Origin of the sequence: Cytobacillus massiliigabonensis (genome assembly GCF_900199725.1) — a bacterium.
Taxonomy (GTDB): domain Bacteria; phylum Bacillota; class Bacilli; order Bacillales; family Cytobacillaceae; genus Cytobacillus; species Cytobacillus massiliigabonensis.
This window is the reverse complement of sequence record NZ_LT904903.1, coordinates 275,920-333,590: the sequence shown is the minus strand read 5'-3', so window position 1 is coordinate 333,590 and position 57,671 is coordinate 275,920. Positions and strand designations below refer to the sequence as shown.

Annotated in this window: 60 protein-coding genes, 7 tRNA genes and 1 pseudogene (1 of these 68 running past the window's edge); 18 read left to right on the top strand and 50 right to left on the bottom strand. The window is 37.1% G+C overall.

The annotated features are described in order from the left end of the window. Both C1726_RS07755 and C1726_RS07750 read right to left on the bottom strand, forming a co-directional pair. Window positions 1-1,667, bottom strand: partial view of a DUF6359 domain-containing protein gene (locus tag C1726_RS07755; RefSeq protein ID WP_102272640.1) — the 5' portion only. Its footprint begins 1,114 nt before the window's first position; the window shows 1,667 of its 2,781 coding nt (coding positions 1-1,667); its start codon is at window positions 1,665-1,667; the stop codon falls past the left edge of the window. A 259-nt stretch (window positions 1,668-1,926) separates the two neighbouring features. Beyond that, window positions 1,927-3,123: a M14 family zinc carboxypeptidase gene (locus C1726_RS07750; protein ID WP_102272639.1), complete on the bottom strand. Its 1,197-nt coding sequence runs from the start codon at window positions 3,121-3,123 to the stop codon at window positions 1,927-1,929. 251 nt (window positions 3,124-3,374) lie between these two features. Between C1726_RS07750 and C1726_RS26560 the strand changes: the two are divergent. Next, a pseudogene (locus C1726_RS26560) lies at window positions 3,375-3,600 on the top strand (IS3 family transposase); the annotation flags it as partial. A gap of 56 nt (window positions 3,601-3,656) precedes the next feature. Here C1726_RS26560 and C1726_RS07745 read toward each other — a convergent pair. The 6 genes from C1726_RS07745 to C1726_RS07720 all read right to left on the bottom strand — a co-directional run bounded on the left by C1726_RS07745 (window position 3,657) and on the right by C1726_RS07720 (window position 9,939). Next, complete coding sequence (locus C1726_RS07745; protein ID WP_102272638.1) at window positions 3,657-4,934, bottom strand: sensor histidine kinase; 1,278 nt, start codon at window positions 4,932-4,934, stop codon at window positions 3,657-3,659. Continuing rightward, a complete protein-coding gene (locus C1726_RS07740; RefSeq protein ID WP_102272637.1) occupies window positions 4,907-5,599 on the bottom strand; it encodes a response regulator transcription factor in 693 nt (230 codons plus the stop codon). Before C1726_RS07740 ends, C1726_RS07745 begins: the two co-directional genes overlap by 28 nt. A gap of 18 nt (window positions 5,600-5,617) precedes the next feature. Beyond that, window positions 5,618-7,615, bottom strand: a complete 1,998-nt coding sequence (locus tag C1726_RS07735; RefSeq protein ID WP_102272636.1) for an ABC transporter permease — start codon at window positions 7,613-7,615, stop codon at window positions 5,618-5,620. A 15-nt stretch (window positions 7,616-7,630) separates the two neighbouring features. Next, window positions 7,631-8,311: an ABC transporter ATP-binding protein gene (locus C1726_RS07730; RefSeq protein WP_102272635.1), complete on the bottom strand. Its 681-nt coding sequence runs from the start codon at window positions 8,309-8,311 to the stop codon at window positions 7,631-7,633. Window positions 8,312-8,432: 121 nt separating this feature from the next. Further along, complete coding sequence (locus C1726_RS07725) at window positions 8,433-9,020, bottom strand: lipoprotein BA_5634 family protein (protein WP_102272634.1); 588 nt, start codon at window positions 9,018-9,020, stop codon at window positions 8,433-8,435. Window positions 9,021-9,342: 322 nt separating this feature from the next. Next, window positions 9,343-9,939 (bottom strand): TetR/AcrR family transcriptional regulator, encoded by a 597-nt coding sequence (locus C1726_RS07720; RefSeq protein WP_102272633.1) that lies wholly within the window; start codon window positions 9,937-9,939, stop codon window positions 9,343-9,345. A gap of 117 nt (window positions 9,940-10,056) precedes the next feature. On the opposite strand from C1726_RS07720, the gene C1726_RS07715 reads away from it, so the two are divergent. Further along, complete coding sequence (locus tag C1726_RS07715; protein WP_102272632.1) at window positions 10,057-10,620, top strand: hypothetical protein; 564 nt, start codon at window positions 10,057-10,059, stop codon at window positions 10,618-10,620. Between the two features lie 45 nt (window positions 10,621-10,665). Here the strand turns inward: C1726_RS07715 and C1726_RS07710 are convergent, their stop codons facing one another. Beyond that, complete coding sequence (locus tag C1726_RS07710; RefSeq protein ID WP_102272631.1) at window positions 10,666-11,721, bottom strand: YeiH family protein; 1,056 nt, start codon at window positions 11,719-11,721, stop codon at window positions 10,666-10,668. 116 nt (window positions 11,722-11,837) lie between these two features. On the opposite strand from C1726_RS07710, the gene C1726_RS07705 reads away from it, so the two are divergent. Further along, window positions 11,838-12,713, top strand: a complete 876-nt coding sequence (locus C1726_RS07705) for a LysR family transcriptional regulator (protein ID WP_102272630.1) — start codon at window positions 11,838-11,840, stop codon at window positions 12,711-12,713. A gap of 62 nt (window positions 12,714-12,775) precedes the next feature. Here the strand turns inward: C1726_RS07705 and C1726_RS07700 are convergent, their stop codons facing one another. From C1726_RS07700 to C1726_RS07650, 11 genes are all read right to left on the bottom strand, one after another. Next, window positions 12,776-13,372 (bottom strand): hypothetical protein, encoded by a 597-nt coding sequence (locus C1726_RS07700; RefSeq protein WP_180968138.1) that lies wholly within the window; start codon window positions 13,370-13,372, stop codon window positions 12,776-12,778. 31 nt (window positions 13,373-13,403) lie between these two features. After that, the gene (locus C1726_RS07695) at window positions 13,404-14,042 is read right to left on the bottom strand and encodes a hypothetical protein (RefSeq protein WP_102272629.1); all 639 of its coding nucleotides are present in this window, start codon (window positions 14,040-14,042) and stop codon (window positions 13,404-13,406) included. A 13-nt stretch (window positions 14,043-14,055) separates the two neighbouring features. Beyond that, window positions 14,056-14,454 (bottom strand): permease prefix domain 1-containing protein, encoded by a 399-nt coding sequence (locus tag C1726_RS07690; RefSeq protein WP_102272628.1) that lies wholly within the window; start codon window positions 14,452-14,454, stop codon window positions 14,056-14,058. After that, window positions 14,451-14,780, bottom strand: coding sequence for a PadR family transcriptional regulator (locus C1726_RS07685; protein WP_053478221.1), 330 nt, complete (start codon window positions 14,778-14,780; stop codon window positions 14,451-14,453). The genes C1726_RS07690 and C1726_RS07685 overlap by 4 nt, the downstream gene beginning before the upstream one ends. Window positions 14,781-14,942: 162 nt before the next feature. Further along, window positions 14,943-16,268, bottom strand: a complete 1,326-nt coding sequence (locus tag C1726_RS07680) for an MATE family efflux transporter (RefSeq protein ID WP_102273236.1) — start codon at window positions 16,266-16,268, stop codon at window positions 14,943-14,945. A gap of 96 nt (window positions 16,269-16,364) precedes the next feature. Next, a complete protein-coding gene (locus C1726_RS07675) occupies window positions 16,365-16,721 on the bottom strand; it encodes a GIY-YIG nuclease family protein (RefSeq protein WP_102272627.1) in 357 nt (118 codons plus the stop codon). A 17-nt stretch (window positions 16,722-16,738) separates the two neighbouring features. Continuing rightward, a complete protein-coding gene (locus C1726_RS07670; RefSeq protein WP_102272626.1) occupies window positions 16,739-17,494 on the bottom strand; it encodes a DUF2087 domain-containing protein in 756 nt (251 codons plus the stop codon). A gap of 142 nt (window positions 17,495-17,636) precedes the next feature. Next, window positions 17,637-18,899: a polysaccharide deacetylase family protein gene (locus C1726_RS07665; protein ID WP_180968137.1), complete on the bottom strand. Its 1,263-nt coding sequence runs from the start codon at window positions 18,897-18,899 to the stop codon at window positions 17,637-17,639. Between the two features lie 92 nt (window positions 18,900-18,991). Continuing rightward, on the bottom strand, window positions 18,992-19,306 hold the full coding sequence (locus C1726_RS07660) for a DMT family transporter (protein ID WP_102272624.1): 315 nt from the start codon (window positions 19,304-19,306) through the stop codon (window positions 18,992-18,994). Window positions 19,307-19,308: 2 nt separating this feature from the next. Continuing rightward, entirely contained in the window at window positions 19,309-19,656 is a 348-nt protein-coding gene (locus C1726_RS07655) for a DMT family transporter (protein WP_102272623.1), read from the bottom strand. Between the two features lie 71 nt (window positions 19,657-19,727). Next, window positions 19,728-20,306 carry a TetR family transcriptional regulator gene (locus C1726_RS07650; protein WP_142385066.1) on the bottom strand — a complete coding sequence of 193 codons (579 nt, stop codon included), beginning with the start codon at window positions 20,304-20,306 and terminating at the stop codon, window positions 19,728-19,730. 162 nt (window positions 20,307-20,468) lie between these two features. Here C1726_RS07650 and C1726_RS07645 point away from each other — a divergent pair, with 162 nt between their 5' ends. Both C1726_RS07645 and C1726_RS07640 read left to right on the top strand, forming a co-directional pair. Continuing rightward, on the top strand, window positions 20,469-21,368 hold the full coding sequence (locus C1726_RS07645) for an SDR family oxidoreductase (protein WP_102272621.1): 900 nt from the start codon (window positions 20,469-20,471) through the stop codon (window positions 21,366-21,368). A 243-nt stretch (window positions 21,369-21,611) separates the two neighbouring features. Continuing rightward, the gene (locus tag C1726_RS07640) at window positions 21,612-23,795 is read left to right on the top strand and encodes an MMPL family transporter (protein WP_102272620.1); all 2,184 of its coding nucleotides are present in this window, start codon (window positions 21,612-21,614) and stop codon (window positions 23,793-23,795) included. A gap of 34 nt (window positions 23,796-23,829) precedes the next feature. Here C1726_RS07640 and C1726_RS07635 read toward each other — a convergent pair whose 3' ends face one another. The 3 genes from C1726_RS07635 to C1726_RS07625 all read right to left on the bottom strand — a co-directional run bounded on the left by C1726_RS07635 (window position 23,830) and on the right by C1726_RS07625 (window position 26,652). Beyond that, window positions 23,830-24,747 (bottom strand): CBASS cGAMP-activated phospholipase, encoded by a 918-nt coding sequence (locus tag C1726_RS07635; protein WP_102273235.1) that lies wholly within the window; start codon window positions 24,745-24,747, stop codon window positions 23,830-23,832. 303 nt (window positions 24,748-25,050) lie between these two features. Further along, complete coding sequence (locus C1726_RS07630) at window positions 25,051-25,569, bottom strand: YbaK/EbsC family protein (RefSeq protein ID WP_102272619.1); 519 nt, start codon at window positions 25,567-25,569, stop codon at window positions 25,051-25,053. A 99-nt stretch (window positions 25,570-25,668) separates the two neighbouring features. After that, complete coding sequence (locus tag C1726_RS07625; RefSeq protein ID WP_180968136.1) at window positions 25,669-26,652, bottom strand: nuclease-related domain-containing protein; 984 nt, start codon at window positions 26,650-26,652, stop codon at window positions 25,669-25,671. Window positions 26,653-27,117: 465 nt separating this feature from the next. Here C1726_RS07625 and C1726_RS07620 point away from each other — a divergent pair, with 465 nt between their 5' ends. The 4 genes from C1726_RS07620 (at window position 27,118) to C1726_RS07605 (ending at window position 31,996) form a co-directional block, all read left to right on the top strand. Continuing rightward, window positions 27,118-28,683, top strand: a complete 1,566-nt coding sequence (locus tag C1726_RS07620) for a Vga family ABC-F type ribosomal protection protein (protein WP_102272617.1) — start codon at window positions 27,118-27,120, stop codon at window positions 28,681-28,683. Between the two features lie 206 nt (window positions 28,684-28,889). Beyond that, on the top strand, window positions 28,890-29,978 hold the full coding sequence (locus tag C1726_RS07615) for a metal ABC transporter solute-binding protein, Zn/Mn family (RefSeq protein WP_102272616.1): 1,089 nt from the start codon (window positions 28,890-28,892) through the stop codon (window positions 29,976-29,978). Window positions 29,979-30,055: 77 nt separating this feature from the next. Beyond that, window positions 30,056-31,060, top strand: a complete 1,005-nt coding sequence (locus tag C1726_RS07610) for a permease (RefSeq protein WP_102272615.1) — start codon at window positions 30,056-30,058, stop codon at window positions 31,058-31,060. A gap of 12 nt (window positions 31,061-31,072) precedes the next feature. Then, complete coding sequence (locus tag C1726_RS07605) at window positions 31,073-31,996, top strand: TIGR03943 family putative permease subunit (protein ID WP_102272614.1); 924 nt, start codon at window positions 31,073-31,075, stop codon at window positions 31,994-31,996. A 64-nt stretch (window positions 31,997-32,060) separates the two neighbouring features. Here the strand turns inward: C1726_RS07605 and rpmG are convergent, their stop codons facing one another. From rpmG to C1726_RS07585, 4 genes are all read right to left on the bottom strand, one after another. Then, window positions 32,061-32,210, bottom strand: coding sequence for a 50S ribosomal protein L33 (rpmG, locus tag C1726_RS07600; protein ID WP_102272613.1), 150 nt, complete (start codon window positions 32,208-32,210; stop codon window positions 32,061-32,063). Beyond that, window positions 32,210-33,418 carry a GTP-binding protein gene (locus C1726_RS07595; protein WP_102272612.1) on the bottom strand — a complete coding sequence of 403 codons (1,209 nt, stop codon included), beginning with the start codon at window positions 33,416-33,418 and terminating at the stop codon, window positions 32,210-32,212. The genes rpmG and C1726_RS07595 overlap by 1 nt, the downstream gene beginning before the upstream one ends. A 306-nt stretch (window positions 33,419-33,724) precedes the next feature. Next, window positions 33,725-34,372, bottom strand: a complete 648-nt coding sequence (locus tag C1726_RS07590; protein ID WP_102272611.1) for a PspA/IM30 family protein — start codon at window positions 34,370-34,372, stop codon at window positions 33,725-33,727. A 24-nt stretch (window positions 34,373-34,396) separates the two neighbouring features. Next, window positions 34,397-34,738 (bottom strand): lmo0954 family membrane protein, encoded by a 342-nt coding sequence (locus C1726_RS07585; protein WP_102272610.1) that lies wholly within the window; start codon window positions 34,736-34,738, stop codon window positions 34,397-34,399. Window positions 34,739-34,983: 245 nt separating this feature from the next. Here C1726_RS07585 and C1726_RS07580 point away from each other — a divergent pair, with 245 nt between their 5' ends. Then, window positions 34,984-36,684, top strand: a complete 1,701-nt coding sequence (locus tag C1726_RS07580) for a methyl-accepting chemotaxis protein (protein WP_102272609.1) — start codon at window positions 34,984-34,986, stop codon at window positions 36,682-36,684. Window positions 36,685-36,767: 83 nt separating this feature from the next. Here the strand turns inward: C1726_RS07580 and C1726_RS07575 are convergent, their stop codons facing one another. From C1726_RS07575 to C1726_RS07545, 7 genes are all read right to left on the bottom strand, one after another. Beyond that, the gene (locus tag C1726_RS07575; RefSeq protein WP_102272608.1) at window positions 36,768-37,127 is read right to left on the bottom strand and encodes a VOC family protein; all 360 of its coding nucleotides are present in this window, start codon (window positions 37,125-37,127) and stop codon (window positions 36,768-36,770) included. After that, a complete protein-coding gene (locus tag C1726_RS07570) occupies window positions 37,124-38,161 on the bottom strand; it encodes an S-adenosylmethionine:tRNA ribosyltransferase-isomerase (RefSeq protein WP_102272607.1) in 1,038 nt (345 codons plus the stop codon). Before C1726_RS07570 ends, C1726_RS07575 begins: the two co-directional genes overlap by 4 nt. Further along, window positions 38,158-38,889, bottom strand: coding sequence for an SDR family oxidoreductase (locus tag C1726_RS07565; RefSeq protein WP_102272606.1), 732 nt, complete (start codon window positions 38,887-38,889; stop codon window positions 38,158-38,160). The genes C1726_RS07570 and C1726_RS07565 overlap by 4 nt, the downstream gene beginning before the upstream one ends. Window positions 38,890-39,068: 179 nt before the next feature. Continuing rightward, window positions 39,069-39,527, bottom strand: a complete 459-nt coding sequence (locus C1726_RS07560) for a hypothetical protein (protein ID WP_102272605.1) — start codon at window positions 39,525-39,527, stop codon at window positions 39,069-39,071. Window positions 39,528-39,675: 148 nt separating this feature from the next. Further along, a complete protein-coding gene (locus C1726_RS07555; protein WP_102272604.1) occupies window positions 39,676-40,377 on the bottom strand; it encodes a response regulator transcription factor in 702 nt (233 codons plus the stop codon). Window positions 40,378-40,436: 59 nt separating this feature from the next. Continuing rightward, window positions 40,437-41,360 (bottom strand): c-type cytochrome, encoded by a 924-nt coding sequence (locus C1726_RS07550; protein WP_102272603.1) that lies wholly within the window; start codon window positions 41,358-41,360, stop codon window positions 40,437-40,439. A 193-nt stretch (window positions 41,361-41,553) separates the two neighbouring features. Further along, a complete protein-coding gene (locus C1726_RS07545) occupies window positions 41,554-42,249 on the bottom strand; it encodes an ArsR/SmtB family transcription factor (RefSeq protein WP_102272602.1) in 696 nt (231 codons plus the stop codon). 98 nt (window positions 42,250-42,347) lie between these two features. Between C1726_RS07545 and C1726_RS07540 the strand changes: the two genes are divergently transcribed. Next, complete coding sequence (locus tag C1726_RS07540; RefSeq protein ID WP_102272601.1) at window positions 42,348-42,968, top strand: flavin reductase family protein; 621 nt, start codon at window positions 42,348-42,350, stop codon at window positions 42,966-42,968. Window positions 42,969-43,071: 103 nt separating this feature from the next. Here the strand turns inward: C1726_RS07540 and C1726_RS07535 are convergent, their stop codons facing one another. The 3 genes from C1726_RS07535 to C1726_RS07525 form a co-directional block, all read right to left on the bottom strand. Next, entirely contained in the window at window positions 43,072-43,893 is an 822-nt protein-coding gene (locus C1726_RS07535) for a GNAT family N-acetyltransferase (protein WP_102272600.1), read from the bottom strand. A gap of 60 nt (window positions 43,894-43,953) precedes the next feature. After that, on the bottom strand, window positions 43,954-44,592 hold the full coding sequence (locus tag C1726_RS07530) for a DUF6944 family repetitive protein (protein WP_102272599.1): 639 nt from the start codon (window positions 44,590-44,592) through the stop codon (window positions 43,954-43,956). Between the two features lie 298 nt (window positions 44,593-44,890). Next, window positions 44,891-45,262, bottom strand: coding sequence for a winged helix-turn-helix transcriptional regulator (locus C1726_RS07525; protein WP_102272598.1), 372 nt, complete (start codon window positions 45,260-45,262; stop codon window positions 44,891-44,893). A gap of 203 nt (window positions 45,263-45,465) precedes the next feature. Here C1726_RS07525 and C1726_RS07520 point away from each other — a divergent pair, with 203 nt between their 5' ends. Together C1726_RS07520 and C1726_RS07515 are read left to right on the top strand one after the other, a co-directional pair. Then, complete coding sequence (locus C1726_RS07520; protein ID WP_102272597.1) at window positions 45,466-46,659, top strand: MFS transporter; 1,194 nt, start codon at window positions 45,466-45,468, stop codon at window positions 46,657-46,659. A gap of 25 nt (window positions 46,660-46,684) precedes the next feature. Continuing rightward, window positions 46,685-47,527 carry an aldo/keto reductase gene (locus C1726_RS07515; protein WP_102273234.1) on the top strand — a complete coding sequence of 281 codons (843 nt, stop codon included), beginning with the start codon at window positions 46,685-46,687 and terminating at the stop codon, window positions 47,525-47,527. A 185-nt stretch (window positions 47,528-47,712) separates the two neighbouring features. Here C1726_RS07515 and C1726_RS07510 read toward each other — a convergent pair whose 3' ends face one another. The 3 genes from C1726_RS07510 to C1726_RS07505 form a co-directional block, all read right to left on the bottom strand. Beyond that, on the bottom strand, window positions 47,713-49,284 hold the full coding sequence (locus C1726_RS07510; protein ID WP_102272596.1) for a histidine kinase N-terminal 7TM domain-containing diguanylate cyclase: 1,572 nt from the start codon (window positions 49,282-49,284) through the stop codon (window positions 47,713-47,715). Between the two features lie 142 nt (window positions 49,285-49,426). After that, window positions 49,427-49,594: a hypothetical protein gene (locus C1726_RS26130; protein WP_180968135.1), complete on the bottom strand. Its 168-nt coding sequence runs from the start codon at window positions 49,592-49,594 to the stop codon at window positions 49,427-49,429. A 39-nt stretch (window positions 49,595-49,633) separates the two neighbouring features. Further along, on the bottom strand, window positions 49,634-49,912 hold the full coding sequence (locus C1726_RS07505) for a hypothetical protein (RefSeq protein WP_102272595.1): 279 nt from the start codon (window positions 49,910-49,912) through the stop codon (window positions 49,634-49,636). Window positions 49,913-50,226: 314 nt separating this feature from the next. On the opposite strand from C1726_RS07505, the gene C1726_RS07500 reads away from it, so the two are divergent. Continuing rightward, the gene (locus C1726_RS07500) at window positions 50,227-51,270 is read left to right on the top strand and encodes an ArsR/SmtB family transcription factor (RefSeq protein ID WP_102272594.1); all 1,044 of its coding nucleotides are present in this window, start codon (window positions 50,227-50,229) and stop codon (window positions 51,268-51,270) included. Window positions 51,271-51,290: 20 nt separating this feature from the next. Then, a complete protein-coding gene (locus tag C1726_RS07495; RefSeq protein ID WP_102272593.1) occupies window positions 51,291-52,511 on the top strand; it encodes an MFS transporter in 1,221 nt (406 codons plus the stop codon). A 48-nt stretch (window positions 52,512-52,559) separates the two neighbouring features. On the opposite strand, the gene C1726_RS07490 is transcribed toward C1726_RS07495, so the two are convergent. Further along, window positions 52,560-53,012, bottom strand: coding sequence for a MarR family winged helix-turn-helix transcriptional regulator (locus C1726_RS07490; protein ID WP_102273233.1), 453 nt, complete (start codon window positions 53,010-53,012; stop codon window positions 52,560-52,562). Between the two features lie 173 nt (window positions 53,013-53,185). Between C1726_RS07490 and C1726_RS07485 the strand changes: the two genes are divergently transcribed. Genes C1726_RS07485 through C1726_RS07475 form a run of 3 tightly spaced genes read left to right on the top strand, consistent with a single transcriptional unit; the run spans window position 53,186 to window position 55,184 of the window. Beyond that, complete coding sequence (locus C1726_RS07485) at window positions 53,186-53,590, top strand: CidA/LrgA family protein (RefSeq protein ID WP_102272592.1); 405 nt, start codon at window positions 53,186-53,188, stop codon at window positions 53,588-53,590. Beyond that, entirely contained in the window at window positions 53,560-54,252 is a 693-nt protein-coding gene (locus tag C1726_RS07480) for an LrgB family protein (RefSeq protein ID WP_102272591.1), read from the top strand. The genes C1726_RS07485 and C1726_RS07480 overlap by 31 nt, the downstream gene beginning before the upstream one ends. Window positions 54,253-54,278: 26 nt before the next feature. Beyond that, window positions 54,279-55,184, top strand: coding sequence for an aminoglycoside phosphotransferase family protein (locus C1726_RS07475; RefSeq protein ID WP_180968134.1), 906 nt, complete (start codon window positions 54,279-54,281; stop codon window positions 55,182-55,184). A gap of 23 nt (window positions 55,185-55,207) precedes the next feature. Here C1726_RS07475 and C1726_RS07470 read toward each other — a convergent pair whose 3' ends face one another. From C1726_RS07470 to C1726_RS07430, 9 genes are all read right to left on the bottom strand, one after another. After that, window positions 55,208-55,996 (bottom strand): alpha/beta fold hydrolase, encoded by a 789-nt coding sequence (locus C1726_RS07470; RefSeq protein WP_102272589.1) that lies wholly within the window; start codon window positions 55,994-55,996, stop codon window positions 55,208-55,210. Window positions 55,997-56,126: 130 nt separating this feature from the next. After that, entirely contained in the window at window positions 56,127-56,702 is a 576-nt protein-coding gene (locus tag C1726_RS07465) for a histidine phosphatase family protein (RefSeq protein WP_102272588.1), read from the bottom strand. A gap of 267 nt (window positions 56,703-56,969) precedes the next feature. Then, window positions 56,970-57,043: transfer RNA gene (locus C1726_RS07460), tRNA-Arg, on the bottom strand. A gap of 17 nt (window positions 57,044-57,060) precedes the next feature. After that, window positions 57,061-57,151, bottom strand: a tRNA-Ser gene (locus C1726_RS07455). Window positions 57,152-57,162: 11 nt separating this feature from the next. Next, window positions 57,163-57,237: transfer RNA gene (locus C1726_RS07450), tRNA-Asn, on the bottom strand. 33 nt (window positions 57,238-57,270) lie between these two features. Next, window positions 57,271-57,344 (bottom strand) — tRNA-Ile (locus tag C1726_RS07445). A gap of 16 nt (window positions 57,345-57,360) precedes the next feature. Next, window positions 57,361-57,434, bottom strand: a tRNA-Gly gene (locus C1726_RS07440). A 10-nt stretch (window positions 57,435-57,444) separates the two neighbouring features. Next, a tRNA-Cys gene (locus C1726_RS07435) sits at window positions 57,445-57,518 on the bottom strand. Between the two features lie 10 nt (window positions 57,519-57,528). Beyond that, window positions 57,529-57,603: transfer RNA gene (locus tag C1726_RS07430), tRNA-Gln, on the bottom strand. Between the last annotated feature and the right edge of the window lie 68 nt (window positions 57,604-57,671).

The window sequence follows — 57,671 nt, the reverse complement described above, 5'->3', positions numbered from 1 at the left end:
ATTAATTTCGCCGCACTTTGGCTGGCATCAGTCGTTCCGCTGTCCGTTGGTCCATCGTTATCCTGGACCTCTGTCAAGCCAATAATGTCTGGCTGTTTCATATTCGCCACAATAGCTTCTGCTAGTCTAGTAACCTTTGAATCATCCGTTTTCGTTGAAAAGTTTTCTACATTATATGATGCTATAGTCAGCTTTTCATCTTCCGGTGCGATTGCTGTTGTTTCGCGTTCATTTGCCCCAGGCATCAGTGGTGGCAATTTTGCTTTATCACTTAGGATTTTAAAATTGCTGTAGCCATAGCTTACAACCCCCTGAATAGATCCATTGAAGCGATCCCCCATTTTAGCAACAAATGATTGATCATTAATATCAATTGTCATTCTTTCTGGGTTAAAATCCGTTTCTGTAATGCGTAATCCACCCGCTTTTGTATTTGTGGGAATATTCTCGGGAACAACGATAATTTCTCCATATTTCTGTGGTGCTACAACTATAGGATTTTCAATCTGTACGAGCATTCCCTCAAGGCTCTCAAAAAAGTCAACGCCATCCTCCTCAGGATCAAAAGAAGTAAAACCATCGTTGTCGATCACTTCTAAAGGCGGCATACGATCTGCTCCTATTACAACAGGAGCAGGCAGTTCCTGATTGCTTTCAGTCATTTGAATAGTAGTTGCATTAATTTCAGTAACTGGGAGGTCTGTTTGCAGTTTTTCAGCATACCCCTCTAATACCCATTCTTTCACCTGACCACTAGCTTTTACAACATCCCCCACTTTTACATTATGGGATTTTTTATAAACTAAAATACCTTCAGAAGTGTTTGGGTCGTCATCTGGCTGCCTGTCTTGCATATAAAAATTGCTTCCATCAACTACATAAGTAACGATTCCCTCAATACCTGCCACTTTCTGGTCTGCGTATGGAGAATACTGACCGGCACCCTGAATATCATGAATACGGATCGTATCCTCCTGCTGGATGATATAATTATATTCAGTTACTTCACTGTCTGTCAGACCAGCTTTCACGGCAATCGCTTTGATAGTGACTGGAGCATTTATTTCGATCAGCTCAGTGTAAAGCGTGCTTAACTTAGTAGGTTCAGACCCATCCAAAGTAAAATAGATTTCTGCACCTTTAGTAGCTGTCGCTAATTCAACTTTTGTACCTTTAAAAACCGCACCTCCACCTGGGGAAGCAGTAACAGCTTGAACCTTATCAGGATCCGTGTCCTCGGCAAATGAATAAGAAGTAGGGTTTTTCAAACCTGGAACAGCAAAATAAGCTGTCAACGTACCAGAAATAATAATTTTCTTTCCTAAGTTCTCTGGGTGATCTGCTAGATTCAATGCCGTTCTAATAGAACCTGATGGCAGCTGAACAGGCAAAATTTTTGTTGCATCTGTTTCATCTGCTGAATCTGCAATGGCAATATTGGTGGTAACTGTAAATGGTCCACTATGCTGATAATTAGGACCATTATTTGTGACACCAACAATGTACCCCTCAACCGTGGCCGAACCACTATTATTGGCAATTGCCTCCGCAACTGTTATTGTTGCCGCCGCTTTTGATGTATTCTCATGGAACGGATTAAACAGGCTAAAAATCATTGTAAAAATCAGAATAAGGCTGAAAGTCTTTTTCTGAAGTATACCTCTCATTTGAACTCCTCCAGATTCTATTAAATTATTTATTCCATCTTCTCATTTAGTTAAGCACGCCTCTATTATCTCCACAATTATATTTTTGTAAATTTTATACGAATTACCAAAAATACGAAAAAAAGACTAGACACTTTATAGGTTTAACTACTCAAATGTGTATAAAATGCGTTTATACATTGTTAATAAAAAGCTGCCCAAAATGAAAGCCGCCAATTGACTGGATCTTCAATTGGCGGGCTTTTGAACAATTATTTTTTTACAATCCTCCTGGAGTTCTTACGCTTAACGGAATGTTTTCATATTCTTCTGCGTTTAATTGGTAAACAGAGCCATCTGTCAAACCATTGATAATACCCATTAGGCCCGTTTCAACTGTTTTGACGAGCTGCCCTCTCTTCTTTTGGCCAAAGTTTTGCGTTTGCCCGCTTACTTCGAAGAGAACGGCCCCGCTTCCATTTAATGCAAATGCTCCTAAAGCTGTACCTGGCAAGTCGATGGTTTGGTCATACAACGAAATATTTGTAAATACAGAATTCCCCTTTTCCTGAAGTGCATTATATAGGGCGAGATTTAATTGCCTTGAAAAATCATATTTATAGTTTTCTGCGTATGCAGCATATTTTTCTCCGCCAGGGCTGTTTGGATGCTTAACGAACTTCCCAGAAATTGACATAGTCACACGATCATCCGTCCCCTCTACATATGGGAAGCCTTGATGGTGAAGATCAATGAAGACATCTACTTTTCCGAATTGTTCCTTTAAATCCTTATATACATCTCTAAGTGTTTGCGCTTCAGGTGTAATATACCAGCCGTATTTATTCGATGCTCCAGGAAAATCCTCAGGCTTTGGAACATAGTTTAAGTCTGGATTAAAGTCTCGGTTCACATCAAATCCCGGGTTTAGATCATAATTAAAGCTTCCTGGATAGTTATAATAATTCCAGGAAGGCTGGGCATTTGCTAACTGAGGAAATTTCGCAACTACCTCCGCCCAATCCATGTCATTCGCACGGCGGTCAAGCTCTGAGCCATCAGCATTCATCATTGGAATAACGACGATTGTTAATTCATCCAAAATCTTTTTTGCTTCTTTTGAATTGCTTGAACCAAGATTCTGCAAAATATTTAACAGCGCAACCGTTCCTGTTTTTTCATTTCCATGAATCTCACTCTCAATTAATACAACCTTGTCGCCATGACCAACAGTTACCTTATAGATGTCACGCCCTAAATTTGTTTTACCCGCAGTTTCAACTTTTACTTTCCCTTGGCTCGATTTTTTAATCTGCTCTAATTTTCTTCCTAGCTCTTCATAGCTAATGAATCCCTCAATTGATAAGTTTTCCCCTTGTTGAGGACTTGGACCTGGTTCAGCAAAACCAACATTCGGTACAGCCAATAACGATGCAGCTAAAGCCGTTGAACTTAAAACCTTCCAAAGCTTATTCATTTTCCATTCCTCCACTCTTTTTTTGGTTTATTCCTTGAAATATTTCTATAATCTTTCACTGTTTCCTCTTACTATTTTGAAAATGAATAGTTAAGACTAAACAAGAAAAAAACAGCTTAGTAGCTAAGTATTCATTATTTTCAGATTATTTACAAATGCAAGTTCCATTGAACTATTTCTAATTACGAAAGTTTCAGCTTGCGAAGGTTACTCACTTAAAAAACTCGATGGAATCCCATTCCGCACCCTGATTTCAAAATATCGTCAAGAAATTAGTGTTACGTCAGTCGATGTCTAGACGAGGGAATGGTTGTGAAAACGCACCAATAGAGTCATTTTTGGGTCACTTAAAAGATAAAGCTAATTTTAATTCATGTAATAGATGAACTATGATTGCTTACTATAATCACCACAGTTTTCAATGGAACCTAAAAAAGATGACCCCTGCGTTACAGAGATCATCTTCTTAAGACGGCCAGACCTTTATTTAAAATGTCCTTTAAAGAGGGTAAAGCGATGTCCGTTTTTCGCATTTAGTTATAATCCTTAGAAAAGATAAAAGTAAATGCTGTCCCTTCCCCTAGTTTACTATCAACTTGAATCATTCCATTATGTTCTTCAACAATTGACTTGCTTAATGAAAGGCCAATCCCTACAGAGCCAGATTTCTTGTTCTTCTTCCCTTTATAAAACCGTTTAAAGATATTGTGAATTTCTTCCCGGTCAATTCCTTCTCCTTGATCTTGTATATGTATTTTATATAAAGTGTCACTCTCAGCTAATGTGATTAAAACCTTTTTTCCAGCAGGTGTATGCTCAATTGCATTTTTTATGACATTTAACAATGCTTCGGTCATCCAGTCCGTGTCATGCTTCATATAACATTCTTGCGAGGTCTCTACTTCAACCTGCACTCCTTTTTGCAAAGCTAGCTCTTTTAAAATCTCAGCACTACCTTGCACTGTCCTGTTTAGTGAAGCATTTCTTTTCTGAAATTGAATCGCACCTACATCTAGCTTGGCAAGCTTCAAAAGGCTTTGGATAAGCCAGTTCATTCGTTCCAGCTGCTGTTTGCCTTGTTCCAAAAACATAGCCTGCTGCTCTTTAGATAATTCCTTTTCTGACAAGATCTCATTGTACATTGTTAATGCGGCTAATGGAGTTTTTAATTGGTGGGAAATATCAGACATTAAATCAGCAAGAAATTGCTTTTCCTTTTGCAAGGCTGCAAGGTTCTTTTGAATAACAAAACGCATTCGATTAAAGCTATGAGTAAGCTTAGAAAAATCCCCTTCTCGCATTTCCTGCAATGAAGGGATTGACTTTCCCTCTAATACTTGATCCGCATAGCCTGTTAGTCCCCGGATTCTCGTATACATCTTTCTTGAATATCGATAGTGTACCCAGAATATACAAACAAAGAATAGCAATAAGCCAGAAACTGATACACCAGCCATGGCAAGAAAGTCTTTCGTTAACTGCGGAAAGAATTTCACCGAAAGAGTTGGAGAAACTCCATATTTCGATAATATATTCAAACCCATTCGTTTGTCTTCAACGCTCACTTCGTCTGTAAGAAGTACGACTAGCTCTTCCTGCAGCTCTGGATGCTGCTTAAGAAGCAGTCCGATAATAGCTGCATTTGATTCAATATAATCTCTTTTAAACTGCTCTCCCAAATGATAGGTACCATAACCGATCATAACGATGAACAGCATAAGTGCGGCAAAGAAAAGCCTGCCGGCATTCCTCACCTCTGGGTTTTGCCATAAATCGAAAAAACCTATTCTCTTGTTACTCGTTTGTTCCATTTATAACCTAACCCCCGATGCGTTATAATATATTCCGGGTCAGCAATGTCTGCCTCAATTTTTTCCCGCAGCCTTCTAATATAGACAGATAGCGTATTATCCTCAAAAAAACCGCCGCCCCCCTCTGAAAGCAAATCAAAGATTTCATCTCTACTCAGGATTTTTTCAGGGTTGTTCATAAATATTAGCATCAGCTTATATTCTTGTGCAGAAAGCGGAATTTCTTCCCGATCTCTTTTTAACACAGCCCTATCAATATCAAGTATGATGGAACCGCTTTTAAGTCGGCTGCCAGATTCAGTATTTCCTTTTCTTCTTAACACAGCCCGAATGCGGGAAAGCAATTCTCGCACTCTAAACGGTTTTGTAATATAGTCATCCGCTCCAATATCTAAACCTAATACAACATTCACTTCATCATCCATCGCTGTAAGGAATAAAATTGGGATATTTGATTGCTCCCGAATATGTTTACACACTTCATACCCATTTCCGTCAGGGAGTGTGACGTCAAGCAAGGCTAAATCAAATGACTCTTGTTCAAATACTTTTTTACATTCTTCCACTAAACTAACATGTGTAACATCATAGCCCTCTTCCTTTAATGAAAACTCCAATCCCAGTGCAAGCGATGCATCATCTTCCAGCAATAATATTCGCACCATATCTAATCCCCCATCTCCCTATTCACTTCTCAAGCTATCCTTCAATTGGCCATTTTTAAGCATATTTGAGGAAAGTTTTGCCGATATATAGCAGCTAACTAACAGAACTAGAAAAGCAGATAAATAAAGCTTGATACTATCCGCCCAATCTAGAAATCCTGTACTAAAAAATAATAGAAACTCAATAAAAACTGCAAAAGAAAATCCAATTACTCCACTTATCAATGCGTAAAACATTCCTTCTTTAATAACCATCTTCTGCAGCCCTTTTAAAGACATCCCAATTGCCATTAATGTCGCGTATTCCTGCTTGCGTAAAATAATATTCATTGTAATGGTGTTCATAATATTTAAAACACCTATAAAGGCAATTACGATAACAAAGCCATAGAGTAATATCTTCACTTGAAATAGAACGGAACTTTGATTACGCAGATTTTCCTGTTCATTTACTATTTCTAAATAAGGATATTCCATTGTTATTTGCTCTAGTTCTTTTTCCACCTTATTAACAGCAGCTTTATCCTTTAAATCAATCGAAATATAATTGATAGTTGAAGACGCAGGCTGGCTACCTTCTTTAAAATAATGAATATTCTTTTTTTTAATTTCAGAAATATTGCCCAGTTCCGTCCATATTCTATCGGGAAGACTGACTGACTCCGTAAATTGAATTCTAAAATCATCAGACATTTTGTCCCCTGCTTCGATATCAAACACCAATATTACAAAATTTGAAAACACGGTAAATAAAAAAAAGCTAAGTGATAGAGAAAAGATTACAATAAAGGATTTAAGTTTGTTTCTGTAAATATTTCGTATCGCCATGGTTGATTCTATCGTTACCCATTTTTTAAAGAATAGATATCGTTTGTTTGTCTTAACTCCGCTTGATTTGTTTATCCTTCTCCCTGCTTCTAATGGTGAAGTTCGATTGGCTATTTTATTTGGAATAATTCCTGAAAGGATAAGTGAAAATACACCAATGAAACTGCTTACAATCACAACACCAGGAGAGATAACAATCGGGAAATATAATAGTGAGAATTCAGTTTCCACATATATTAATTGATACAAGCTTATAATTACCCAAAATCCCATAATACCTAAAATAAGCCCAAGTGGGATACTGATAATACCAAAAAAAGCCATTTCATAAGTAATCATTTTTTTAATTTGACGCTTTGTCGCCCCAATTGTTCTCAATAAGCTAATATCACGGACCCGCTCAACAATGCTAATTTGAAAAGTATTAAAAATAAAAGCAATAGTCGCAATAACTACAATTACGATCGGTAATATATAGACGGCTGAATAAAAGATCGCACGATTGTTATCGTCATATTCTGCACCAACTAACGGATAATTTACTTCAATATTTTCCTTAGGTATAAAGGATAATACGTAATTGTAAACCTCTTGGTAGTTTGCAAGCTCTGATAATTCTACATATAAATCCAAATTTATAAGGTTTTGTATCTTATTTTGAATAATAAATGCCTGCAAGTCTTGACCTTCATGGAGATTTTTATTATTTTCAACGATTCTTTTCAAATTGTAGGTATGGTGACCTCCCAAAGCATCTCTCAAAATAATTGGCTGTTCCATACTTTGAATATCCGCTGCTGCCCATTTTTCTATGATTAGCCCATTGTTCCCTTGTTCACGAATCGTCGCAAACGGCAATAAGGAAAAAGCTTCTTGGTCAACTGATTTAATCTCAATCTTTCTTCCATCACTTAAAAAGTATCTCTCTCTTGATAAAGTTCCTACTTTTTTAATTTGAGGATTAGCTTGCAGCCGAATACTCGCCTGATTATTTGCATGCTTAATTTTCAAATGATAGGAGCCGTACTCACTTTTTGTTTGTTTATGCATATAGTCCTGTGAACTTATTAAAAAGATGCCAATTGAAGTAATCAAAGCAATAGATAATGTAATGCCTAACAAGGTAAATATGGTTCTTCTTCGGTTACCCAGTAAGTACTTTTTCGTTATTTTCCGATAGATGGACATGTATATCAATCTCCTTTAATGATAGGACACATCATTTAGAATGGAGCCATCTTCTATTTGAATGATTCGATTCGCTTTTTCAGCTATGCTCATGTCATGTGTAATAATGATTAACGTTTGTTTATATCTTTTAGCACTTAATTGTAAAAGGTTGATAACATCATTGCTCGTTTGGCTATCCAAATTACCTGTCGGCTCATCAGCTAAAATATAGGCAGGCTTATGTATTAAAGCACGGGCAATGGCCACTCTTTGCTGCTGCCCTCCAGATAACTCTGAGGGTATTGCAAGAATTTTTTCCTTTATCCCCAAATATTCAATAATATCTTTGTAGTACTCTTCATCCACTTTTTGATGATCAAGAAGCACTGGAAGCTGAATATTTTCTTCAACATTCAATATTGGAACAAGATTAAAGGATTGAAAAATAAAGCCTATTTTTCTTCTCCTCAATATGGAGATGGCTTCATCCGATAAGGAGTAAATGGACTCTCCCTCTACAATAACCTTTCCTTCTGTCGGAACATCCAGGCCGCCAATTGTATGAAGCAGTGTACTTTTACCTGAACCAGAAGGACCCGCTATCGCTACAAACTCTCCTTCCCGAATCGACAAATTTATGGACTTTAAAGCCTTAACCATTCTATCTCCTTTCCCGTATAGCTTGCTGACATTCTCTACTCGTATTACCTCCAACTTACTCCCCGCTTTCATAATCAAGATTAGCATTAGTATACTATATTGAAACCTGCTTCTATTCTCTTGCTTTGGACAACAATGAATAGGCCTGTCCCTTTCAAAAGGACAGACCTTACATTTATTCTTCGATTCTAACTAGCTGAACTTGTTCAACATCGAATCCTGGCAATTTTTTAGCTGGATCCTTATCATATTTGATAATTCCCATTGCTTTTTCATCCCCTTTGATAACGGAAAAATCAGCATCGTCTATAATTAAGAACATATCCACATAACGTCTTCCATCTCCGATCACTTTGTTCCCTTCATAGGATACGTCTAATTGCATTCCGTCTAAATGAACTTCTGCCTTTTGTTTTGCAAAAAGAACACCTTTTCCTTTTGTCACTTTAGGCAATGATGTAATCGGTTCAGTATCAGTTTCATTAGTTACTTTTTTAATTAGTTCCTTTTCAACTAGGTCTTTTGCCGTTTTTTCATTTAGAAGCAAGATTTTTTTTCCACCATTTTCGACAACTTTAATAGCATATTCATCTTTTTTGATTAGATCATTTTGCTCTTGTTTAATGGAATCGGTAATTTGCTGTTGATCCCCATACAAAATGACTCCATTCGCCTTTTCAAAGACATCCTTAATTGCGCTGCATCCTGTTATCATGGAACTCGCTAGAATGGCTGTCATACAAACACTTAGAATTTTTCTCATTTTTCAAGAACTCCCTTTGTTTATTTATCATAGAATCTTTCAGCTAAATAGCTGAGTGAATAATCTCTTCTTCGACTATTTGATTTAATTGATTGGCAACTTGCTTGCCATTTATTAAAGCGCCAATTATAGCAGCAAAAATCTCAATGACCTTTTTCATTTTTACTACCTCCCTTATAAAGGATTCATATCTTGCTGATGATTTCATTATAGGAAATAAACGAATTCCAACCCATCTATTTAGATGACAGCAGTCTTACAGTTTTGTAAGAAAGAAAGCCGATAAACGACTGCAAAAGCAGTACAATTTATCGGCTTTCTTTTACTTCTTCTCTTCTATACAAATGGAGTCCAAATGATGTTCTAACACACGAACGATTCTCTCCTTGTCAACTCGCTTTGGCTCAAGCAATGCATGGAGTGCAATCCCGTCAATTAAGGCATACAACTTTTCTGTTTCTACAGCTATATCCAGTTCCTTCCGAAGCAGCCCAAACTGATCCATGGAATCAACAAGCTTTTTTATTCCATTAAAGACGCCATCATCCTTTAGATTAAAGATATCCCCCTTATGTCTGGCATGGGCAATAAATGCAAACCATACCTCCATTTCGGCCATTGTTTCCTCATTTATGGGAACCAATTGCAGAAGAATATGTAAAATCATTTCTTTTGGCGGCAAATCTTTCCTAGTAATTTCATTAATACGAACAGTTGCCTGTTCCTTTACAAGGTTCATCGCATACACAAGCAATTCATCCTGTGTAGAAAAGTAATGGCGCAAGGCCCCAAGTGATAGCCCTGCCTCCTTTGCGATATTTCTGACGGTCGCTCCTTCCATTCCTAGATTTAAGATGACCCGCCATGTTGCTTCAGCAATTTGTTTTTTTCTTTTTTCATGATCAACTATTTTCGGCATAGTATTATTCTATCAATGAAAAAGTGATTTTTCAATTTTATAATACAGTTGTATTAAATAAAACAGCATGATAAAATCTTTTTATATAATACAACTGTATTGAAAAGAGGTGCGCGTTTGAATTTCCTTGCATGGATGATTATCGCTTGTGAGATCGGCTTCTGGATCGTTATTGCCTTAGGTTTAGTCACTCGCTACGTATTTAAGTGGAATAAGCTTGGATTAGTATTTTTAGCCTTAACACCTGTTATTGACTTAATTTTATTAGTAACGACAAGTATTGATTTATACCGTGGAGCAACTGCATCAAGTATTCATGGGATTGCAGCCGTTTATATAGGTGTATCAATTGCCTTTGGTAAAAGCATGATTCAATGGGCAGACGAGCGATTTCAATACTATATTACGAAACAGGGACCGAGGCCGGCTAAACGTTATGGGCTTGAATATGCAAAGCATTATCTTAAAGGCTGGGGCAGGCATGTTATTGCATTTCTCATCGGTGCAGGACTTCTTGCCGGGATGATTTATTTTATAAATGACTCCTCCCGAACCGAAGCATTAAGCGGGATATTAAGGTTATGGTCCATTATTTTGGGTATTGATTTTCTAATTGCCCTTTCAAACTTTATATGGCCGACGAAAGCAAAGGATAAACAAATACATTCAAAGGACCGATAAAAATATAAGCGGATTTTCCCCACCAGGAAAATCCGTTTTTTATCATTAAACAATAAAATAAGAGATAATCGATAAACAGATAGAAGTAATACCCATCGCAATTAACGGCTTTAATGCTTTCGTGCGCAAATCGTGAAGGCTGACATTCAAGCCAAGTCCGACCATTGCCGCTGTTAAACACCAAGTAGTAAGATTCGTTACTCCATTTATAAACGATTCCGAAACAGGAATGGACTTGCCAAACACATAGCTGCCGATCACACTCATGATCATAAACCCAATGAGAAACCATGGAAATTCAATCTTCGCATCTGAATTTTTCTCTCCTGCGTTTTTCTTTTTCATCATGTACATAAAAATAAAACATAGAGGAACGAGTAAAAATACCCTGCCTAGTTTTGCAAGCAAGCCAATAGCGAGTGCATCCTGTCCTCCGGGTGCAGCTGCTAATGCCACATGAGCGATCTCATGTAAACTTATTCCTGACCAAATGCCATATTCACTTGCCGTTAATGGAAGGACAGGGCGTAAAATCGTATAGCCAATCGCAAAAATAGTACCTACAAGTGCAATAATCCCAACCCCAATAGCTGTATCCTCATCTTTGGATTTGATAATCGGAGCAATAGCCGCAATGGCAGCAGCGCCACATACCCCTGTTCCTACTCCGACAAGCAATGAAATATTTTTTTCTGCTTTTAACAAGCGGGCCAGCCAAACGGTTAACAAAATGGCAAAGACAATGACACCTGCATCACGAACGAGTAATCCAAGACCATCCTCTAATACCGTTCCGATATTAAGCTTTAATCCATATAGAATAATTGCAAATCTTAAGAGTTTCTTTGACGAAAAACCAATACCTGCGCGCAGAAGCACCGGGTATCCAAAAATATTTCGGTATAAAACCGCAATTACTATTGCGGAAGCAAGCTGACCAACATGGTCAAACCCAGGTAATTTTGCTAATAAGTAGCCTGATAAAGCAATCAAAAATGTAAACGCAATTCCGCCTGCCCATCTTCCGGCAGAAGTAGTTTTTTTATCTGGCTTAAGAGGTTCTTTACCCGATGAATATACTTTAGCGGCTTGTGCTGACATTTCATCACCTCCCAAATAGTTTGTAACTTTAGCATAAAGTTTTCTATACTATAAGGAAAATAATTATTTATAATGTTAATAATAAGTAAATCATATACCAAAGTAGGGGTGATGATTTGGACCAGCAATTAGCTGTCTTTGTCACTGTAGCAGAAAAACAGAACTTCTCACGTGCTGCTGAAGAATTACATATGACCCAGCCAGCAGTCAGCCAATACATTCAAGCTTTAGAACGTGCAATGGGCACCAAATTATTAGAGCGAACCAATAAATATGTCCATTTAAATAAAGCTGGAGAAATTGTTTACCATCATGCCAAAGAAATATTAGGGCTTTATGGAAAAATGCACTATTTAATCGATGATCTGACAAATAATCCAAATGGACTGTTATCCATCGGAGCAAGCTATTCTTTTGGAGAATATATTTTGCCACACTTAATCGCTGACATGCTAGAAAAGTATCCTCAAATAAAACCTGCTATCACTATTGGAAATACGAAGGAAATAGCTGAACTCATACTTGGACATCAACTAGATGTCGGCATTGTAGAGGGACAATACAAGGAGAAAAATTTAAAGATTGAGCCTTTTGCCGTTGATAAGATGAGTATTGTTGCCTCTCCCAAAAATCGATTATTACACATTAAAGGCGAGGTATCTATTGCCGATATCGAGAAAGAAACATGGATTGTTAGAGAAAACGGATCAGGAACAAGGGAGGCGACTGAAAAACTTTTTAACCAGTTTAACATCCCACCTCAAAAAATATTAGAATTTGGGAGTACACAATTAATTAAAGAATCTGTCGAAGCCGGAATTGGCATAAGTCTATTATCTGATTGGGTAATTCAGAAAGAAAGAGAACAAGGCACATTGGCAGTTATTGAGGTGGAGGGAATTTCTCTTACAAGAGAATTTTCCGTTGTCCTGCGATCCCCCTTCCAAACAAAGGCATTATCTGTATTTTTAAAGCTATTAAAAAATGAATAAAGCTGATAAACGGCTCTAAAGGCAATTGTTCATCAGCTTTACTAATTACTTTCATGTGAAAACTAGCTAAAATCAGGTGATTTATAAATCATTGGTTTTCCAAAGTTAAAATCATGTTCAACCATATTTTTATTTACCTGATGCGGATAGAAATTAAGCTTTCCCTTATATACTAATTCCAGCTTGTTAACTGCCAATAAATCTTGGGGTGTACATTGGCTCGGAGTTTTTACAAGCATTCCTTTTTTTTCATTTAAAATGGTTGCAACAAACTGAGAGCAAAAGAAGGCATTTTTTCGTTTAAGATTATATTTTAGCATTATGGCAATAAGTCCTAAGAAGTTATATTTATATAAATCCTTCTTTGCTTCTATTTGTCTAACCTTTGCTTGCATTTGTTCATATTCCAATTCTGATAGTGAATAGCTATATACCTCACATCTTGCTTTTTTAAACAATCCTTCAGCAATTCTTTCCCTAACAAATCCGCCAATAAAGGGATTATACGGCTTTTTGCGCCCAAAGCTGAATATATTCGTTAATTGTTTATCAAATGAAATTGATACATGGTTTAATGGTTTCTTTGTATATAATTTGATTAATTTTGTGAAAAGTGTTCCCGTATCTGTAAAAATAATATAAATCTTTTTCTCCTCCATAAACTACCTTCACTTTCTTCTAGAATTCTAATCAATTTACTCTTCTCTTCTTATAGACGAAATAATACATAGAAAGTGGCCACCATAATACACAAAAAATTGGATAAACCGCCCAAATTGTGTTTGGAGAGGAGACTGCATTCACAGTAATAAAAAATAAAATGATTAATAAGCTAGCATGTACCGAAAATGTGAAAAATGTCTTTTTCAACACATGGTATAATGATAACGGCCACCATAGCACGGCAAATGCGGGATAGATTGCCCAAGGATATCCAGGAGAGATGAGTATGTTCAAGATTAGATAATATAGAATTATACTTATGCTCCCTACCCACGCAACGGACATGGTCTTAGCCCGCTTTCCTAAAATAATCAATATTGGCCACCATAGGATGGGGAAAATGGCATACAAGGACCACGGGTGGACTGGAGAATTAATTATATTTTCAGAAACAAGAAAAAGAATAATGATTCCACTGCATACTAACGAAAATAGCTTATGCTTTCCCTGTTTCCCACAATACAGACCAATAGGCCATAGCAGCAAGGCTAAAGAAGGATAGATAAACCATAAATACTCGGTGCTTGTTATATAATTGACGATCATGAAAAAGAGAATGCTCATAATGCTGCCAGCTGCCGCAAAACCAACATCATATTTTTTCATTTATTTTCACCCCTCATTTAGAACGCTGCCACTTAAAGTACATCGTTAAAGGCCACCATAATACAGCAAAGGTCGGATAAACAAACCAGATGACATCCGGAGAATAATAAAGATTAATAAAAAGAAATAATGCAATAATTAGTGAGCTTCCCCAAATTGAATAGCCTAGATTTAATTTCGTCATATTTTTCTTTACCGGCTGTTTAACCCCCAGTTCCTTTTTCAAATCTTCTATATCCCCAAACTCCACTATGGCTTTATTAATCGCATCTTCCTCTTCTTTCCCATTAGCCTTTAAATCCCAGACTTTTTCTTCAAGATTTTCCAAAACCTCTTGCTTAATCGCGTTTTTTTGCTCGCTTTCTGGAACATCCTTAAACAGCTCATCCACATGAATTTTTAGCTTCTTCACTTTAATCCCTCCATAAATAAATCAATGATTGCCCTTACTTCCTTCCACTCTTTCACCATTTCTTGCAAATAAGCTTTTCCCAGCGTTGTAATTCTGTAATATTTCCTTTTGCCGCCTTGAGAAACTTCTCCCAAGTAAGATTCAATTAGTTCTTTCTTCTCAAGCCGCTGGAACACTGCATATAAAGTTGCTTCTTTTATCTGAAATCGATTGTCTGTGCGTAAACTGATTTCTTTTGAAATTTCATATCCATAACGATCCTCTTCATAAATCAAGCGCAAAATAATCGAATCCAAATGTCCGCGAATAATATCACTTCTAATCATTCTGACACACCCTTGTACGTTCACTATTCTATCTGATAGAGTAATATTAACCGAAATTACTCTATCTGTCAAAGTAATTTTTATCCCTATTTTAGCTTTTTTTGATTTTTTTGTAAAAAAAAAAGAGCATCTTCTTTTTCTAGAAGATGTTCCTTTTCAAATTTAGATTAGACGAACAATTTGCTTTTTCTTCCACGCCAATCTGTAGTAAGAATAAACGAATGCAAAGGTCACGATGAATGCGGCTGGATAGCCAATCCATATCCCTCTGATGCCAAGAGTGGTGTAACTGGATAACCAATACGCAACAGGAACCTCGATCAGCCAGATCGGAATAATACTTAAAACGGTCGGCCATAGGACGGTTCCGCTTGCGCGCATCGTCGAATTTAATATATGTGCATGCCCGATAATCACATAACTCCATAAAGTAATCATAATCAGGCTATTCGCAATTTCAATTGTTTCTTTAATTGTAATAAATAGCGAGAGAATGTTTTCTGAGAAGATATAGATTAGTATAATCAAGACCCCGCTGATTACATAATTAAATAAGACCCCTGTTCGAATGACCTGCTGTAAACGATCAAATTGACCGCCTCCAATAGCCTGTGCAGCGAACACAGAAACGGTGATGCTTAAACTGATTGCAGGCATCTGTACATAACTCGCCACTTGATTCACTACGCCGTAAGCAGCTGTTGCATCCGATCCATAGCGGTTAACAAATGTGATCACTGCTATTTCAGAGAGTGACAGCAAAATCATGCTAATACTCGATGGAATACCGAGCCGCAAAAGCAATTTAAGCAATTCTTTGTCCATTCGCAGATACTTCCGAATGGACGCATCCATTTGCAGCGGATGCTTTACTTTGTGTAAATAGAAAAGCATGACAACAAAAGTGATGATAGTGGATAGTAAGGAGGCATATGCTGCTCCATACAAACCGAGCTGTGGAATACCAAACCAGCCGAATACTAATGGCGGCAATAAGGCAACATTAAGAACCGTGCTGACAATTAGGAAATAAAATGGCGTTTTCGAATCCCCTGTCCCCCGCATAAAAGTCGTGTATACAGAATACAAAAACAATACAGGCAATGACCAAAACAAAATTTGTGCATACTGGACACTACTATCTAAAATATTGACTGGCGTGCCAATTAAGCGAAGAATATCCTCGGTAAAAACACCTCCGAGAATTGCAATTACGACACCTATAATGAACGTAAATGTTAATGTTGTCCCTATAACAGCCTTAAGCTTTTCTTCATTTCTTGCTCCATAAGCCTGCCCTATCAGGATTGCACTGCCTGATCCGATCCCAATAGCAAAGGATATAAGCAGAAAGAATAAAGGGAAAAATGCCGAGATGGCTGCCAGTTCATTCACGCCTAACCAACGACCAACAATGACCATTCCAAATAATTGACCAACAGATTGTAATATATTGCTGAGAATCAAGGGAATCAGGAAAATAAGCATAGGACGCCATACTGACAAGCTGCTCGATCCTTGCCTTCTAGATATAAGATTTTCATCTTTTATATTTTGCTGTGATTCCAACTTTCATTTCTCCTTTTAGCGTGCCTTCTCCTGATGATATCCGCGTTCCCCGTAAGGCTGAAAGTGATTCAGCCACTTTTCCTCCAGTTTCTCTAACTCTTCCTTCTCATTATAATAGGGATCATCTTTCTCTTTTAAAATCTCTAATATTTCCATTTCAAAAGCGTCTTTACCATATTCGTTCCAGTCTTTCTGGAGAATTTTATTTGAGTAGGCACCATTTTCTAACGCAAATTTTGTTCCATTTAATGTTTTTAAATTTCGTGTGCTGCCGATAAAAATCTTATCATTTTTAATATTTTTAATTTGAAAGATCCCTGCTTCAATTTTAATTTCTTTATACTGTTGCTTTAGTTCTTTTTTTCTGTCCATTTTCTCTTTCCTCCCAATTACTTTTTAAGCCAGTACCCGCTTCCGTCTGCTTTTCGATCTAGAAAGCCGTATTCAATTAGATAGCGTCTTAATAATACATAATCACCGTAAACATCATTTAATATCAGATTAACTTCCTTTTCCCCGTAAATCTTTTCACTATTGAAACGATCGGCTATTGTACGAAGAACGACTAGCCTTTGTTTTTCTTTCGGCGGAAAAGATCTCAGTTTCCCATTTGTTCCCTCAGGAAAAAACTTTGTCAGGATTTCTTCATTTTCTTTCTTTGTCACATTGTATCGGTCATCTACCATTCTTGCTGTTTTATGAATATCAATGAAGTCTGGTTTATGATTATCTCTTTCTTTTAAAAGCTCCATCAGCGTTAAAAACAGCTTTGCCTGACGCTCTTTTTCTTTTAAGACAAAGCGATGGTTTCGAATTGTCGATGCACTGCCAATTCCCATTTCCTTCTGCACTTCAGCATCACTTTTGCCTTCATAAAAAAGGCGGAGAAGACGATTTTGATGATCCGTCAACCCTGTCAACTTTTTGTCTAGTTCAATCAGGTAATCGAATACAGATTCATGTTCAGCTTCTATGTGAAGAGACATATACCTTTCTGCTTCGTAAAAAACATCCTCTGCTTGATAAACAATCCCCTTCTCCGTTGTCTTACCGCATAAAAGACATATATAATGACGATCTTTCTCAATATAGCCTTGCTTCAATTCCTCAATTGAGGCATTCCAAAAAACTTCTGATAAACCCATTTATAGTCACAACCCTCATTCGTTTATATTATAATAGACATTATATGTTTTTGTTTGTGTATTGTCAAACGAATTTAAATTACGTCTATATAACTAGGCATTACTGCAAAATAAAAAGAATCTGATAAAATGCCAGATTCTTTTATTGATAAGCTTTTATATTTAATAATGTTTCTAAGTCTACCATTTCAAAGCCCTTTTCTTGCAATCCTTCAATTAAATCAGGCAATGCCTTTGCAGCTTCTGTCTTCTTCGCATCAGAGTGCATGAGGATGATGTCGCCGTTTCTGACATGATTCATAACATTATTCACGATATTGCTTGCCTCTTTTTGTGACCAATCTAGCGTATCAATGGACCAAAGGACAACAGAATACCCCTGCTGCTGCGCCAACTCTACAACTTGTTTATTCGTCTCACCATACGGCGTTCGGATAATGGAAGGTTCTTTTCCAATAACCGATTTAATTGCATTTCCAGCTTGCTCAATTTCTATTTGAATTTCCTTCGTCGATAACTTTGGCAGTTCTACATGATTATAGCTATGGCTTAAAATTAAATGACCATTGGTATATGCCTTTTTCACAACTTCCGGGAATGCTTCTACATTTCTGCCGAGAAAAAAGAAATTCCCTTTTACGTTATATTCATCTAATATATCAATAATAGCTGGTGTTACTTTCCCATCTGGACCATCATCAAAGGTTAAAGCCACTTGTTTTTTATTTGGACCGTTTATATACACATTCTCATTCTCTTGAGCAAATGAAACAATTTGTTTTCTCCATTCCTTCATGCTCTCCCATGCCGATGCAGAGAGCTGATGGGACTCCCCTTTAATATCAAGTACATACTCATTCTTTGCCCGTTCCGGATTAAAAACAGATAGGTGATGAACGCCTTTTTCTTCTTTTGGAATAATAAACTTCAGTTCGATTTTACGTTCTAATTCGTAAACATAAATTTCTTCATTATTTGTTTCCCTCAATTGGTCTGGCTGACCAAAAAGATCTTCAATCTGTACGGACGTAATTTCATTGAGTTCTTTAGCATAAGATCGAACATCGAATATATCCCCTGCCTCATTAAATCCAAACACAAAACTTTTATTTTGATAAGTAGCATAGAAACCTTTGCCTGCATGATCCTCATTATCCGGCTTACCCCATTCAGCTTTTGCTTCATCTATTTTGCTGTCCAGTACATTGTATGGACTTCCTAAAGTCATTCCTTTTTTAGCCTGTTCCATGATACGATTAAGCAGCTCTAAAGCCTGATTTCCTTCTTTTGGCTGCAGTTCTTCTTCCCTCTGCTGTAATTGATCTGATGTAGCGGGGTTATCCGCATAACAAGCTGTTAATAAAATGAACAACATGCCTATAACAAGTATGCTTTTCTTATTCATGGTCCTATGCCTCCTTAAAAGTGATTTCATCTTATCAGTCGGAAGCATTCAATTAAAAGTTGCCGAAACGTTTAAAATCAATTCTGCAAATATTAGGATAATGCCTTTAAACCCGTTACACCGATTACGATAAGGATTACACTTGCAATTCTTAGCTTGCTCTTAGATTCCCCAAAAATCACCATATTTAACAGAACCGCTCCTGCTGTTCCAATTCCAATCCACACTGCGTATGCGATACTTAACTGTAAATAGTTGAACGAAGTATATAAAAAAGCAAAAGAAGCACCAAATCCCCCTAAATAAATGATTCCATTTTTAATTGTTTTTTTCTGGCTATACAATTTTAAACCTAACACACCAATAATTTCACTTACAGCAGCACATATGACAAACAACCAGCCCATACTTAAGCCACTCCTTTCGACACTGTTTCCTCTTCTTTGTTATCAGCTAGATTCAAACCGATAACCCCCATGATTAAAATAGCGATAAAGAGAAACTTCCCTGTGCTAAAGCTGCCTCCGAAAAGGAAAATATCCATTAGGGCTGTTCCAATTGTTCCTACCCCTGCAAATACTGCATAAACGGTCCCAGTTGGAAGACTTTCACACGCTTTTGGAAGAAAGTGAAAATCAATCAGAATAATTCCAATAATGATTACCCATTGCCACCATGTCTCAGCAACATTAAATCCATACACCCAAATTAATTCAAATAAACAAGTTAAAAAAACATATATCCATGCTCTATTCATTTTTTGCTCTCCTCTTCAATGACTGACTGTCATTCATTTTTGATCATAGGAAATGTAACACTCTATTTTTGCTATTCTTGAATACCTAGTCCATACTTTAAAAATTCTAACACCTCAGCTTTTTGGATGGAAGCTTGATCATCCTGTTTTGAATCATATAAATAAACCTGTTCAGCTGCTGATTCTACTAAGCCGATGAATAGCTTTGCTGTGCGTTCCACATGAAGTGACTCCCGAATCATTCCTGCAGCCTTTGCCTCCTTTAAAAACTGACTGATCCAAGAATAAAAAGGCTCATATACGGTTTCCCATTCTTTAATATGTTCTGTTGATCCCATACCCGCATAGATAAGCGCAAGAATTTCCCTGTAATCACATGTGATCTTAAAAATCGCATCAACTACCTGATTAAGTTTTGCAGTAAAAGAGGCATCCCCTTGTACTTCATTTTTCACCGCCGCAATGGTTTTCTCTACCATTACTTCTGCAATCGCAGGCATGACGGAAAGCTTAGAGGGGAAATACAAATAAAAAGTGCCTTGTGCGATATTTGCTATTTTTACGATATCGGATATTTTTGTTTTCTCAATGCCTTTTTCACGAAAAACTTCAATCGCTGCATGAACAATCTTTTCTTTTTTATTCATAATATATTATCCCTTCAAGAATAATGACTGACTATCATTCATTTTAAAGAAAATAATTCATGCTGTCAAAAACGGAACATCTCGTTTGTAAAGTTATAAAGAGATCACTTTAGTGAAGTTTTAAGAATACTATGAAACGATAAAGATCAGAGGAGTGTATAAAAAGTGTACCCATCTTCCCAAAATTACGGATACCAAAAAGTTTGTAAGGATAAACCCATTACTTTTCCGCCTCAGCACCAGCAAACTCAGCCAGGGCTTGAATATTTAATGGTTCCAAGACCTATCTCAGAGAAATCATCTTATAAAGGCTCCGAAAAACTAAAAGGAAAAGTTGCCATTATTACCGGCGGAGACAGCGGAATCGGCCGTGCAGTAGCCTATGCTTTTATCAAAGAAGGAGCAAAAGTTGTTATTGTTTATTTAAATGAACATAAAGATGCGAAGGAAACCGAGCAAAGAATTAAAGAGCTTGGAGGAGAGTGCCTTCTCATTTCTGGTGATTTAAAAGAAGAGAAAATGTCCCAGGAAGTTGTTCAACAAACATTACAGGCATTTGGAAGAATTGATATCCTAATCAACAATCATGCCATTCAATATGTAAGAAAAAGCATACTTGAAATTACTAAAAAGCAGCTGGAGCAAACATTTCAAACAAATATTTTTTCATTCTTTTACTTAACGAAAGCTGTACTTCCGCATCTGAAGGCTGGCAGCTCCATTATTAATACAGCTTCCATAACCGCTTATGAAGGACATAAGAAACTAATCGATTATTCTGCAACAAAGGGAGCCATTGTAGCATTTACACGTTCATTGTCCCTTTCTCTTGAAAAACAGCAGATTCGTGTAAATGCGGTTGCACCAGGACCGATTTGGACCCCGCTTATTCCTGCAACCTTTTCCGAGAAAGAGGTTATGAAATTTGGACTGCAAACTCCAATGAAAAGAGCCGGCCAGCCATTTGAACTAGCCCCTGCCTATGTGTATTTAGCATCTGAAGACTCAAGCTATGTTTCGGGGCAGGTTATCCATGTGAATGGAGGAACAATGGTAAGCTCCTAATAGATAAAGTTGTTTCAGCGGATCGGTGTTTCATGAGGCTATCTTTCATGATTTTTTTTTGCGTAAACGGTCACGAGTTACTCTTCTCGTGACTGCCTTTTCTTTTTTCCACCTTTTACGGGCATATGCCGCTTTTAATCAAATCCTCATTTATTTCTTGTATAAAGAAATATCCCATTCATTCTCCGTTCACATTCACTTTTTACAATGAAGGCAATATCGAACAGTAAGGAGTTGGATTGGATGCTTAAACCATTTCGTAAGTTAGTTCAATATACAAGCAGTCAAAAGGGAGCAAAGATAACCATTCTCGCCTGGGTCTTAGCAGTTGTGCTTTTAAGCCTGCTAGCTCCATCAGCAAAAGAGTATGAGGTTAATAGTAAAGAAGGAAGTATTAAAGGAGATAAGCCATCTGAAATTGCCCAGCAAATTTTAAAGGAGCAGTTTCCTTCTACTGATGGGCTGCCAGCCTTGCTGGTATTTCACCGTGACGGGGAAATTTCAGAGCAAGACATCAAAAAAATTAATGAATTAAGCGCGTGGCTCGGATCAGACGAAAAACCCGAACAGATTATTAGTGCACTTCCATTTCATGAATTGCCGCCGAATGTTCAAGAACAAATGTTTTCTGAAAATGAGTCTACACTCCTTATTAATCTGTCATTAGAGCCTAATTTAGAGTCTTCTGAAACACTTGCAGTCATGGATAAAATAAAGAAAAAAGCAAATAAAATCGGTATGAACGAAATGCAATTTGAAATTACTGGCCCCGCTGGAATTTCTGCTGATACCGTTTCTCTTTTCAAAAGTGCAGATATCGTTCTCATGCTTGCAACTGTAGCATTAATTTTCATTCTCTTAATTATTATTTACCGCTCCCCCATTTTGGCCATTACCCCATTAATTATCGCGGGTATCGTTTACGGGGTTGTCGATCGAATTTTAGGATTGGCTGGAAAAAATGAATGGTTTACCATAGATAGTTCGGCTATATCTATTATGCTTATTTTGTTGTTTGCCGTCCTAACAGATTATAGCTTATTTGTTTTCTCACGTTATCGCGAGGAGTTAAAGAAACAGGAATCTAAGTATGCTTCTATGAAAGAAGCTATTTTCCACATTTCTGAACCAATTGTTTTCAGCGGTGGAACAGTCCTGCTTGCGATGCTGACATTATTTGTTACTGTTTTTGAGCCATATAACCATTTTGCTCCCGTTTTTTCAATAGCAGTAGTTGTGATTATCATTGCTGGCTTAACACTGATCCCTAGTATCTTTGCCATAATGGGACGCAAAGCTTTTTGGCCGTTTGTTCCTAAGATTGAAAAAGAAAAGAAAACAACTCATGGCACCTGGTCTGAGATCAGTAAGCAAGTGATGAAAAAGCCGGCGTTATTTGCGGGAGTCATGATCATTGTCTTGCTTATCGGTGTGTTCAACTTTACTTCCATTCAATATTCTTTTAACCTATTAAAATCATTTCCAGAGGACATGCCGTCACGGCAGGGATTTGAGCTTCTTGAAGAAAATTACCCTGCAGGCCAATTAGCACCTGTGACAATATTAATTAAGTCTGACAAAGCGTTTCCAGTAAATGCTGAGTTATTCGCTAAAGTCAATCATCTTGTATCCAAACTTGGCAGCAAAAGCAATGTAGTCTCTGTCACTCCGATCATTTCAGATAAGATGATGAAGGATCCACAGTCACTGCCGAGAAATTATTTAGCCGAAACAAACAAAACGATTAGACTTCAACTTGTGTTAGACAGCAATCCATATGAAAAAGAAGCGCTCGATACTATTCAGAACCTGCGTGATTCTGAAGCATTCCTATTAAAAGACAGCGGTTTTTCTACAGCGAATGTTACGCTTCACCTTGCTGGCCAGACAGCTCAGCAGCTGGATATCAATCATATGAACCAGCGAGATATGATTGTCTTATTTTCACTTGTGACGGTATTGCTGACGATTATCCTTGGATTCCAAACAAAGTCGATTTTGATGCCGATTTTGATGATGACAACGATTCTCCTATCCTTCTTTTCAACAATGGGCTTTAGCTGGTTGATATTTAAGCACTTTATGGGCTATGACGCAATCAGCTATCGATTGCCTGTTTACGCTTTCGTCTTCATGGTCGCATTAGGCATCGACTACAATATAATGCTCGTCTCAAGAATTAAAGAGGAAGCGGCAAAACTTCCATGGAAGGAAGCCGTAGGAAAAGGGGTTGCTGTTACCGGAGGTGTGATTTCCTCAGCAGGTTTAATCTTAGCTGCAACCTTTGCCGTCTTGATGACACAGCCATTGCAGGAACTTTTCCTATTCGGATTTACCATGGCATTTGGGATTATACTTGATACATTTTTAATCCGAGGGATTTTTCTTCCATCCATCTTAATTTTGACAGGTAAAAAGAAAAAATAAAAAATAGCCTGATTCCCGCATTTATTCATGGGAGTCAGGCTTTTTTACTCACAAAATTCATTATTTCATCTCTTTTATTCAAAAAAGCCTGGTTTCCTAACTCAATCAGTTTATCCATAAATTTCACTTCATCGAAGGGCATTTCTTCCCCCAATTCCCCATTTAAACGAAAATAATTATTGCCTAGCAGATGATGACAATGATACGTAACAGATTCAGAGGACAATTGCAGAGCCAAATCCAGCAATTTGGGTGTCATTTTCATAGAAGGAAAGTGAAATGGGAGCCAGTGCTTAGCACCCCAATATTTATCTTTTCCTATTGTAAAATCAATGTGCTGTATACCTGTACCAATAGAAAATATTTCAATTTCCCGTATATCCTTTTTAAATTGATGAATACCTTCTGTCACACAAACGAGTGATGGATTATTTGCCCATAATCCTCCATCAATAGACAAGTACTGATTATTGATATTGTTAGGCGGAAAAAAAACCGGTGCTGAGCAGGAGGAAAGAATTGCATCCCACAGCTTAACCGTTAAATCATCATTTTCCAAATGTCCGTAGTTCGACCGATGGATAAAAGGCTTCCCGTTTGTCACATCAACAGCAGGAATAAGAAGCGGCTTATTAATATCTGCAAGCGTAATTTCTCCAAATGCCTTCCGGAAAAAGCGACGTAAATAATGATCACTGTAAATACTTTTAAAAAGACCAACCTTTGCCTGCCGGACAAAAATCTTCTTCCCATACGCTTGATAGCTTTCCATAACATCGTCCATCGGCTTTTTCAAAACAACAGATGCTGCTATAACCGCGCCGGTACTCGTTCCGGCTACAACATCGAATAAATCACTAATCGGACATGTATACTCTTTCTCTATAGCCTGTAAAATAGCTAAGGCAAATACACCTCGGATTCCACCGCCATCAATGCAAAGCATTCTCATCTTTTTCACCTGCAACTTATGTCTTCCATTCTACTATTCCCTAACTAGCAGACCTTTAGAAGAAAATGTTTACGATGAAATTTTTTAAAATGCCCGACCATAAATGGTCAGGCAGGTTTATTAGATTACATCGAGAGTTACTTCCCCAAAATGGCTGAAAACAGCATGATTTACTGTTTCTTGCACTTTCCCCAGTGATAAATAATTCACCTCTCTTCCTGCAATTAAATGATTTTCTATTTCAATCATTCTGAATTTTTATGCGATAATTTATCATTCCTATTGGAGTTCGTGTCCCCATTCTCAATGTCTAATTTGGGAATATTCCTTTTTACCTTCGAAATCAGTATCCTCCCAGCCTTTACAAACATCAACCCATTCTTTTGCAGAGGAAAATTCATAAATCTCATCACACGTTAGCTCAATTGCCGAGTTAGTGCTTCCACAAGCAGGGAATAAAGTCTCAAAACGTTTCATTGAGACATCTAAATAGATCTCCAAATCATTCGCCAATCCAAACGGACAGACTCCGCCAATCATATGTCCAGTTTGCTCTACTACCTCATCTGCTGATAGCATGCGCGCCTTCATTTGGAATGCCTGGCGAAATTTCTTATTATCAATCTTTGCATCCCCAGCAGCCACAACAAGAATGGCTTTATCCTCTTCCCCCCGAAATGAAAGAGTCTTCGCAATTCGTGCAGGAATAACTCCTATAGCTTCAGCTGCTAAATCAACTGTTGCACTTGATGTATCAAACACCATAATATCCATTTCACGGTTCCATTTCCTTAAATGTGCTTTTACACTTTCAAAAGACATCTTATACATCCTCTCTTTCCAAATATTATGTAAGATAATAACATTATTTAATGAAATGGAGCAATAGAAATATCGGATTAGACCAATTCCAATGGGGTATTAGCCATATTTACTCAATACTAAAAGGCAGGATATAACTCCTATTCTTATTACTCCTAAGGATTCATCGCAAATAGCAGTAAGAATTTCTCTAGCTATAGATTCAGATTCAATTTTTAAAAATGACCGTAACTCTGCATTAGTAATATTTGGACCAAACAGTAAAAAATAATCCTCAAGGGCTGAAATATGTGCTTTATTAGAAATCAATTTACAATTTAAGCATCGCCAGGATCCCCAAACTCTTTCAATTAAATAGGACAGACAGTTCTCACAATATACCCCCTTAATAATATCTTCTCTACAGACTTGAAATAGCGATAAAATATCAGGATTATATGGAATATGCATTTTTATTAGCTTCCGGGAAAGCGCGTTCATCTCTTGAGTCGTGTAAAGGATATGTTCATATCTTTTCTCAAGTTCTTCAACTTTTAATGGAAGTGTAGCAGAGTGGATAACATTTCGCAGCAAGTGTGAATGCCGTGGAATTGTTTGAATGGTGGAAGAAGGAGAACTAATAATAACGTATGAAATAACTGGCACATCAGAAAATTTATTTTGAGCTAACCATGATTGAAATTGTTGTTTTTGTCTTCTAATCTGTAATAGCGGGTCAGGAAAAGTATGGCTCTCATTTGGGAGTGTGCGTATTAATTGATGAAACTCCTGGTCAAAGAATAAAGTGCCTGCAATATTTTTAACCTCGAGGACTAGATGAAATTTTGGGGTAAGGATAACCGTATCTATCTGAAAGAAACCCTTTTCTTTATCTCTAAGCCTAAGATCATGCAAAATAAAATAATTCTTTTTAGGCAAAAAAGTTAAATGATAATTAAGTGCTTGTTCCCCGCGAAAGCCCGCTTCAACTTTGGCTAACTCTCTTGTAACAATTTGCTTCTTCGTATGATGTATGGGAACCCTCCTATCCAGTGCTTCTAGTTTCTTTAGTATGATCGGTCTTTTCCTTTCTTTTTTTATCAAATAATCACTCCTTTTCAAAATTTATAACTACCCCATTCGTGAAAAGGTCAAAAAATCCTCTATTTTTTAGTTAAGATTTTTATTACTATTTGCTTATCAGCCAAATTTGATGCTTTATCAGCCAGTTTTAGCAGTTTATCAGCCAGATCAGCTACTTTATTAGCCAATTGACAAATACCAGCTAATTGTATATTGTAAAAATAACTAAAAAACGAAAGGGTGACCCAATTAGATGAAGTTCTAATCCTATTTTTCGAAAGCAATCAATTGAAGACCTGATTTAGTCAGCAGATATCTGCTCTATTTCGTACTGTCTTCAATCGAGGTTTTCAGAATAGGATTAGGTTTCCTATAGTTGGTTTTTCAAAGGGAGAAGTCTCTTTGTGCACCTCTATGCCTCCTATTCTGAATGCAGATAGGAGGCTTTTTTTGTCTCCAAGCACTTGATGAAATGGGGATGATTGTATGATGCTATTAGAAGCGAATCAAATCAAATTATTTATTAAAGACCGTTTATTATTAGATATTGATAAAATACAAATCCAAAAACATGATCGAATTGGTCTTGTTGGCAGAAACGGCTGTGGTAAAACAACGTTATTAGAGGTTTTAGCAGGCAAAACAGTTCCTGATAACGGAACGATCACTACGAATGGCATATGCGAGCTTTTACCGCAGATAAAAAGAACAGATACAACAAAAAGCGGCGGAGAAGTGACCCAGGAATATATTAATGCTGCACTCGCAAAAAGCCCAGCTATTTTATTAGCTGATGAACCAACAACAAATTTGGATACAAGCCACATTGAATGGCTGGAAAAGAAATTCAAAAAATCACACAGTGCACTTGTTCTTGTATCACACGACCGGGTATTTTTAGATGATTTGTGCACGTCTATTTGGGAGCTTGATGAAGGAAAATTGAAGGTTTACAAAGGCAATTACTCCGATTACATGGAGCAGAAGGAATTGGAGCAGCATCAGCAGAAGCAAGCTTACGAATCATATGAGAAAAAGAAAAAACAGTTAGAGGAAGCATTAATTTTAAAAGAGAAAAAAGCAGAAAAGGCGACAAAAACACCCAAAAATGTCAGTTCAATCGAAGCGAGGAAAACAAAGCCTTATTTTGCAAATAAGCAAAAGAAACTGCAAAAAACGGCAAAGGCGATTGAAACTCGTTTAGAAAAGCTGGAGAAAGTTGAAAAAGTCAAAGAAGCGCCTGTCATAAAAATGAATTTGCCTAACGAAGAAACTTTTAAGGGACGAATTGTCCTGCGTGTTGAAGACGCGGCGTGTTATATCGGTCAAAGACTTCTATGGAAAACAGCTGGATTTCATGTGCGCGGAGGAGATAAGCTAGCCATCATTGGACCGAACGGATGCGGAAAAACAACGCTCGTGAAAAAAATAATGAATCTCGACGAAAGAATAACGATCTCCCCTTCCATGAAAATCGGTTATTTTAGTCAAAATATCGATATTTTAAATACAGAAAAATCAATACTGGAAAACGTCAATACAACCTCAATACAGAATGAGACTTTCATACGGACGGTCTTAGCGAGGCTGCATTTTTTCAGAGAAGATGTCTATAAGCCAGTTAGTGTCCTAAGCGGCGGAGAACGAGTAAAAGTGGCATTCGCTAAATTATTTGTCAGTGAAATTAATACAATTATATTAGACGAGCCAACAAACTTTCTTGACATCCCATCAGTGGAAGCACTCGAAGCCCTCTTGCAGGAATATGAAGGAACCGTTATTTTTGTTTCTCATGATCGGCAATTTATTGAAAGCATCGCCACACGGATTTTAACAATTAACAACCAAGAAATCCAGTTGTTTGATGGAACATACGAGCAATTCAAAAACTATACACCAAAAGCTGCACATGATACGAAAGAGGATCAGCTCCTCCTAATAGAGACTAGGATAACAGAAGTACTAAGCCGCCTTAGTATGGAACCTTCTGATGAGTTGGAATTAGAATTTCAGAGGCTTTTGGCTGAAAAGAGAAAATTAGCTAATCAATAATAACAAGGTAAAAACGGCAGAAATCCAACTGCCGTTTTTTTATTATTCTGAGTGGATTTATGAAAATCTAAAATTTATAAAGAAACAAAGCATAAAAACATTTACAAACTCATAGTCTTACTTTAGAATGTAAAACGTAATAATTACGATTTATGCCGCTGATAGTTTCATATACTAGTAAAAAAACGAAGATTGGAGTTACAAATATGAAATTAAAAAAACCTCTTCTCGCCTGCCTATTTACATTCAGTCTTATTCTTGCAGGCTGCGGAAACACAGAAACAGAAAAAAAAGCAGACGAAGAAAAAACAGACAAAGCTGAGGCTAAATTAACGGTTTTAACAACCATTTATCCGCTAGAAGATTTCACAAAAAAAATTGGCGGAAACTATGTTGACGTTAAAAGTATTTACCCGACAAATGTGGATGCTCATTCCTTTGAGCCTTCTACAAAAGATATGATGTCACTTGCTGATTCTGATTTATTCATATATACAGGAGTTGGAATCGAAGGATTTGCAGATAAGGCAACAGAATCATTGAAGAATGAGGATGTTACCATTCTAAAAGCTGGAGAAGGAATCAATCTATTAAAATCAACTCATGTGCATGATCATGAGGGGGAAGATGAACATAGCCATGATGAAGATGCGCACAGCCACGATGAAGATGAACATAGCCATGATGAAGATGCGCACAGCCACGATGAAGACGAACATAGCCATGATGAAGAGCACCATGAGCATGGAGAACATGATCATCACCATGGAGACTTTGATCCCCATGTATGGCTAGATCCGATTCTATCAATTGAGTTAGCTACTAATATAAAAAACTCACTAATCCAATTAATGCCTGAACATGAATCAGATTTCGCGACTAATTTCGAGCAGTTAAAAAGTGAATTAGAGATGCTTGACGAAGAATATAAAACGACAATTGAGAACTCGAAAACTAAGTATTTGCTCGTTTCTCATGCTGCCTATGGGTATTGGGAAGAAAGATATGGAATTGAACAAATTGCTATTGCCGGATTATCTCCAACACAGGAGCCTACACAGAAAGGCTTGCAAAGTATTATTGAAGAGTCGAAGGAGCATCAAATTCAATACGTGATCTTCGAACAGAACCTTTCAACAAAAGTAGCGGAAATTATTCAGAAAGAGATTGGAGCTGAATCTCTTATCCTTCATAATCTAGAAGCAATTACTGAAGAGAATTTGAAGCAAAATGATGATTATTTCAGCATAATGCGAAGAAATTTAGAAACTATTAAGAAGGCATTAAACAATTAAGGATTGATCAATTAAGGAATAAATTCCCCCTTTCCTGCCACATTGATGGTAAGGGGGAATTTTTATAGGAGGAGATCATGAAACGCATTTTTCATGCTAATATCATAGATATAACTGGGGTTCTTATGATTGGACTAGCTTTATTTCTCTTTTCATTTGGCTCTAATGTAAAAGATCTATTTGAAGTCCCAGCTTCTTTTTTAAACATGAATACGATATTTTTGAGTATTTTAATAGAAGCACTACCTTTTGTACTCATCGGAGTTCTTATCGCAGGAATTATACAAATTTTCGTAACAGAAGAACATATTAAAAAATGTATTCCAAAAAATAAATTACTGGCTGTGCTTATGAGCTGTATTGTAGGAGCATTATTCCCTGCATGTGAGTGCGGGATTGTCCCTATTGTTCGAAGACTTATCTCCAAAGGAGTGCCTATCCACGCTGCGATGGGCTTTATGCTAACAGGACCTCTCATCAACCCAATCGTTATCGCCTCTACATACATGGCTTTTGGAAACAACCTTAAAATTGCAGGATTAAGAATGGGCCTAGGTTTTATTATTGCCATTATCATATCTATCGTAATCAGCCTTCTTTTTAAAGGAAATCAATTTAAAATCGCACCCCAGAAGCAAACGATCCATTCACATCCACATACAAAAAAGGAGCCTTTTTTAGATCGTTTTTGGTCCATGCTAACCCATTCGATAGATGAGTTTTTTGATATGGGAAAATACTTAGTCATTGGAGCTTTCTTAGCAGCCTTTGTACAAACATACATGACTGCAAAAGCTCTGATTGAGGCTGGAGATGGAACGGTAGCCTCATTAGTAGTAATGATGGGCTTAGCCTATGTATTATCTCTTTGTTCCGAGGCTGATGCCTTTATCGGGGCTTCCTTTAGCAGTCTATTCCCAACAGCTTCTATTCTAGGCTTCTTAATTTTTGGTCCAATGATTGATTTTAAAAATACAATCATGATGCTTAGCGTCTTTCGATTTAAATTTGTTATGAGTGTACTAGCGTTGGTCGCATCAATTATATTCATTGTCCTTTTACTACTGAGCAGCTATATATAAGGAGGAGGAGAAGTGAAATTCAATTTTCAGCAAGCTGCAAGAGCACTCATATTGTTTGCCTTTTCTGCCATGCTCTTCAAAATGCACTTTACCGGGGATTTGACGAAGTATATTAATCCTAAATATGAGTTATTAAACCAATCTGCTTCCGTTCTATTTTTAATTTTGTTTTTCATTCAACTGACTAGAATTTGGACAGTTAAAGAGCAAGGACATCATTGTCATCATGATGATCATGCATGTACTCACGATCACGGAGATTCCAATTTTAATACAAAGAAGCTCCTCTCCTATGGGATATTAATATTCCCGCTGATTACCGGATTCCTCTTGCCACCCAAAGTACTTGATGCATCAATTATCGATAAAAAAGGCGACATGGCTATCCTATCAAATCAAAAACAATCTGTTCAGAAAAAAGAGGAGACTAATTCCAATCCGGCTGAACAAGCTGATCCTTCAGAGCCTATTGAACATTCTACCGACCAATCAACTTTTGATTTTCCTGAAGAAGTCTCTCAAGAGGAGTATGACAAGCTAGTACAAAACCTTGAACAAAGCGCTAACATTGAGATGAATGACTATGTATTTTCCCCCTACTATGAAGAAATCAGCCTTGATGTCAATCGATATAAAGGAAGAAACATTACTTTAACAGGTTATGTCTACAAAGAGGAGGGCTTTGAACAAAACCAGCTAGTGTTATCCAGGTTTTTAATCACCCACTGTGTCGCAGATGCAAGTATCATTGGCTTTCTTTCGGAGTTCTCTGAGGCCGCTTCAATTGAAGAAGATACGTGGATAGAAGCAACAGGTGTTTTAGATGTAACGACTTATGCCGGAAATGAGCTGCCTATTATTAAAATTACCGATTGGAAGAAGATTAATGAACCAGCAAAACCATATCTGTATCCACTTAATATAAAAGTTTTATAAAAAGGGCTTTTTCCTATATGAAAAGGTATAAACACTTAACGAATTAAGTGCTTATACTTTTTTTCTATTTTGTTTCGCGGTGCAATGTATGTCTCTTTAAACGCGGACAATATTTTTTCAGCTCAATACGATCAGGATTCGTCCGCTTATTTTTTGTCGTAATATAATTTCGATCGCCTGTTTCAGTACAAGCCAAAGTAATATTCACTCTCATTATTCTTTCCTCCTATATTCAGTTTCTTCTACTATAAATGGTGGTAGCGGGTCCTTAAATGTTGACCAATCAGCTAAAAGCTCTTCCTTAGTTAGAAGACATTTCTCTAATGATTCTTCGATTTCATCCCGGTTCATATCAATCCCTATTAAAACAAGCTCTGTTAAGCGATCTCCGTACACGTCATCCCACTTCTCCAGCAGTTCAGGTTCTTCGATTAATACTTGTTTCCTTTCCTCTTCTGGATAGGCTGCTATCCACTCACCAACACCTTGCAGGGTAATAGAAGGTCCTGCTTGTGAGAGAAGTGCTGCTATATTATTTCGTGTGGCTATCCAGATAAAACCTTTCGCTCGAACGACATCAACTGGCCAATCCTCTAGCCATTTCATCAGTCTCTCTGGATGGAATGGCAATCTCCTGCGAAATACAAAGGAAGAAATACCATACTCCTCAGTCTCTGGAATGTGTTGTTCATTATTAAGCTCCTTTATCCAGCCTGCACTTTGACTTGCTTTATCAAAATCAAATAATTTCGTATTGAGAACACAATCAAGCGGAACCTGTGCATGATCTGTTTCGATTATACGTGCTTCAGGATTTAGCTTCTGCAGTACAGCTTTTAATTCTTTAATATCCTCTTGTTCTACCAAGTCGATTTTATTTAACAAAATTACGTCAGCAAATTCAATCTGGTCTATTAATAAATCAACAACCTCTCTCGTATCTGCTTCATCTGTCGCTTCCTTGCGGTCTAACAAGCTTTCACCAGAAGAAAAATCATTCCAGAAACGATTAGCATCAACAACCGTAACCATCGTATCCAGTCTGCATAATGATGATAAATCAATTCCTAGATTCTCATCCACATATGTGAAGGTTTGCGCCACCGGAACTGGTTCACTAATACCCGTTGACTCGATCACAATGTAATCAATGTCTCCTAAAGAAGCTAGCTTTTCTACCTCTTTAATCAAATCCTCCCTAAGGGTGCAGCATATGCAGCCATTTTGCATTTCTACTAGCTTCTCTTCTGTTCTTGAAAATCCGCCTTGTTTAACTAATGAGGCATCAATATTAATTTCACTCATATCGTTGACAATAACAGCAATTTTCTTTTCCTCATTATTTTGCAAAATATGGTTGAGTAAAGTTGTTTTACCCGAACCTAAATAACCACTCAATACTGTTACAGGTATTTTTCTCATATAATCCACTCCCGCTAATCAAAATGATTACGATTTATGTATTAAAAATATCTATTGCAATTACTTTAATACAACAATCCAACCCTTTCACCTCTACTTTTTACATTTTTAGTAATAGTACTTTTTATCCGATATAAATCGGAATAATTACGATTTACCGCCGCTCTTGTTACAATATCATCTCTCTTCCGAAAAAACAAGGGAAATTATTTAATAACCATTTCAATTTAATAAAAAAGCCAAAGGATTCCAGTTCCTTTGACTTTTTTATTAAATTGAATTTCAAATCATTTTTAGTCCAAAAGATTATGAACTAATTTTACCTTCACTCATTTTCATCTCATTTTCCAATTGCGCTATCTTTGCATCAATTGAGCTGCTGTGAAAGGCTCTATTTACTTGATCTTCTAAACGATCAAGATAGCCTTCTATTGCTTCAAATCGAGAATATGGTTTATCGGAGTTAGAAGCTGAATCCAATACTTTGTTTATTTGGTGATTGGCTCGCGTAATATTTTCGCGTCCCATTAACTCCATCCTGCGTATATGCATGTCTTTAAGTTTATGCTGCATTTCTTCATATTTTCCTTCCAATTCTTCAAGCTGACTTAAAATGTGATTCAGAGAGACTCTTAGGCGTTCGGCACGGTCTGAATAATGCTGATGCTCTGCTAAGGCAAATTGATAGAGCTCTATTTCTCCTGCTTTTGAAGCAATACCTGCCTGATACTTCCTTTTTTCAGCAAGTTCTGCTGCTTCTGCCAGCTCTCTTTCAAACTCATCCTTGAGCTGATATTGACGATCGACAAGCTTTTTTACCTTTTCTGTTTCTTGTTCACATTCATGAAGATATTGATTAAGCAGCCCAATGGGATTTTTATTTTCCTTTCTTTCCAGCGCTTCGTTTAAGTCTGCTTTTATTGTATTTTTAATTTTTGCAAGTAAATTTGTCATGACTCGCTCTCTCCTTTAATTCAATTATTTATTGATGTCATTCCATTGCTTTTCAAAATTAACAAATGGGTCTGTTTCTTTAACAACTACTTGTTTATTTCCATTCCATTTTTTGTAAACAAGGTACAATACGTATGCTGCAACAACTCCTATGATCGCAGGTGCATTGTGAATAGAAGCCATTAGAATAAAGAAACCAACAACCCCTAACCCAATTTTCCCTCCTGTTGAATCAGTCTTCAAAAATTGTTTAAAGATGAAATATAGAAGCGCAATACTTACTAGGAATCCTATCATAGGACCAATGGTAGAAAGTAATATCATCGCTGAAATTCCGCCGATTAATAACAAACCAAATTTTTTCATTTTGTTTTCTCCTTTCTTTATCTTGATTTCATCTTACCTTTATTTTGGATTTCCCATAACGAGCTTGCGCTTTATTTTCAGCTAAGCCTCAAGACTTAGTAAGGCTAAGCCCCAAATTGCAAAATATAATGTTTTTTTCCAATATTTATTAAAAAGTTATTCAACTTTAAACAACTTATTTATAGTAGAATAAGAATCGCATGGGTATTTATACCGATTTATTAAACTCAGAGGAGAAGTATTTCATGAGAAAGACGATCACTTGGCAGCTTGGCAGAATTATTGTTTTTGTTATTTTTATATCAATGATTATTACTTCCATTTCCAACTATTTAGTAAGTTATGAACACACATATGAAGCAGCAGGCATTGAAGCGGTTGGCTGTGCGAATATTACCACCGGTCTGATAAATCCAGAAGATTTAGAGGATATCATGAAAGGTGACGACGCAAAATTAAGTAAAATACAGGAAACATTAAATTGGACAACCGATCATAAACAAATTTTTGAAAGTCAATACGTCTTACAACTGGATGGAAAAATTTTAGCAGCTGATCAAAATATGCAGGATCAAGGATATTCAGCAGGTGATTCCTTCTATATTGATAAGGAAGCATTAGAGGTAATTAAGGAAACAAAGCATCCTCATTATTCAGAGATTTATGAATATGGCGGAATGAAACGAGTAACTGGGTATGCCCCCATATTTAAGGACCATGACCCAAATAAAGAAATAATCGCTTTAAATGCGATTGACTTTAATGCCAAAATTGTGTCTGAAAGAACATGGGATTCTGTCAAAGGCAGCTTTATCCTCGGACTTCTTCCAATGGCTATTGCCAGCGTCATCACTATTTGGCTGATCAGAAGGAAAACAAAACCAATCTCTATCTTAATTCATTCCGCTAAGAAAATTGCTGAAGGAGATCTATCAGATAAAGATATTCAAATTAAAAATAAAGATGAGATCGGAGATTTATCAACTACCCTCAGCCTTATGAAGAATAATCTTCGAGAATTAATTCAGCAAGTGCATGCTGGTTCAAAGCAGGTCGCTGCTTCTTCCGATGAATTAACAGCAAGTGCTGAACAAACGAATATTGCTACGGAACAAATTACTGCTACCATGCACCAAATGGCTGTAAGTGTCGATAAGCAAGTTCAAAGTGTGGAAGATACTTCTCAAACAATCACTGAGATATCTAATGGTGTACGGCAAATTGCTGCTAATGCGCAGAATGTTACGATCACGGCGATTGGGGCTTCCAACAAAGCAACAGAAGGAGTACAAGCAATCAAAACAGCCGTCCACCAAATGGATTCGATTAACGGAACAGTCAATGAATTGGCTGGAGTCGTTAGTGGATTAGGAGACCGTTCAAAAGAAATCGATCAAATTATTGGAGCGATTACTGGAATTGCTGAACAAACAAACCTTCTTGCATTAAATGCAGCGATTGAAGCAGCAAGAGCCGGGGAGCATGGAAGCGGGTTTGCGGTAGTAGCTGATGAGGTACGTAAGCTTGCAGAACAATCTGCCAGGTCTGCTCAAGAAATTTCCGGGCTCATCTCTATCACACAGCATGATACAAATAAAGCGGTTGAATCCATGGAATTTGTAACAAAAGAAGTGGTAGCGGGCATGGAAATTGTTAACAATGCCGGAGATTCCTTTGTTCATATTCAAGACTCGGTAAATGAAGTAACCAACCAAATACAGGAAGTTTCATCTGCTGTCCAGCAAATGGCTGCAGGTGCTGAACAAGCAGTTCAATCAATGAAATTCATTACGGAATTAGCTGATACTGCCGCATCCAGCACACAATCTGTATCTACAGCAACAGAAGAACAGCTGGCTTCCATGCATGAAATAACATCTTCAGCAAAATATTTATCTAAAATGGCAGATGACCTGCAATCACTAATTGGGAAATTTAAAATTTAAATCGAAAACCTTACCGCTATGTACTGCACCCCAATTGTTAGATCGTGTCTAACAATTGGGATCGTTTCACTCAGGTAAGGTTTTTAAATTCTATTTACTTGAATCAATTCGATTATCTCACGATCGGGTCCCTCATAAAACACAGTGATCCACCCATTTTTTAAGCTATAAGGTCCTTCCAACGGATAAAGTCCTTCTTTTTTCAGCTTTCTAATCCAATCCTCTATATCCTCCAATTGCCAAGCTATATGAATAGAATGTAATGGTGCTTTATTCTCCTCTGACTCAATTAGTTCAATTTGGACATTCTCATTCCGAAGAAAAACAATTTTTTCATCCTGAAACATTAAATATTTCTCAAAGGAAAAACCAAACATTCGTTTATAGAACTGGATGGAATCATTTAAATTACTTACTTGTATTCCTGCATGATGCCACTTCATTTTCTCCCATCCATCGGCAGGATTAAATTCATATCTCCAAATTCATGCCATAGATACCCATCAGCTAATGCCTTATTGTATGCCTTCATTAATAAACCCTTATCAATAAAAGCAGAAAGCAAATCTAAATGGCTTGCTTCAGGCTCGTGAAATCCTGTTATTAAACCATCAACAGCCTTCAAAGGGTACCCTTTTTGAATATACAAACTTGTAATTCCTTTCTGTGGCTCCACATTTCCATCTAAATTGACCGCTGTTTCAAGTGCCCTTACTACAGTCGTTCCAACCCCAATCACCCGCCCTTTATTTTTCCTTATTTTATTAATCAATTCCGCAGTTTTTGCGGAAATACAAAATTCCTCAGGATGATTGTTAGGATGTGGCCAGCGATTATTTCCGTAATAACTCAAGCCAGCATGCAGCTGTAAATACGCTATGTTTATTCCTTTTTCCTTCAGCTTATTAAGCAATCGCCATGTAAATGCTCTTCCCGCCGAAGGCATTTCTACAGATCCTGGAACAGAAGCATATACTGTTTGATACATCTCTATCGGCCAAGGCGTTTCGATATATTCGTAATGGAGCGGTTCCCCATATCGATAGAAGACTTCTAATAAATCTAATCCTCTCTTTGAAAAGGAAAGCACGATTAAAGGTGCCTCAGCCCCTAGCCCAGTAATAGTTGCTGTTAGTCCTCCAGGCAAATCAATTTTTTCCCCAACAGTGATTACTCCACCAACGATAAGGGCCTCCCATTCTCTTTCCGATAACTTTCGGGATAAACGAATTTCAATTGCTTGCTTTCCTCTTTTTCCTTTTAGGACTGCCGGAATGGTTCGGCTATTATTTAAGACTAGCAAATCTCCCTTGACTAAATACGAATCCAGCTTATTAAAATAATTATGGGAACAATCTCCTGTCACTGAGTCTAATGTCATTAAGCGGACATGATCACGCTGGATCCCTCTATACTCCGCTGGAGTATGCGCATTTAAATATTCAGGCACTCGGAATGAACGTGCAGTGCTCATCATTGTTCATCCCTCTTTTCCTGAATAAAAGATTGTGCCTCAAACCGTTTTCCATTTAAGACAATCGATTCATCTAATGCAAGAGTGACAAATACCTTGGCCACTTCATTAGGATCCTCTAGCTTATAATCGCATTCTGGAACAGCAACTTTATGCATCTCTGTATCCATCTCCCCTGGATCCACCATACTGACAGTTACTCCTGTGTCTTGAAGCTCATCCGCCCAAGTTTGTGTTAACCCTTCTACTGCAAATTTAGAGATGCCATAAGCTCCCCATTCTGCAAATCCCGTTTTGCCAGCTTCAGAAGTCAAATTGAAAATTTTCCCTTTGTTTCGATTCAGCATACCTGGCAATACACGCTTAGTAATGAGGAATGGATTCACTGTATTAACCCGAAGCACCTCAGCAAAATCGTGTTCCGGATAATCAGATAATAGTGCTGGTCCTGGTCCAAATATAGATGCATTATTAATCAATACATCGACACGCCCAAAGCCCTCTTCTACAATAGATACGAAACGGTTTACATCTTTTATGTCAGAAACATCTGCTTGGACAGCAATCACTTCTGCCCCAAGTGCCAGTACCTCTTTTTCTATTTTTCGAAGCATCATTTCTCCTCTCGCACAAATAGCTAGCCGTACTCCTTCATTTGCCAATGCTAATGTTAAGGCTCTTCCAAGACCTTTTGATGCTCCTGTAATCATTACAACCGGTTTTTTATCCATTAGAATCTCTCGCTTTCTATATTGTTGTTAGCTTTATTTTAGAAAGAAAGCGTTCACTAAACATCGGAAGCGAGTTGGAATGCAGTTACTCAATTATGATGATGAATTTCTACTACTTTTGGATGAGAATGAATCTAAGAATGCATAAAAAACGGAGACAATCAGCTCCGTTTCCCATTTTATTTCTTCTCAATCACTTGAATCCATTTATAATAACCTATTAATATGAGTAATAATATCGGGTCGATGACTGCTGAATACTCAAGCCTCCACCAGCCATATTCAAAGTATCCCCAAGGAGGGGGAATCTGGGCAATACTTTCATAAATCAATATGACTATTACCCATACAGCCAAATATAAGAATTTTTTTATAAAGGAACGTTTAAAAGGAAACCAATTTAAAAATAGAATATTAACAGGAGGGATTAATATAGTATAGGCAGGAAAGGCTTCCCAATCAATTCCTTGCGTTATATACCAGTAGCCGTGGTATTTCAAATCGATAAAAACATCAAAAATTAATTGAAGTGAAATAGTAAAGAACCATATATGGACCATTTGATTCATAGTCAGATTCTTCTTTATAAAAAAAACGAGCATATTGACTGCTATTACAGAAAGGATTAATCCAATCATTTCTGTCCTCCTTGCCTTTTGTCCATATAAAAAAACGCCTTAAATTTCATATGATTAGTATTGCCGATTTAATTACTGGCTTATGCTGACATTTAAGAGACTAAAAAAAACGAAGATGTTTTATATATAACATCTCCATTTTCCTATTTTAAAAATCTATATTAAATTTATAGCCTAAGCCGCGCATTGATACAATGTAAGGATAATCAGAAAAACCAGCTATTTTCTCCCTGAGGTTCTTAATATGTACGTCAACCGTCCTTTCATTTATTATTTTTTCATTTTTCTTATACAATTCATTAATTATTTGTTCCCTTGATAATATTTGATCAGGATGTGTCATAAAAAGATACAGAAGCCGATATTCAAAATGGGTGACATGAATCTCATGATCATGAAATTTAACGATCCCTTTTATTGGTTTAATTGTCAGTCCTTTAAAGCTTAATTTGCTGCATCGATTTACGGTTCTTCTCAAGACGGTTTCTATTCTTATCAATAGCTCTTCAAGGTTAAGCGGTTTTACAATATAATCATCCGCACCCATCTTCAGCCCTTGTATTTTGTCCTGATCGGCACCTTTCGCTGATTGTATAATAATAGGCACATTATTAGAGTTCTGGCTGCGAATCCAAGTACAGAAATCCAAACCATTCATATCAGGGAGATCTGTTTCAAGCAGGACGAAACAAGGGTCATACTTTAAAAATTTCCTTTTGGCTTCTTTTCCATTCACAGCCTCTATTATCTCAAAGCCATTTTTGGACAAATACCAATTAAGTTCCACCCTGTTATCTTCGTTATCATCAATTAGAAGAATCGTCTTCCCTCTCAGCTTCCCATCCTCCATAACAATCACCACATTTCTCTTATACAGTAAAACGATCAGCCAGCATTTATATGAAGCTATTATTCATTAGATTTCTTCTTGCCAGCTAAAGTTTCATAGGCTGCATCATCTGGTGCATCCCCATTAGGCCAGTCGTGAATTTTATTTGGAAAATCTGGGCGCTCCATAGAATTGATATATGCTGCGATATTCATCGCTTGTTCTTCTGTAAGAGAACCTGCTTCATAATCGCCAACTGGCGCCTTTGGCATATATTTTTGAATGTAGCCGGCAGCTGTTCGAACTCTTGCCATCCCGGCACCAATATTGTATGAATTATCTCCCCAAAGTGCAAGTCCTGTTGCTCCGCCAGCACCATCTTCCCCATGACAAGAGATACATGCTTGCTGATAAAGCTCTCTTCCTTCATCTACATTCACTTTTGATAAATCGCCTTCTGCCTTTTTAAGCTTAGCCCACGGCCGATCAGTCGTACCCTCTGGAACATTTGTTGATATATAATTATAATAAGCAACCATTGCCTTCATTTCTTCTCCCTCTTTAGGCAGCGGCTTTCCATTCATACTTCTTATAAAGCATCCGTTTATTCGGTCTTCCAAACTTACTTCTCTTCCCGCACGAGGATTATACTGTGGGTATGTTTTCGAAATTCCAACTAGGTCAAGAGCATCGCCAACTCCCCCATTTGCATGGCAGCTTGCACAGCTTAATTTGTTTCCAACATACCCATCTAGAACATGGCTTGTTTCATTATGATACTTTTCTCCAAGCTTAATTAATTCTCCTTCTTCCCCTTCAGGCAACTCATCCATACTTGGCGGTGCATAAGGGTGATCAGCCGTTTCTTCTACTTTTGGCTCTGAACTTGCTAGTTCTGTTTTGGCTGGCTTATCCTTTACATAAATATAAAGAAACGTGAAGCCAGCTATCATCGTAATAATGATGGCCATTACTGGCAGGATCAATGGATTTTTCACTCTCATATTCGTTCTCCTTTCAACTGCTGTTCATTTGGCATTTACTATGATTGATATCACAAGTAAATTGTCTAAAAGGAGTGTTAAGAGTTGGTTAATTTGTCGTGAGCGTTTAGTGAACTTTGCTATAAAAAGAACAGATTTCATATATTTATCATATTTCTCAGCAGACTATATTTTATGCTTTCTGAGAAAGTATCTACAATATATTAACCTCTATAGAAAAAGTTTCTTTCAATCCTTTTTCCCCTTTAGGAGTAATCTTAATTGCTCTAGATTTTGGTAATCGTTCCACCCATTTTAATTCTAATAACTTTTCTAATATGGCGTTTCCTAGTGCTCCAGCAAGGTGGTGCCGCCTTTCACTCCAATCGAGGCATTTATGTGAAAATGAACGTCGTTTAGTCTTAGTTTTTCCTATATCAATTTGAAAATCAGCAAAGAAGTCTCTGCCCTTTTCCGTAAGGGTAAATTCTTTCGTTTCTTCACAAAGAATGCCCTTTTGAATAAGGGCATCTGTCAATTGCACGCCAAGCCCTCCTGCAAGATGATCATAGCAAGTCCTTGCTATGCGGATAGCCTTATCCTCTGAAGCTTGTTTGAATGATTTAATTTCAATTGGCGGTGCAAGTAATAGCAAGGATTCCATAACCTGAGCAACCTCTTGATCTTGAATGCCATAATAGCGATGTCTTCCTTGCTGTTCTACTGAAACAATATTTGCATTGACCATTTTTGTTAAATGAAAGCTTGCTGTTTGTGGTTTAATTCCAGCCATATAGGCTAATTCATTTACTGGATGGTATCTCCCATCCAGTAGGACAGTCAATATTGCCGCACGTGAAGGTTCACTTACAAGACTAGCAATAATCGCTACATTCGGATTTGCATTCATATAAATTTCTCCTTCTCTTTGTATTCCATATTTCGATGAAGATTAGAATATTATTATTTTACAATAAATAAGAATAGATAAGTAGGAGGAGAATACAGATGAAAAATAGCAATCATGCTCCAAATATAGAAAGAATTAAACCTAATATTCTATACTACGGTACACCTGTTATCTTGCTAAATACACTGAATGAGGATGATTCGGTAAATATTAGCCCTTTATCATCATCATGGGCTTTAGGAGATTGTATTATTTTAGGGATTGGTCTTGGCGGAAAAGCAATTGAAAATTTAGAACGTCATCCTGAATGTGTGATCAACATTCCAAGTCCTTCATTATGGAGAAATGTTGAATCATTAGCACGCTACACCGGAAAGAATTCCGTTCCCGAATTTAAGAAAGAAGTGGGGTTTGAGTATGGGAAAGATAAGTATGCTATTAGCGGATTATCACCAATTGAATCTGAGACTGTGAAGCCTTCTCGAATTAAGGAATGTCCTTTACAAATTGAAGCCGCAGTGAAAAACATTCGGATTCCCGAGCATACCCCTGATTTTGCCATTGTAGAAACAAAAGCATTACAAATTCATGCACATAAAGAAATTATCATTGGAGAAAATCATATAGATCCAAACAAGTGGAGTCCAATTATATATAATTTCCGTCATTATTTTGGTCTAAGCGATCAATTAGGAAAAACATTTAGAGCTGAGATATAAGAGTTGTTTAATTTATAGGTAAAAGTCACCCCTCCTCTAATAAATAAAGGTGGGGTGACTTTTTTCCATAAATGTGTACATTTATAATTTATTAATCTATATTTTAATCCTTTTTATAGTAATCCTGTGAATGATATGCTTTAAATCCACAAGACTCATAAAGTTTTAAGGCGTGTGCATTCTTTGCTTCCACTTCTAGAAAAATTGAAAATCCATTCTTATGTTCGTTTAAAATGACATTTGTTAACGTTTTTCGTCCAATGCCTTTACCTTGAAATTCAGGGAAAATAGCAAATCCGTAAATCCAAGCTTCCCCATCCAGATGAGATATACGCATTTTTCCAGCAGACATTCCATTTGATTCAATAATATAGAATTGATCCTTATTTTCCCGTTTAATCCTTTCATTATAATCTCGTGCATCCTCTTCTTCAAAGTTGAAGCACTGGACATCTAATTGGACCTCTGTTTCAAAATCATCGGGATTTGATAGCCTTAATACCACATCTTCTTTATAAGAGAGCTCCGTTTCTTCCCATTTCATCTGATGCTCTGAAAATGAATAAGAGCACGAAACAGATTGCAGAAACCCTTTTCCGGATTCAGAATTGGATGGAGCATTTAAGAGAATATGCGATATTTCCCGTTCCTTCAACACATTTTCTGCGTTACGATAAAGCTTGGAAAATATGCCTTTTCTCCGATAATCAGGTGCAACCATTCCACAAGCTTCGACTTTATTCCCAAACCCATACAAACCTAGAAATCCAACTAGCTTTCCATCCTCATAATGGAAGAAGTCATTTCCTTCGTTTTCCTCACGTGATTGGAGCATATCCCAATTCAATTTCAGTTCGAAGGGTTCACCCTTCTCACAAACATTCTGCAGTTCCTTAATTTCTGTTAACTGTTTAGCTGTCAGCATTTTTTCCCCCCTAAATTAAGCGATAGTAACTTATTCTTTATTTCTAGCATAAAATCCTTTTTATGAGTTTGTTGATATGGTTTGGGCAATTGCAGAAATAACAGCACCGACAGCCTGAATCCAGCTCCCGCTAAAATCTAAAGCTTCTCCTTCGTTTTGTTCTTCATCTTCTTTAGAAGAATTATTGTGTTGATAATAGGATATTTGATTAGTAGACTTTTGCGTATTATTATCATTTTCATTTTCTTTACTTTTTTTTAATTCATATATGCCTGCAATTGCTTGTAATGAATTTCCTATTACCTGCAGAAGATTTCCAATCACATTTAACGCTTTTTCTAGTGAGGCTTCATCATCTATTGCATCAGCCGCAGCCATTCCTCCGCCTACAGCCTGCAGCCAATTTCCATCGATAATCAATATCTTTTTCGTTTCCTCTTTAAAATCAATCAACATTCCGCCAACTACAGTAGTATTTCCAATTGCCTGTACTTCGTTTCCGAGCTTACTTAAAGAAACTGTCTCTGTTCCATCTGCTACCAAGGCATTTCCGACTCCTTGCAGAACATTTCCCCATAAGCTTAAATTAAATTGATCCTCCTCAGTTAGGATCTGAGACGGTGTACTGCCAAATGCAGCTATAACCGTTCCACCCGCCTGTATCCATGAACCAATAAGTTGCTTTTGCTGATTATTCATTTGCTGCATCCGCCCATTACTATTTCTTTTCATTCAATATATTCAAACGATCGAATACGTGTCAGAAAGTTATTCAAAAGCAAATGCGCAATACGAGCCTTACTAAAAAGTTGCCCTTTTACTTTTCTTGAGCACAGCAAGCATCTCGATAATTTTATTCTTTAAAGGGATATAAAATAAACAGCCAATTACACCTTCTATTTTAAAGGAATCGGCTGTTATATCTGTCTTTTAATTATTGTCAGGTTATTTATGTCCATATAAGAGAGTCGGGCGAAGACTCAAAAATTAAATCCCCTCATTTAAGCTGTTCATTCAACACACTATCTTCTAAAACAGAAAATTTATCTCCATATACTCTCGTTAAATGTGTTTCACCCCATTCACATAGTAAATGTAAGATACCTTCTAAGCTTCGTCCATATTCACTGAGTTCGTATTCTACTTTTGGCGGAACTTGGTTGTACACGATTCGATTGATGACACCATCTTCTTCTAGCTCGCGCAGCTGTTGGGTAAGCATTTTTTGTGTGATAGTTGGCATGAGCCGCTTTAATTCGCTCGTTCGTTTTTTTCCGTGAGTTAGATGGCAGAGAATCACACATTTCCACTTTCCACCGATGACTTCTAATGTTGCTTCAACAGAAATATTGTATTTCTTTTTTTGCATTTCATATCCTCCTCTACAGGTACTAAAAAGTACCTATATTACTTTATGGTTTCTATATAACTTTAAAGTGCGTACTTTTCTTTATGTCCGATATATCTCATAATAACATTTGCTGGCCGATTCATACTATACTTTCTTTCAAAATATATTATTCGCCAAAAAGAAAGTTTCCGTTTGTATAACAGAAAAAAGGAGGAAATAAAATGGCTTTAAGTAAAAAGCAAAGCACGTTCGCGTTGCTTGCTTTAGCAGTTAGTGCTTTTGCAATTGGAACGACTGAATTCATCAGTGTCGGGTTGCTTCCGCTTATTGCAAATGATTTAAGTATTCCGGTTACCACGGCAGGATTAACTGTCTCTTTATATGCTTTAGGGGTAACGTTTGGTGCTCCTATTTTGACATCTTTGACATCGAGAATGTCACGTAAGACATTATTACTTTGGATTATGATTGTCTTTATTATTGGCAATACTCTTGCCGCAATCTCTACAACAATTGGGCTCTTGCTAGTGGCACGTGTGATTTCAGCATTTTCACATGGGGTCTTCATGTCAATAGGATCGACAATAGCTGCCGATTTAGTTCCAGAAAATCGCAGAGCTAGTGCGATATCAATTATGTTTACAGGTCTTACAGTAGCTACGGTAACTGGTGTACCATTTGGAACCTTTATTGGTCAACAGCTAGGGTGGAGAACAGCTTTTATGACCATTGTTATCATTGGTGTCATTGCCTTTATTGCAAATAGCATTCTTGTTCCATCTAATTTACGAAAAGGAGTAAAAACTACCTTTCGTGATCAGCTTAAGCTTGTGAAAAATGGCCGGCTATTGCTTTTATTCATCATTACAGCATTAGGATATGGCGGAACATTTGTCGTGTTTACCTTCTTATCTCCATTGCTTCAAGACATCACGGGGTTTAAAGAAGGAACTGTGGCTGTCATTTTATTAGTTTATGGAATTGCGATTGCGATTGGGAATATGGTTGGAGGGAAGTTATCGAATCAAAATCCAATTGGTGCATTGTTCTATATGTTTATTGTACAGGCAGTTGTCTTATTTATTTTGATGTTTACAGCACCATTTAAAATTGCCGGGTTAATAACGATTCTATTGATGGGTCTATTAGCATTTATGAATGTGCCGGGCTTACAAGTATATGTTGTCATACTGGCTGAGCGCTTTGTTCCTAGTGCGGTTGATGTGGCGTCAGCAATAAATATAGCTGCATTTAATGCCGGGATTGCGATTGGCTCCTATTTAGGCGGTCTCATTACAGACTCGATAGGACTCATCCATACGTCTTGGATTGGAGCGCTTATGGTTTTAGCGGCTGCAGTTTTAACTGGATTTAGCAAAGCTTTGGAACGAAAAGATCAAGCAAGGAAAATATAATAAAATTTTGGAGGGTTTAAAAATGATGGTTAAAAATTTACAAGATACAACAACTTTGCATAATGGTGTGAAAATGCCTTGGTTTGGACTTGGAGTTTTTAAAGTCGAAGAAGGTCCAGAATTAGTGAACGCGGTAAAAACAGCGATTAAACATGGATACCGCAGTGTGGATACAGCAGCGATTTATGAGAATGAAGAAGGGGTTGGCAAAGGGATCCAAGAAGGTCTAAAAGAAGCAGGCATTTCAAGAGAAGAGCTATTTGTCACTTCAAAGGTTTGGAACGCGGATTTAGGATATGAATCAACGATAGCGGCTTTCGAAACAAGCTTAAAGAAACTTGGCTTAGAGTATTTAGATTTATATTTGATTCACTGGCCGGTTGCAGGAAAATACAAGGATGCTTGGAGAGCGCTAGAAACTCTTTATAAAGAAGGCCGAGTAAAAGCAATTGGAGTAAGTAATTTTCAAATTCATCATTTAGAAGACTTAATGAAGGATGCTGAAATCAAGCCGATGATTAATCAAGTAGAATGCCATCCACGATTAACTCAAAAAGAGCTGAAAGCATTTTGTGAAGACAACGGCATTCAGCTGGAAGCATGGTCACCATTAATGCAAGGCCAGTTGCTAGATAACAAAGTTTTACAGGAAATAGCGACCAAGCATAATAAATCTACTGCACAAATTATTTTGCGGTGGGACTTGCAAAACGGGGTTGTTACCATTCCAAAATCAACAAAAGAGTATCGCATTGTTGAAAATGCAAATGTATTTGATTTCGAATTGACGAAAGAGGAAATGAAAACCATTGATGAATTAAATCAAAATCTTCGTGTAGGGCCAGACCCAGATCATTTTGATTTTTAACGTAAAAGAGCTCAAATTCCGAGTTCTCAGAGTGTAGAGAATGGGTATCTTTCTCTACACTTATTTTATAAAAATTGATTTCTAATTATATCTGCTCTTTTAATTGTGTTAAACTGCCTAAATGATAGGTATTTTTTCAAAAACTGAGAACTGGATTATCCTGTTCTCAGTTTTTCTGTCATAAGTTATTTTACAATCTCCAAAGCTTGTCTATAACATTGAACACAGTTTCTGCCATTTCCTTTTGCTGCATAAAGGGCTTCATCGGCTTGCTTCATTAAGGTATGTATAGAGTATTGGCTTTCTCCGGCGTTAATATAAGCATGTGAAACGCCAAAGCTGGACGTTATAACTACTTCTTCGCCATTAATCAGACGATTTACTTTCGATATTTCCTCACGGATGGTCTCTGCAAACTCACATGCCTCAAATAATGGAGTATTTGCCATGCAAATAATAAATTCCTCTCCTCCATAGCGCCCAATAATATCTGTATTCCGTATGCTTTTCTTTGCTGTATCTGCAACATGTATTAAAATATGATCTCCGATAGCATGTCCGAACGTATCATTCACTTTCTTAAAATGATCGATATCAAACATAATAATAGAAACGCTTCCTCCTTTTATCGTAAGAGATTCGAAAACTTCTTCTATTTTTTCCATAAAGAAAGTCCGATTTAATACTTTTGTTAGTCCATCCGTGCTTGCCAGTTTTTTTAGTTCTTCCTGTATATGGACTCTTTCAGTTACATTGGCAAAGGTGACAATCCTTCCTATGTATATATTTTTCTTAGTTTGAACAGGTGAAAACCGTATATTGTAGTATGCATGTTCACCGCCAAGACTTATCTTGTAATCACACTCTTGCTTATTATTTATGATTTCTGCCAGCCTTGGGTTACTGTGAAGCACATCTCTAATCGGCTTTCCAATCGCATGCTTGTTTAGTTTTGGGATTAATTTCAGCATCGTGCCATTATAATCGACAATGACATCTTTTTGATTTAGAACAATAACACCTTCTTGCATACTTTCAAATACTTTTTCCCTAGCAATTGGAGTGACATTAAACATTTGAAAAGATACAAGGGCTATTCCATGAAACATAAAGGAAATGCTCATAGAGACAGGTCCAAGGTCAATGCCACTTGGACTCATCCCGTTAATATAAAAGTAGTTTGCTATTAAAGGGATCATCAGTCCTGCTACCATTAAAAGGATTTGCATCCGAAACCTAAACGATGCCTTCTTCAGCTGCATGAGCAATATGATGATACTCATCATAAAACATAAAAAAAGAAAGATGGAATGGACGTAAAACCAAGGACCACCTTCCAGCTTGATTGTTGGGAATGGAGTTTCACTTCTTAGTTCGATTGATTTGTAATATAAATGATGAAGGCTATTCGTATTATGCATGAAGATGGTTATAATCGGGATAACATAAAGCGAATAGCAGATCCATGGTTTTAATCTTTGTCCAACATAGTCCAAACACATTAATAAAATAAATACTGGAATAAATGGCAATGCGAGATACTCTATTCTTAACCATAAGCTTATTTCTGCAAGCGACGTACCCATCAGCTCAAAGGCATATGCAAAAGTAAAAACTGCTGACATTAATGTGACTAATATATAGTATCTAGCTCCAGGCGCGTCCTTTATTTTCCAAACAGCATACCCACATAAAAAAAGGCTTAATAGGCCTGCACTTACAACGACTAATACATACAATAATAATTCCTGCGCCATTTCTACCTACTCCATATAATAAAAAACTGTTATTTTTTTTATTATATAGCAGTTTATTCCTATATGACTAGTTTTAATATTTGAATTATTTGAAGATAAAAAGCCTGGAGAGATTCCCAGGCTTTCAGTTGTTACTATTCTATTATTTAGGTTCCGTATCCTGCTTTGGATCTGGCTGCTTTCCTTTTTCCTTTAATTGTTTATTTGTATCCATACTCTCCATTATTTTCCCATTTTCCTTCATTTCCGTGAAATTTTGAACCATCGTGCCGTTCATTGGATTTAGTTTATCTTTCATCTCTCTCTTCATTACATACACCCCATGTTCATTTTAGAATTGATGAAAAGATCACTGTACTTTTTCATTGAAAAATTGCACTGAATATAAAGCACCTTCACTAACCATATTGTTATCTTCTATATCTCTCGGATGCGGATGCCCTCCCTTTTCAATCGGAAGATTTTCACTTTTATCGAAAGGAGAAGGTTTTACTTTTCTTTTCCAATCCCTTACTAAATCTTTAGCCATGATTCGGTTTGGTTTAGAAGATAACCAAATAGCTGCTGCCGATGCTCCTACTCCTACGCCTACTACCGTTAATGATTTTACAAGTGAAGCTTGTTTCATAATAAGTCCTCCTCGTCTATTATGTTTAAGCTTTCTTAATGAATCATTCAATCTATTTCTCTACTAGACTTATTCCCCTGTTTCTATCAGATTAAACATTTTTCTTTTTCACTAAGGTGTAGCCTGATTGTCCAGTATCCAGCACTTTCACCCTATTACCCTTGATTATTTTTTGATTATTCCCGCTTAACGTATCCTTGACCTTAAACTAATTGATAAAACAATTTTAACTAAGAAATAAAAATTCTAAAATTATTGAATATTTTGTTCGATGATTATAGAATGAATTTATACTAAATAAATGAGGTGCTAACATGGATATTTTAAATCTTACGGGAAGAAAGAAAGAGACTTACCAAATTCAGCTGGAATACTCCCTTTTGTGGGAATGCGCATTAGGGATTGCAGCCATCACTAATACCCCGCTTATTAAAACATTAGAAAAACAGCAAGATTATTGGACTGATATCAAGAGTTCCTTATCGAAAGATCTATTGCAGCATTTAGACTTTGTCGAAAAGAACAATACTTGGAAAGCCTTGCTCCAGCTGCTGCATATGAAACCATTCACTCATCTATCAGAATTTACATCGTATATTCAAGATCTCCCAAGCATAGATTTAAAATTTTACTGTTTGCCATTTATAGGATCTAATTATCAAGAAATCAGACACAATGCTGCTTACGGAGCAAAAACCGCGATGGCAGAAATGCAGCGCCTAACAAGCGATCATCCCTTTTTACCTCACTATATAGCATTTATTTGTCAGGTAGATGAAAGTCTCCTAAAGGAACATCTTATCCATGTTATGACAGGCTGGTACGAAACAGTTATAAACAATAGCTCTGAAAAGCTTTCGGCTATTCTACAGACGGATTATGAAGCGAAGAAACGAATGAAAGAAAAAATGAAATCTGAAGAATTCGTAGAATGGGCAACTGGCGGGGTTACTTATTTACCAGAACCAAGCATACATACAGTCATTTTAATTCCACAGTATATTTACCGCCCATGGAATATTGAAGCAGATATAGAAGGAGCAAAGGTTTTCTATTACCCTATAGCCAATGAAAGTATCTCTCCTAATGATAAATACACACCTAACCAATTTTTCGTCCTTAAACATAAGGCGTTAGGAGATGAGGTTCGGCTGCGAATTGTCAAAATGCTGACTGAGCATGACCATACATTACAGGAGCTTGCCTCACAATTAAATATCGGGAAATCTACGATTCACCATCACCTAAAGATACTGAAGGCAGCAAAACTAGTAGAAATAACCCAGTCAAAATATTCACTGAAGAGAAGTGCACTCGCAGGATTAGCGAAAGAATTAGATATGTATCTAAATCAATGAAGAAGCGATAGGTGGAAAAAATGAAAAATAGTGTATTAAAAAATCGGTCGTTTCTATTTATATGGATGGGAAATGCAATCTCTGAATTAGGCGGGGCTTTTGGGACCTTTTGCAACTCCATTCTTATTTATCAGCTAACTGGCTCCACAATGGCACTTGGAAGTATGTGGCTATTATATTTTCTCCCCTCCTTAGTACTTCAATTATTCATTGGTCCCTTTATCGATCGATGGAATCGAAAGTGGATTATGATTCTTTCTCAATGGGTTAGAGGGGGAATATTTCTTATCCCGCTTGTTTCATTACTGATGGGGACTCTTGCACCCTGGCATATTTTCACAGTCCAAATCTTCGTAGGCTTAATCACACCAGTATATACACCAGCCAATCAGGCAATCATCCCTTCTATTGTGCCAAAAGAACAGCTAAATACAGCTAATGCCTATTTAGATGGAACGGTAAGACTTATGACTTTTATGGCTCCATTTTTAGGCGGAGCAGTGGTGGAATACTTCGGTGTAAAACCAACATTGTTTATTGTCAGCGTGTTCCTTCTAGCAAGCGGAACATTATTGTTATTTTTAAAAGAAGAAAGAACCTCTCAAAGCGTGCGGAAAACTTGGCTTCAGCAATTTTCTGAAGGAATATCCTGCTTTTTTAAGCAGCCTATCATTGTCTGGCTAGGAATCTTTCTTGCATTTGTTCAATTTGGAGTAGGCGTTACCATGGTTATCACTCTGCCCTATATTACTACTGAGTTATCAGGTACCTATGCTGAATACGGTTATTTTATGGCAAGCTTTCCTCTCGGTTATGTAATTGGATCTATGTTAATCGGGAAAATCAAATACAAAAGCAGGCGCGTGATCATGCTTGGATCACTGCTTATTGGAGGATTGACTTATATATTCCTTGCCATCAATCATAGTATGTATGCCGCATATATGACTGAGGCTGTAGCAGGCTTTGCCATGGCATTTTTCGGAGTACATAATATAACCATCTTTCAACAAATAATACCAAACCATTTAATGGGAAAGGTCATTTCTGTAAGGCTTTTTATTATCAGGGCTGCAATGCCTTTAGGTGTTGCTGCAGGCAGTGTATTAAGTGAGCTATGGGGGATACGCCCTTTATATCTATTAATCGGTGCTGTTATTTGCTGCGTATCTTTATTAGGTATTTTTCTCCCTTATTTTAAGTTTATTGATAATCCGATTGGAAAAGAGATGACTTCCTGACAATTTATAAAATAAGCTGCCATGGTGGGCAGCTTATTTAATTTAACCTTAATCAATCAATGCTTCATTCATACGCACTAGCAGCTCACCAAATACTTTTTTCTCTTCATATGACCAATCTTCTAACATGGTATGGTAGCGCTCAATCCTCATTTTTTTGTCGGTTATTAATTTTTCCCTTCCTAGTTCTGTTAGTTTGAACAAACTTACCCTGCCATCCGTAGGATCAGAAAAACGTAAAATATATCCTTTTGCTTCTATGGCGGAAGCTTGTCTAGAAAGTGTAGATATATCTAAGTTAAAGGTTTCAGCCAATTCTTTTAAGCGAGATGGGCCAAACTCATCTAGATGTCTTAATAATAAATAGACAGCCCTCTCCAAATGCCCAATTTTTTTATCGGAAATATCTAAATAAACCGCTCGCCGGATTAATGTTGTAAGTTCATATTCTATGCGTTCAACTGCTTTTTGATTTTCTTTTGGCAATAGTCTCCCCTCCATATATATTCTATACATTTTAATTGATCATTGACAAATCGTCATATACTTGTATAATACAAACATATAATTGTATCGTACAAGTATATGGATTTAAAGTAAAGATTTTATTTATTTTCATCACGATTTCACATAAAAAGGAGGCAGATGTTCTTTATTTATAGAACATCATGAGTATGAAGGGACTACAAATCATTTACCAAATTGCTATTTTATATGCTTTCACATGGATTGGAAATGGAATTCATCACATTTTCCCTATCCCAATCCCAGGAAGTATTATTGGTCTAATCCTATTACTAATTTGTTTATCAATCAAAATTATTCCATTAAAGATCATTGAGAATGGAGCAAATTTTTTATTAGCCTATCTGCCATTATTATTTATTCCTGCCATGATCGGCATTATGAATTACCCATCACTATTCTCTATCAGCGGAGCAATCTTATGTTTAATCGGCATTGTTAGCACCATTTTGACCATGCTGGTGTCAGGAACAGTCAGCCAATTTTTAGAAAAGAAGACAATAAAACGAAAGGAAAATGAAAAATGCAGCAGTCACTTATCGCAATCCTTATAATTCTTGGAACTGTTGTTGTTTACTTAGCTATGGCGAAGATCTATACACGTTTTCCTAATCCGATATTGATTCCCGTTCTTACTGCAACAGCTCTCATCATTGTGCTTTTAATACTTTCAGATATTTCGTATGATGAGTATATGATTGGGGGTAAGTGGATTAATTCTTTATTAGGGCCAGCAGTTGTTGCATTGGCCTATCCGCTTTATAAAAACCGCCACATTTTAATAAGGTACATTTATCCAATTATCATTGGTGTTCTAATTGGATTGTTTTCCGGTATGATCAGCGGAATCTTAATTGCAAAGGTTTTTGGAATAAACCGCGACTTAATACTTTCCATTATTCCAAAGTCAATCACTACACCTGTAGCCATTCAGATTGCTACAGATTTGGGTGTTGATCCTTCTATGACAATGGTATTTGTCATGATTGCTGGTTTTTCTGGTGTTATTCTAGGACCATTATTTTTAAAATGGAGCGGTATTAATAGCCCTATTGGCAAAGGGGTTGCATTTGGAAGTGCTTCTCATGCACTTGGTACCTCGAAGGCATTTGAGTACGGGGAACTGACAGCTTCTATTAGCTCTGTTTCTATGACCCTATGTGCTGTTCTTGGATCTATTTTCGGACCAATTATCGCATGGGCGTTTCATATTTAAAATCTCTGAAAAAAGGAGCATATCGAATGATTCAATTACCAAAGGAATTTGTACAGACAATAAAGTCTGTCCATAAGGAGAAAGGTGAACAATGGCTGAATCATTTTAATATGCTTATTGAGGAATGCGAGGCGCGATGGGACATCCAAATCATGCTTCCATTCCCGTTGTCTTATAATTTCGTTGCTCCTGCTGTTCAAAGAGATGGAACAGAAGTTGTTGTTAAGCTTGTCGTTCCTGGTGAGGAATTTCATGCGGAGGTTCATACGATTCAGCAGTTTAACGGTCGTGCAATGGTTGAGATTATTGATGTGGATCTAAAAAAAGGGATCCTCATTCTCGAACGATTAACTCCTGGGAATATGTTGGAAACCGTTGAAGACGATGAGGCAGCTACACGTATTGCTTCAAGAGTCATGAAGAAATTGTGGGTTCCTGCATCAGATACCCTGCAAATTCCTACTAGTGAAGATAGGGAAAAAGCTTTATTAAAAATATTGATAGAAAATCCTGATGGAATCGGTCCAATTACAAAAAAGATGCTTCAGGGAGCAGCTGAAACATTTACAGCACTGAATAAATCAATAGAAAAGCCATACTTGCTTCATGGGGATCTTCATCATTACAATATATTGAATAATGGCAGTGATTCATGGACAGCTATTGACCCTAAAGGATTAATTAGTGATAGAGAATATGAGGTCATTCAATTTTTATTAAATCGGCTGCCTGCAGAAAATTTTTCAGCTGTGATTGACAAGCGTATAGCCCTTTTATCGGAGGAATTAGATCTCGATACACATAGAATTTATTCATGGGGCTTTGCCCATTCAGTTTTAGCCACATGCTGGTCTATTGAAGACCATGAGAATTATGATGAAGCTTTTTATCAATCAATACAATACTTTTGGGACCATTGCCGACCTATTTAACGGGTTGGGTAAAATGGTCTTTTTTAATGACTTCGATTAATAAGCTTTCCTTCCTCTGGAATCCTCCCTTCAGCAATCCACTCTTCAATAATTTGATTGAAAAATGCTGGATTTGCGATAGGCAGTCCATGTCCTATATTTGGGATCATCATGCCTATACTATTTGGATTGCCATTCACAATATCAATTGCTGATTTTTTCATTATTCCTTTCTCTTTTTCACCTACAGTAACCAATATCCGCCCCGTTGCTTTATGAAAATGATCTGGTATCTCAAATGACATATTTTCCTCTAGTATTCGAATCAGTGTATCAGATTTCATCTGACGTGTTTCTTTATAATAGTTTTCAAAGTTATCCTTCCCAATATAAAGTGCCCTCGCCTGAATTCTTGAAAATGACTGATTTCTTATAAGGGGAAATGTCAGTTTAATAGAGGGGCTAATCCACTTTTTTGCCCATAACATGGGGCGTACTAGAGCACTATTAATCATTGCATAATCAATTAACTCTGGTTTCATGCTTAACATTTGGATGGTTACCTGAGCGCCTAATGAAAATCCAATTACAATCACTTGCTTTCCATTTGCTTTTTCTTGAACTAATTCAATTAGTTTTTCAGCAGAGGTTTTTATCGAAAAGTTCGTTCCATCATTGCTCATCCCCTGCTCAGCCAGATCTGGAACAATGCAATGATAATGCATAAAGGATTGAATCTGCTTATCCCACATCCACCCGCTCACTCCGCCGCCATGCAAAAAAAGCATTAATGCGGCTTTCTTATCTCCGTGTTCTTTATAATGCATTTTTATCCCTCTTTTTCTGTGTAAAAAAGTATCTTGTCGGTCTGATTAATTGAACAAGCCTTTATGTACGAAGTAATAACGAGGGCAGAGAAATTAAGCAGACCAACATTTACATACTTGGTTAGTGAGCGGATGCTCATGAATGTTTTGTGTAGAATGAGTACGTTGCACAATTCCAGTGTTTTGCACTTATTTTTCTATTGCCTTTCCAGCCCATTTTCTTTAGTTCTACTGCTATTAATCTATTAAAAAAACCATGTCCTACTAGAACGACTGAATGATGCTCTTCCGCATGCTTTACTAATTGAATTGCTGCCCGTTCAGCTCTCTGCCTAGCATTCGCTAAAGACTCACACTGTCTTGCATAACCACTATACCATAAGCACCTTAAGAAAATTGCCCAGCAATTTGGACTTAATCTTATCCTCCATGTTCCTGATAGTACAGGTAGCTCTGCTTCGCGAAACAACGAATCAGAAATGACTCTTTTCTGTTGATGTAATAGACTTGCAGACTCAATCGACCTTTTTAAATCACTCGTAACTAGCAGACTTGCAGCTTCTGCCTTTCCAAGCGTTGCCTCTGGGTAGCTATCCTCTTCAAAAACCCCACTTTCATCATACTTTTTGACCCAGTTCTGAAATTCTTGACTGCTCAATCGATTATTTTCTATCTGCTTTGATTTTCCATGCCTAATTAAAGAAATTTCCATACATTTGCTCCTGATATTTTTTATTAGGGGATTATTTACTAATTCTACTATACCTTAAATCAACCTTCTTATTATGCTAATCAATGTTTTCATAAAGTTTGAATGCTGTTTTTTGGCAAATAAATATATATACCTTACATGAATGAGCTTTCCTTTTTTCAACAAAACCCACTAGCAATTTTCACGTATTAGTTTCTAAGAGATAGCAAAAAGGATAGCTAACATGGTCAGCTATCCTTTTTATTATAAGGTTTAATTATTTTTTTACGCGCCTTAGAGGATTCGAACCTCTGACCGTACGCTTAGAAGGCGTATGCTCTATCCAGCTGAGCTAAAGGCGCATTGTATTATATATGTATGGCGGAGAAGGAGGGATTTGAACCCTCGCGCCGGTTACCCGACCTACACCCTTAGCAGGGGCGCCTCTTCAGCCTCTTGAGTACTTCCCCAATAATAAAAATGGCTCCGCAGGTAGGACTCGAACCTACGACCGATCGGTTAACAGCCGATTGCTCTACCACTGAGCTACTGCGGAGTAATACTATTCTTGTTTCTTAAATCAATAAAGTGGGCCTAAATGGACTCGAACCATCGACCTCACGCTTATCAGGCGTGCGCTCTAACCAGCTGAGCTATAGGCCCATTCTATCATAAATAATGGAGCGGGTGAAGGGAATCGAACCCTCGACAACAGCTTGGAAGGCTGTGGTTTTACCACTAAACTACACCCGCATATGAGAATTGGAGGCAGCAACCGGATTTGAACCGGTGATAAAGGTTTTGCAGACCTCTGCCTTACCACTTGGCTATGCCGCCTTAAAGAAAATGGCTGGGCTAGCTGGATTCGAACCAACGCATGTCGCAGTCAAAGTGCGATGCCTTACCGCTTGGCTATAGCCCATTGAAGTTTCATCATGAATTACATCTTTGAATAAACCACATGATTAATCACCGCAGGAACATTTAATT

Coding starts and splice junctions, on each gene's coding strand:
- C1726_RS07465 (WP_102272588.1), bottom strand. CDS start 56,702: ATGGAAATTTCTTTAATTAGGCATGGAAAATCAAAGCAGATAGAAAAT.
- C1726_RS07640 (WP_102272620.1), top strand. CDS start 21,612: ATGCTTAAACCATTTCGTAAGTTAGTTCAATATACAAGCAGTCAAAAG.
- C1726_RS07545 (WP_102272602.1), bottom strand. CDS start 42,249: ATGAATGCAAATCCGAATGTAGCGATTATTGCTAGTCTTGTAAGTGAA.
- C1726_RS07620 (WP_102272617.1), top strand. CDS start 27,118: ATGATGCTATTAGAAGCGAATCAAATCAAATTATTTATTAAAGACCGT.
- C1726_RS07535 (WP_102272600.1), bottom strand. CDS start 43,893: ATGCTGACAGCTAAACAGTTAACAGAAATTAAGGAACTGCAGAATGTT.
- C1726_RS07675 (WP_102272627.1), bottom strand. CDS start 16,721: ATGGACAGAAAAAAAGAACTAAAGCAACAGTATAAAGAAATTAAAATT.
- C1726_RS07475 (WP_180968134.1), top strand. CDS start 54,279: ATGATTCAATTACCAAAGGAATTTGTACAGACAATAAAGTCTGTCCAT.
- C1726_RS07745 (WP_102272638.1), bottom strand. CDS start 4,934: ATGGAACAAACGAGTAACAAGAGAATAGGTTTTTTCGATTTATGGCAA.
- C1726_RS07735 (WP_102272636.1), bottom strand. CDS start 7,615: ATGTCCATCTATCGGAAAATAACGAAAAAGTACTTACTGGGTAACCGA.
- C1726_RS07515 (WP_102273234.1), top strand. CDS start 46,685: ATGGTTAAAAATTTACAAGATACAACAACTTTGCATAATGGTGTGAAA.
- C1726_RS07740 (WP_102272637.1), bottom strand. CDS start 5,599: ATGGTGCGAATATTATTGCTGGAAGATGATGCATCGCTTGCACTGGGA.
- C1726_RS07700 (WP_180968138.1), bottom strand. CDS start 13,372: ATGGAGGAGAAAAAGATTTATATTATTTTTACAGATACGGGAACACTT.
- C1726_RS07505 (WP_102272595.1), bottom strand. CDS start 49,912: ATGAAACAAGCTTCACTTGTAAAATCATTAACGGTAGTAGGCGTAGGA.
- C1726_RS07665 (WP_180968137.1), bottom strand. CDS start 18,899: ATGAATAAGAAAAGCATACTTGTTATAGGCATGTTGTTCATTTTATTA.
- C1726_RS07595 (WP_102272612.1), bottom strand. CDS start 33,418: ATGAGAAAAATACCTGTAACAGTATTGAGTGGTTATTTAGGTTCGGGT.
- C1726_RS07550 (WP_102272603.1), bottom strand. CDS start 41,360: ATGAGAGTGAAAAATCCATTGATCCTGCCAGTAATGGCCATCATTATT.
- C1726_RS07525 (WP_102272598.1), bottom strand. CDS start 45,262: ATGCAAAAAAAGAAATACAATATTTCTGTTGAAGCAACATTAGAAGTC.
- C1726_RS07510 (WP_102272596.1), bottom strand. CDS start 49,284: ATGGCGCAGGAATTATTATTGTATGTATTAGTCGTTGTAAGTGCAGGC.
- C1726_RS07610 (WP_102272615.1), top strand. CDS start 30,056: ATGAAACGCATTTTTCATGCTAATATCATAGATATAACTGGGGTTCTT.
- C1726_RS07530 (WP_102272599.1), bottom strand. CDS start 44,592: ATGAATAATCAGCAAAAGCAACTTATTGGTTCATGGATACAGGCGGGT.
- C1726_RS07490 (WP_102273233.1), bottom strand. CDS start 53,012: ATGGAGGGGAGACTATTGCCAAAAGAAAATCAAAAAGCAGTTGAACGC.
- C1726_RS07520 (WP_102272597.1), top strand. CDS start 45,466: ATGGCTTTAAGTAAAAAGCAAAGCACGTTCGCGTTGCTTGCTTTAGCA.
- C1726_RS07585 (WP_102272610.1), bottom strand. CDS start 34,738: ATGAAAAAATTTGGTTTGTTATTAATCGGCGGAATTTCAGCGATGATA.
- C1726_RS07540 (WP_102272601.1), top strand. CDS start 42,348: ATGAAAAATAGCAATCATGCTCCAAATATAGAAAGAATTAAACCTAAT.
- C1726_RS07565 (WP_102272606.1), bottom strand. CDS start 38,889: ATGGATAAAAAACCGGTTGTAATGATTACAGGAGCATCAAAAGGTCTT.
- rpmG (WP_102272613.1), bottom strand. CDS start 32,210: ATGAGAGTGAATATTACTTTGGCTTGTACTGAAACAGGCGATCGAAAT.
- C1726_RS07485 (WP_102272592.1), top strand. CDS start 53,186: ATGAAGGGACTACAAATCATTTACCAAATTGCTATTTTATATGCTTTC.
- C1726_RS07720 (WP_102272633.1), bottom strand. CDS start 9,939: ATGCCGAAAATAGTTGATCATGAAAAAAGAAAAAAACAAATTGCTGAA.
- C1726_RS07630 (WP_102272619.1), bottom strand. CDS start 25,569: ATGTCTTTTGAAAGTGTAAAAGCACATTTAAGGAAATGGAACCGTGAA.
- C1726_RS07500 (WP_102272594.1), top strand. CDS start 50,227: ATGGATATTTTAAATCTTACGGGAAGAAAGAAAGAGACTTACCAAATT.
- C1726_RS07590 (WP_102272611.1), bottom strand. CDS start 34,372: ATGACAAATTTACTTGCAAAAATTAAAAATACAATAAAAGCAGACTTA.
- C1726_RS07480 (WP_102272591.1), top strand. CDS start 53,560: ATGCAGCAGTCACTTATCGCAATCCTTATAATTCTTGGAACTGTTGTT.
- C1726_RS26130 (WP_180968135.1), bottom strand. CDS start 49,594: ATGAAGAGAGAGATGAAAGATAAACTAAATCCAATGAACGGCACGATG.
- C1726_RS07555 (WP_102272604.1), bottom strand. CDS start 40,377: ATGGAGGATGGGAAGCTGAGAGGGAAGACGATTCTTCTAATTGATGAT.
- C1726_RS07695 (WP_102272629.1), bottom strand. CDS start 14,042: ATGAAAAAATATGATGTTGGTTTTGCGGCAGCTGGCAGCATTATGAGC.
- C1726_RS07495 (WP_102272593.1), top strand. CDS start 51,291: ATGAAAAATAGTGTATTAAAAAATCGGTCGTTTCTATTTATATGGATG.
- C1726_RS07635 (WP_102273235.1), bottom strand. CDS start 24,747: ATGAGAATGCTTTGCATTGATGGCGGTGGAATCCGAGGTGTATTTGCC.
- C1726_RS07655 (WP_102272623.1), bottom strand. CDS start 19,656: ATGAATAGAGCATGGATATATGTTTTTTTAACTTGTTTATTTGAATTA.
- C1726_RS07660 (WP_102272624.1), bottom strand. CDS start 19,306: ATGGGCTGGTTGTTTGTCATATGTGCTGCTGTAAGTGAAATTATTGGT.
- C1726_RS07685 (WP_053478221.1), bottom strand. CDS start 14,780: ATGATTAGAAGTGATATTATTCGCGGACATTTGGATTCGATTATTTTG.
- C1726_RS07615 (WP_102272616.1), top strand. CDS start 28,890: ATGAAATTAAAAAAACCTCTTCTCGCCTGCCTATTTACATTCAGTCTT.
- C1726_RS07570 (WP_102272607.1), bottom strand. CDS start 38,161: ATGATGAGCACTGCACGTTCATTCCGAGTGCCTGAATATTTAAATGCG.
- C1726_RS07670 (WP_102272626.1), bottom strand. CDS start 17,494: ATGGGTTTATCAGAAGTTTTTTGGAATGCCTCAATTGAGGAATTGAAG.
- C1726_RS07580 (WP_102272609.1), top strand. CDS start 34,984: ATGAGAAAGACGATCACTTGGCAGCTTGGCAGAATTATTGTTTTTGTT.
- C1726_RS07575 (WP_102272608.1), bottom strand. CDS start 37,127: ATGAAGTGGCATCATGCAGGAATACAAGTAAGTAATTTAAATGATTCC.
- C1726_RS07710 (WP_102272631.1), bottom strand. CDS start 11,721: ATGTCAGCACAAGCCGCTAAAGTATATTCATCGGGTAAAGAACCTCTT.
- C1726_RS07725 (WP_102272634.1), bottom strand. CDS start 9,020: ATGAGAAAAATTCTAAGTGTTTGTATGACAGCCATTCTAGCGAGTTCC.
- C1726_RS07680 (WP_102273236.1), bottom strand. CDS start 16,268: ATGCTTATTTTCCTGATTCCCTTGATTCTCAGCAATATATTACAATCT.
- C1726_RS07750 (WP_102272639.1), bottom strand. CDS start 3,123: ATGAATAAGCTTTGGAAGGTTTTAAGTTCAACGGCTTTAGCTGCATCG.
- C1726_RS07560 (WP_102272605.1), bottom strand. CDS start 39,527: ATGATTGGATTAATCCTTTCTGTAATAGCAGTCAATATGCTCGTTTTT.